Genomic DNA, 56733 nt, shown 5'->3' with positions numbered 1-56733 from the left:
CTGGCGGACGCGGCGGGTGCGCCCGAGGTCGGTCTGCACCCACTGGGCGGACTTCTTTCCGGCCTGCCAGTAGGTGTCGAGGTCGCCGTCGGTGACGTTGGCGGCCGCGTGGGCGTCGCGGGCACTGCCCGCCTTGGTCGCGGCGTCCGCGGCGGTGTTGGGGCCGCCGGCAGCGGTGGCGCCTACGGCGGGCAGGCCTAGGACCATGACCGTCGAGGCGAGCACAGCGGTCGCTGCGCGTCGTCTCCACGATCTCGGCTTGTATCGAGTCATGCGGGGTCACTCCCTGCGGAGGTTCGCGCGCCGGAGGGGCGGCGAGGTCGGCTCGTTCCTGGGCAGAGCGATGGCGCGGTACGACAGGCAGGACGGCTGAAGCGGTCGTCCCTGGAGCGGTGCGCGACCCCAAAGAGGACACGCACGCAGGTTCTTGCAATGTTTCATCGCAATATTGCAGAGCAATGCGAGTCCGTCTACGGTCCGTGCGGCACAAGTTTCACCGGGCACACGCGCGTCTCGTCGACGAAGGCGAGACGTGCACACCTTCGCCCTGGCGTGGATGCGGACGAACGGAAAGCGGCCGACAGGGAGAAGCCGAAGGCGGAGTGGAGAGAAGGTCCCAACTTCGCTGTGGCCGGGCTTACATGACTGGTCGACAGCAATCGGGACAGATACGAGGGTCGAGCATTCGCTGAGTTCCCCTCCTTCAGCGCGTGCCCCGACACGTGCCGACGCAGGACACGGGGCCGGCACGCAAGCGAGCGCAAGTAACGCAAGTTCTTGCGTAGCGGTACGTCGTCCGAAGGGGCGATCTGCGCGTCGACCACACGCAAACGGTTGCGCACCTTCCGGCACGCGAAGGCCGCCTCACCGGGGTGAGGCGGCCTGGGACCACTGGGCGTCCGTCGGGTCAACTCGCCGGAACGTATGCCTGCTTCAGCGCGCACGTCCACACCACGGGCCTCGCGTCACCGACGGCGTCGACCGCGTCTCCGCCGACCGAGCCGTTGTCGGAGGCGGCGTACGCGTGGGAAGCCCGGTCTACGGTCAGTCGCGGCAACGCGAGGGCCGGTCCGCTGCCGGGCCAGACCTCGGCCTGGTCCGCGGGCCCCACGTTGTCCCGCATGTCCGCGATGCCGGCGGCGAGGCGCGCGTGCGGGCTGATCGCCGTGAACCGGCCGGAGTTGAAGCCCGGCAGACTCGGCACGTCGGCGGGATCGTCGTATCCCGGCGGGTCCCAGTGCACCGCGGTGGCCTCGACACTGCTCAGCAGGGAGCCGACGACCCGCCCCCGGCCGCCGACTGCCGGGCGTCCCCATCCCTGAAGACTCGGTCCGACCGGCGGCCCGAGGATCTCGGCGGGAGTGCCGACGGATTCCCATCGGAGTACGACACTCTGGTAGTCCTCCAATCCGGCGTTCCAGACCGTGCCGTTCGCGACGACCGTACCGGCGGAGCCGATCGACGTGACCTCCGTGATCGACTGACCGTCAGCGACCGGGAGGGTCGTGACGAGCTTCCCCTTCCGCCAGACCGCGCCTCGGTCGGCTCCGTCCACCGTGCCCACGATCCGGCCGCTGTCGTGGACGTCGGCCGCCCAGCCCGACACTCCTCCGGTCGGCAGCAAGGTGGCGGCCGCCGCACCGGCTCGGTAGCTGAACGGCGTGCGGTTCCACCGGTCTCCGCCGGCCGTGAACCAACCCACCATCAGCCCAGTGCTGTTGACCGCCGCGACCTGACCGCCGTCGGATCCGGCCGGCACGGGAACCCCGTGCGCCCGCTTCCCGGTCCAGTACACGGGCCGCTGTCCGGATACGCCGACGGCGAGTCCGCTCGCGCTGATGTCCGCGACGACCCCCGTACGATCCGACCTCAGCGTCCTCAGAACAGTGATCCGCGGATTCCGGCAGCCCTCGTCCGCCGCGACGGCCGTCGTACCCCCGGCTGTCTGCGCCAGTACGGCCACCGGCATCAGCACCGCCAACGCGGCCCATCCCCACCGTCCCACGCCATCCCCCTCTGCCGACTCGCCTTGCCCGTCACGCCCGTGACACCCCGAACGGCCACAGGCACTACGACCACCCGACGGCCCCACCCGTTGCGGGGCACGCGACGATCTCCACCAGAACCCCACGACCGGCGAGGGACGCTCCGGTCAGCAGGCCCTGAGGACCGGCGCATGCCTCGGCGGGGCTCAACGATGGCGGCGCCTCATACCCCGGTGCCCCGTTCGGAGCAGCGGCCCCGCGAACGGCCGGGCCGAACAGCACCGTGCCCGGGCGGCCAAGGGCGCCAGACCGCCCCCGCTCCTGTCAGCCTCGTACCGGCGAACCCGTACGCCACACCAACGCACCGCCGCGGTTGACGGCCACGGGGCCCCCGGCGACCGTAGGGAAGTGGAGCCCCGCGGGGCGGCGAGCGGAGCACCGCGTGTGTTGCGGGGATGGCCGTGGCGGCGTCGTGGGGTGTGGGAGTCCTGCGTCCGGAGGCGCGGTGCCCCTGCTGCCGCAGGCATGACCTTCCGCCCGAGCGCAAGGGACCCCAGCCCATGACCGAGGCCCGACCCGACCGACCCGGAGCAGACCCGCAGGACCGGCGGTCCGCCGCCTCCCCCGGGGCGTTCCCGCCGCATCATGTCGACGGCCGGCTCGGCGGCCTTCCGGGTCCGGTGCCGGACCTGCGGCGGATCGGGATCGCGCCGGACCACTGGTATCCCGTGGCGACCTCACGGAGTGTGCGGCGCAACCACACCTTCGCGACGGCGTTCGCCGGGCAGCGGATCGCGCTGTACCGAGGGCGCAGCGGCACCGTCCACGCGCTGGAGGACCGTTGCGCGCACCGTCAGGTGCCGCTGAGCATGGGGGTGGTCGAAGGAGACGTCCTGCGGTGCTGCTACCACGCCTGGGCCTACCGCGGCGACGGCCGCATCTCCCAGATTCCCTATCTGCCGAAGGGCTGTGAGCGGCCGCCGCGCGGTGTGCGTTCCTATCCGGTGCGCGAGGCGTACGGCCTGGTGTTCGTGTTCCCGGGCGACCCTGCCCTGGCCGTGGCGGCGGCGTTCCCACGGCTGCCCGAGTACCACTCGCCCGCGCACCGGACGATGACGTTCTCGCGCACGGTGCGCTGCCACTACTCGTTCATGCACGAGAACCTGCTCGACATGAACCACCAGTTCCTGCACCGGAGCGTGCTCGGCAGGATCCGGCCCGAGCTGCTCGGCTACGAATCGGGGCCCCAGCACGTCGAGGCCCGGTATCTGTTCGTTCCCGCCGGCGGGCGCAAGGACCGGGGCGCGGGTCTGCTGTCGGCGGAGGGGGTCGGCGGACGGGACACGCCCGACGTCATCACCATCCGCACCGAGTACCCCTATCAGACGCTGCGGGGTGTGCCCGAAGGCGCCGATCTCCCGGCGTTCTCGCTGTGGGCGGCCTACGTTCCCGAGGACGCGGAGCAGCGCCTCAGTCACGCCTACGGGCTGCTGACGATCGCGAAGCCGTCGGTCCCGGGGGCGCTGCACCTCGCCTGGCCGCTCATCCGGCGTTTCACCGAGCGCGTGTTCGCCCAGGACCGGACGGCGGTCGAGGCGGAACAGCGTGCCTGGGACGAGCAGGGCGAGGACCGCAATCACGAGGTGTTCCCGCTCATCCTCGACCTCCGCGACGTGCTGCGCAGCAACGGTGTCCCGCTGCGTTCGGACGAGGCGTCCGGCTGCGCGCCGTGCGGGCTCGCGACCCCCGCGCACCGGGCCGGTGTCACGGGCGATGCCGAAGCGACGCGACCGGCCGCTCCGGCGGCGGAGGGTGCGGCCGGGGCCGAGTAGTCCCGCGCTCAGGCGTTGTGGACGGGGGTCTCCTGTCCGGTCACGGGCTTGCCTTCCGTGATGATCTCGGAGCGTCGCTGCCCGCGGTCCATGAGACCGCCCGCGAAGGCGAGGCCGAGACCGGCCAGTGCGAGGGCCGCGCCGACCAGGTTGGGGGACGCCCAGCCCCAGCCCGCGGAGATGACCAGCCCGCCGAGCCAGGCACCGCCGGCGTTGGCGAGGTTGAACGCGGAGTGGTTGGACGCCGCCGCCATGGTCGGGGCGTTCTTCGCCTTGGCCATGAGGAGCATCTGGACCGGCGTGGTGATGAGGGATCCCATCGCGCCGATGAAGGTGATGGTCAGCAGCGCGGGAACGGTGCTGTGGACCGTGAAGTAGAAGGTCACCAGACCCGCGGTGAGCAGGATGAGCCCGGCGTAGAGCGTCGGGCGCAGGGCGCGGTCGGTGAGCGGTCCGGCGAGCAGGGTGCCGAGCGTCATGCCGACGCCGTAGAGCGCGAGGACCCAGGTGATCGACGTGCCGGAGATGCCGGTCAGATGCGTGAGCATGGGCACGAGGTAGCTGTAGACGGCGAAGAACCCGCCGAATCCGACGACCGCGGTGATCAGGCCCATCGCGACCTGCCGGTTGCCCATGGCCCGTAGTTCGTGGCGGATGCCGGACTGCTGACCGCGAGGCTGGTGCGGGACGAAGGCGGCCAGGGCCGCCAGGGCTATGAGACCGATGCCCGCGACCGCCGCGTAGGCGGACCGCCAGCCCAGGTGCTGACCGAGAGCCGTGACGAGCGGCACCCCGACGATGTTGGCGACGGTGAGGCCGAGGAACATCTTCGAGACCGCTCGCGCCGCACGCTCGGGGGCGACCAGACGGGAGGCGACGACGGCACCGACGCCGAACAGCGCGCCGTGCGGCAGGCCCGCGAGGAAGCGGGCGGCGAAGAGTGTGCCGAAGGTGGGAGCGAGCGCGGACGCGACGTTCCCGACGACGAACAGGCCGGTCAGGAGGAGCAGCAGCCGCTTGTGCGGGATCCGCGCGCCGATGCCCGTCAGCACCGGAGCGCCGACGACGACACCGAGCGCGTAGGCCGACACGACGTTGCCGGCCTGCGGTACGGACACGTCGATCCCGTCGGCGATCTGGGGCAGCAGCCCCATCGTGGCGAACTCGGTCGTGCCGATGCCGAACGCGACGACGGCCAGGGCCAGCAGAGCCAGGGGCATGGTGCGGGAGAACCTTTCGAGGACAGCGGGCAGGGGACGCGGGAGCGGTCAGGACGGAGATCGCTGACGGTTCCCGGGTCCGGTCGTGCCGAGCACCATTGCCCGGAGCACCTCTGAGAACAGTGTGAGGCCCCCAGAGGTCCGGTCATGCCAAAGCGCCGTACATTCCAAGATCGACCTGTGGATCGCGGCGGATCGCGGGGCATCCCGTCATCGCGCGCCGACCCTGCCCTGGGCGCGGGGCGCCGTGCGTGCCATGATCCCTACTCGGCAGTAATCTCGTGTCCGGCCGGTCGGGAGGCGTGCAGTGACCCGTGTGTTCACCGTGAGCAGCAGCATCATCGTCGACGACGTGTCGCCCGAGGCCGCCTTCCGTGCGGTGAGCAGCCCGGCGGACATGGGCCGCTGGAGTCCGGAGAACCGGGGCACGACGGCCGGGTCCCCGGCCGGTCCGGCCGCCCTGGGCACCACCTTCGTCGGACGCAACAAGCGCGGGATGTTCCGGTGGGTCACCCGGTGCAAGGTCACGGCGGCCGATCCGGGGAGCCGTTTCGCGTTCCGCGTCTGCGCGATCGGTGTCGGCCGCCCCCGTCTGCGGGCGCCGATCGCGACGTGGGAGTACCGCTTCGAGGCGGTCGACGGCGGTACCCGGGTGACCGAGACGTGGACCGACGACCGCCGGAAGTGGCCGACGTCCGTGGCCCGCGCCTTCGACTGGGTCGCCACGTCGGGGAAGACGTTCGCCGACTTCCAGACGCGCAACATCGAGATCACGCTGCGCAACCTGAAGCGCGAGCTGGAGCACGACCGCACGCTCTGAGCGATGCCCCTGGTTCGGCCGCCACTCCCCCGTGACGGCCGAACGCGTCGCGTGTCCAGAGATCAAGGTCGGCGACGGCGACGTAGTGTCTTGGGCCGCTGGACGACACCGGCGGAGCCGGCGACGGGATTCGAACCCGCGTTTCTCTCGTGACAGGAGAAGTAGCCGTTGCCTGCGCACCTGGACGACGTCACCGTAACGCGCGTGATCACCACGCGCACGGCAATTACCGCGTGCGGAAGGCGAATCCGGCGTCGTCCTCGCCCAGGACCGCTCGACATCGAGCCCAAGTACTACGTCGCCGCACGGTGAAGCGGCGCGTTCGGGGGAAGGAAGGACACATGACCCGCAGGAGACGTGACTGGCTGCTCTTCACGGGATGGGCGCTGACCGGGGCGGGCTACCTGCTGGCGCTGCTGAGCATCCTGTCCATCGGGCTGTTCATCCTGCCGCTTCCGCTGATCGGCACCGCCGTGCTGGCCACGCGCCACGACGCCCAGCGTGGCCTTCCGGGGCTGGTCTCGAGTGCGAGCCTGCCTCTCTTCCTCCTCGCCTACCTCAACCGACACGGTCCCGGCAGCTACTGCACCACCGCGGCGTACGGCAGCAGCTGCACCGACGGCCTGTTGGACCCGCGGATCCTGCTGGCCTCCGGTGCGCTCGTCCTGGCCTGTGGAGTCACGCTGTTCCTCGTGATGCAGCGACGAACGGGGATCGTCTCCGCCCCCTCCCACTCCCGGTAGCCGCGGCCTACTGGCCGGACGGGCGTGGTTGTAACGTTGCCGGGTGGTGACGAGCGAGGCATACGAGTACAGGCAGCTGGGCGAGGCGGCGTGGTCGTGGGTGCTGGACCATGTGCGCGAGGACGAGGGCCCGTGGCTCCCGGAGAGGTTGTCCGGGGGCGAGCAGGACGTGACACCGGCGAAGGACCGCGACTCGCTCTACTCGGGGATCGCGGGTCTGGCACCGGTACTGGCGGAGATCGCGCAGCACCGTGAGCTGAGCGAGCGGGAACGGGCCCTGGCCGACGGGATCGTGACGAGGCTGTCGGCAGAGGCGAAGGGCCGCGTCGAGCCGTCCCTGTACGACGGGCTGGCCGGCGACGCCACGGCGCTGAAGCTGCTCGCGCCCGGCGAGGAATCCATCGCCCTTCGGCGGCTGGACGACCTGGCGACGCCCGACGGCTGGAGGACGACCGTCGATTTCGAACCGGACTCCGACGCCCCGCTGAACGACATCATCATGGGGTCCGCGGGTGTCGTCATGACGGCCGTCTGGGCCGGAGGCGAGTTCGCCGACGCGATCGCGACGACCGGCGGCGAGGCACTGCTGCGCGTGGCCGAACGTACGGAGGCGGGGCTGGACTGGGGCATCTCGCCGAGCACACCGTGGCGGGCGCCGAACTACTCGCACGGCACCGCGGGGGTGGCCGCCGCGCTGGCCGTGGCGGGTGCTTCGCTGGGCCGGGCGGACTTCGTCGAGGCCGCGGTCGAGGGCGCCCGGCACGTTCTGTCGGTGGGCCTGCTCGACGACGACGGCTTCGTCGTCCCGCACACGATCCCGCCGTCGAAGCGGGAGGTGGAGCCCCTCACGTACACCTGGTGCCACGGTCCGGCGGGCACCTCACACCTGTTCTCGGCACTCTCGTACGCGGGTGTGACGGAGGTGGGCGGCTTCCGGGTCGACGAGTTGCGTCGGCGTTGCATGACCTCCCTCCTCACGTCGGGCGTGCCCGAGCGGCTCCGCCCAGGGTTCTGGGACAACGACGGCCGCTGCTGCGGAACGGCGGGCGTCGGCGACGTACTCCTGGACGCCGCGCAGGACTGGGCGGGGACGGAGCTGTCGGAGACCCTCCTGCGGGGAGCCCGCACGATGGCCGACGCCCTCGTGGAGCGGGCGATCCGGGACGAGTCGGGTGCCCGGTGGCGGTTCCTGGAGTACCGCGACGACGAACCCCTGCTGCCGCCCGGTACCGCCTGGATGCAGGGGGCGTCGGGCATCGCCGCCTATTTGCTGCGGCTCGCCCGGTTCATCGAGACGGGGCCGAAGTCTCCTGTCGTGGACCGCCCGGACCAGTGGTGGGCCGTGCCGGCCGACGTGCGGGTGACGGGTTCGTGAGCCGTAGGGCGGGCCTGAGGACTGATCACGAGGGCGCCCCGAAGGGAATCGAGGAGGAGCAGACGCAGCTGCGCAACGTCACGCCGGACGACGTCGAGGCCTATGTCCGGATGCGGTGCGATCCCGTGATGATGGCCGACCTCGGCGGACCGCTCCCGTCGGACGGCATGGCCGACAAGGTCCGCCGGGATGCCGAACAGGCGGCCGGCGACCGGGAGTGGATCAGGATGATCGTTCCCGACGCGGGCGAGCCCGGTGTCGTGGCGGGATCGGTGGCCCTCTGGTCCCACGACAGCGACGAGGGGCCGATCTCGGAGATCGGCTGGATGGTCCTGCCCGAGTTCCAGGGACGGGGTCTGGGCAAGCGCGCCGTCCGCGTGCTCCTGGGGCAGGCCCGGGAACAGGACCGCTGGGGCGTCGTGCATGCCTTCCCGGCGACCGGGAACGCGGCCTCGAACGGCATCTGCCGCTCCGTCGGCTTCCGGCTCCTCTCCCAGGTCGAGGTGGACTTCGCCGGACGGGTCATCCATTCCAACCACTGGACCATCGACCCCGCCAGGGACTTGGCGGCCTGAGGCCGGGGACGCGAATCCGGGGGCTACCCTGCCTCCGTGACGAGGGACGCGAGCACGGTCGTGCTGATGTGTGGACTTCCGGGGTCGGGCAAGACCACGTACGCGGGCGAACTCGCGCGCCGTGGCCATGTGCGGCTCTCCATCGACGAAGCGGTGTGGCAACGGCTCGGACGGCGCGATGCCGGCCTGGTGCTGGAGGCGGAGGCATTCGCCCGGCTGAAGGAGGAGGTCCGTGCCGAACAGCGCATCGAACTGGTTGAGTTGATGACGGCTGGACGTGACGTGGTGGTCGACTACAGCTTCTGGAGCCGTGCCGCTCGCGACGACTACAAGGCGCTCGTCGAGGCTCACGGCTGCCGTTGGGAACTCGTCCATCTCAAGGCCGACCGGGCGACGTTGGAGCGGCGTCTCGCACTCCGCAACGCCGAGCAGGGCGCCAACTCCGTCACCGTGGACGCGGAGTTGCTCCACCACTACCTGGCCATCTTCGAAGAGCCCGCGGGAGAGGGCGAGCGCGTCGTCGTGTCAGCCGGTGACGTCCCTGCGCCGTAAGCCGATGACCGTCGGCAGGCGCAGCGCCTCCTCGGACGGTGAACGACGATCTCGGCGGCCTGGGGCAGGCGGTAACCCCGACGAGATCGCGCAGGCCGCCGCCTGGCTGCTCAGCGACCATGCCTCGTACGGGACGGGAACGGTCCTGCGGGTCGACGTCGGGGTGCGGGCCTGACCGGTGAGGTCGGGAGGGCGACAGTTCAGTCCCGCTGGGTCGTGCGCAGCAACTGGGCCGCCAGTACGACGCCTCCCGCCACCGCCCCCACCGCTCCGGCCGCCAGGAAGCCGCGGGAGGAGCGCCAGGACAGTACCGACCAGCGGGACTGCGCGGACAGGACGGAACCCGTGCTGAGCCACGAACCCGCCGAGATCAGTGACAGGGACGAACCGATCGACCCGAAGGACAGGGCGCTCCCGATCGACCCCACGGACAGGGCCGAGCCGACCGATCCCACGGACAGCACCGAACCCACCGAGCCGATCGACAGGACGGAGTCCTGCGACCACAACGACAGCACCGAACCGGAGGAACCACGACCGACCGACCGTACGGGCACCTTTGTCATGAGGTCATCCTGCCCGAAAGCCTTCGTCGACGGTCACTTCTCGACCGTTTGCCGATCGCGAGGCGTCCGGCTCGCATGCCTCAGCCGTCGGCCGCGTAGACGTCCGCCTTCTCGTAGTTGGCCAGGGCCAGGCCGAGGGCGAAGAAGGTCGGCGCCCACTCCCCCACGAAGATGCCCCACCGGTCGGCCCGTTCGAGGTTCTCCTGCCTGTTGGACGCCAGCCAGGACACGAGCGACAGGCCGATGGAGCCGAAGGCCGCCGCGTAGGCGTACTCGCTCTGGAGGCCCGCCTCGTGCAGCTTCTTGACGATCATGGCGCTTCCTCTCGTCACCGATCGACGCCACGTTTTGGCGCGATACAACCCATTTCGCGCAACAGGGTGTCGATGGATGCGGAGGACGGAGACGCGCCTTGGACAGCGGCTTCCCCGCTAGGAACGCGGTGCGGCCTCGCTGATGTCGTCGTGCATGTGGCCCATCAGCTCGCCCATCTCGCGGACGTCGGCGTTCGGGTTCTCGGCGTCCTGTGCGGCGCGGCGCAGCCAGTCAGCGGTCGTCAGGGCGAGCGCGGTGGCGTCCTCCTGGCGGTTGTCACCGAGGAGTTCCTCGATCCGGAACGCGAGACCGCCGAGGGTCTCGTCGTTGGTCTCGGGGGTCAGGTAGCCACGGAGCCCGGTGGGATAGGGGTTCTGGGATCTGGCGTGCCGAACGGCGTCGAGTACGGCGCCGTCCTCGCTGTACTGGTCGAGGTGACCCAGCAGGACGTAGATCCGCGCCGTCAGCCGAGGCAGGCCCGGCTGATGGTCCAGCCAGGCCATCAGCTGTGGCTGGCCGCCGAGGTGGTCGACGAGCGGGGTCAGTGCCTCGACCGACTTGGTGGGGAGGTCCCAGTGGTGGGGGATCAACCGGGCCACTTCGTCGGCGAGTGCCGCCTCGTCCTCGGAACTGATCGTGCCGGCTGTGAACGCGGCGACCTTCGTGTTGTCCAGGACGAACCCGTCCGGCGTCGGCCTGTCGGCGCGTGTCGAGACGCCGTGCCGCCGACGCAGAAGTTCACCGACGCTCTTGAGGAGCGGCTTGTCGTGCACGAGACCTCCTGATGAACGCTCCCGAGAGCCGGTCGGCCGACGTGCGCGGCGGGCGATGCGGCGGCCTCCACGACGCCGCCGACCGGTGCTCCGCGTCGGCACCACCACCGTGCCGTCCGGGCGCGGCGCCCGCTCGCCCGGTGGGCCGAACGAGTGGGCCGAACGAGTGCGGACGGACTTCACCGGGGGCCGGATTCCTCGGTCTCCGCCCGCAACCGCCGTGGTGGGCACCGGACCGGGACGGGCTCTCCGCGCCGGCCGGTCGTCGCCGGCCGGCGCGCTGGGGAGGCGGCCCGCTCGGGCCCGACGGAGCATAGGGAGGACGGAAGCCGCCGAGCAGTGACGGGAGTGCGCAGGTGGGTGGAGGGCGGGAGCGCCGCAGCTCCGAGGAGTACGCCGAGGTGCGCCAGGTCGAGGCGCTCAACCGGATGGCGGGCCCCGTCGGCGACGGATCGGGTGATCCGTCGGACCGGCTGCGCGGCCGTGAGGCCGATCTCCTGGTGGGGCACGCGCTCGCTCGGGCCGAGACGTTGCGCGAGGCACTGGCCCTCGTCCCCCGGCTGGCCGACGCGTCGCTGCCGCTGCGCAGCCAGTTGGTGCTGCGCTCGGACCGTGAGCGGCTGCACTGCGTGGCCCAGCTCGGATTCACCGACTGCGGGGTCGACGACTTCCGCGTCACGCTCGGCAGCGATCACCCGGGGGCCCAGGCCGTCCGCACCGGGCGCCCCGTCTTCCTGTCCTCCGCGGACGAGTACCGGGAGCGTTTCCCCGTCGCCGGGCAGTCCTGCGAGCTGAAGGGCCACGAGGCCTGGGCCTACCTGCCGCTGACGACGTATGGCCAGGTCACCGGCGTATGGGTGGCCGGCTTCAGCGCGCCGATGGAGATGACCGACGGCGTCCGCACGCTGCTGGCCACCGTGGCCCGCCTGCTCGGCCAGAGCATCGAGCGCACGTACACGGACGAGGCCGATCTGGCCCTCTCGCAGAGCCTGCGCAGCAGCATGAGCCGTATCGGCCCCGGCGTGGACGGCCTCACCGTCGCCGCACGGTACGTCCCCACCGGCGGCGGCCTGATGGTCGGCGGCGACTGGTTCGACAGCCTCAGCCTGCCCAACGGGCGCCTGGGCCTGGTGATCGGTGACGTACAGGGGCACGACGTGCACGCCGCCGGGCTGATGTCCCAGTTGCGTACGGCGATCCACGCCTACGCGGCCGAGGGGCACGGACCCGACGCCGTCCTGGTGCGGGCCTCCCAGTTCCTGGCGGCGCTGGACGAGGACCGCTTCGCCACCTGCATCTACATGGAGGCCGACCCGGCCACCGGCACCCTGCGGATCGCCCGCGCGGGGCACCCCCACCCCGTCCTGCGGCTCCCGGACGGAACCTGCCTGCTCAAGCACCTGGGCGGCGGGCTTCCCCTGGGGCTGAACCTCGGGGAGGACGACTATCCGGTGAACGTCCTCACCCTGAACGAGGGCGAGGTCCTCATGCTGTGCACCGACGGTCTGATCGAGACCGGCGGCCACGACATGTACTCCGGCTGGCTCCGGGTGCGCAACGCCCTCTCCCCCGGTTCGTCCGAGGATCTCGACGGCATGGCGGACCGCCTGCTGAACGCGGTCGTCGCCCCCCAGGAACCGGGGGACCACCCGCACCACGCGTCGCTCACCGAGGACGACATCGCCCTGCTCCTGCTCCGCCGCGACGCCGGCGAGGCACGGGTCGCCCCGCCCGAGCGCCGGCTCTTCCTCACCCTCGAACAGGACCAGGCGCGCGGACTGTCCGAAGCCCGGATGGAGCTCCAGGGGCTGCTCCACGACTGGGCGAGTCCGGACCAGGTCGACACGGCGGTCCTGCTCACGTCCGAGCTCCTCGGCAACGTCCTGGTGCACACCGAACAGGCCGCCGTCCTGCGAGCCGAGATCAGCGGCACCCAGGACCACCGCCGACTGCGCGTGGAGGTCACCGACCGCAGCGACGACGTCCCCCACCGGCGCGCACCCGGCGAACTGTCCTCCTCGGGCCGCGGCCTGGTCCTCCTCGACCTGCTGGCCCACCAGTGGAACGTCCGCCCCGAGCCGGAGGGCAAGACGGTGTGGTTCGAACTCGACGAGGACCGGCCCGACCTGCCTGCCTGACCGTCCGGGTGGATCGCGGCGATCGTGCGACGCGAGGAGGGCGGTGCCGGCCAGGCTGGAGAAGCCCGCTCGCACCGCGGTCTATACCTGCTGGAGCGCGGGCTCCGGCTCCAACTGCTGCGCGAGGGCCGGCTTCGGACCCGGCGTCGCGTCCCAGAAGCGGGTGGTCCGGACGTAGAGGTGGATCACGGAGCCTGTCGCCAGGAGGAGGAGCGGACCGAACACGAAGGGGTGCCGGGCCATGTCCGACGGCAGGAAGCGGTACGACACCAGGAGCGCGGTGAACACGATCGCCCCGTAGCCGACGAACCGGACTCCGGCGCGTTCCCAGCCACGGTCGAACGAGCGCATCGCCGCCTCGATCGTGAGCGCGAACACCACGCCGGCCAGGAGATCCGCGCCGTAGTGATAGCCGAACCCCAGCGTGGCGGTGAGCGTCGCGACCAGCCAGAAGGCGCCCACCCAGCGCATGACGCGCGGTGCCTTGCGCGAGTGGATGAAGAGCGTGGTGGCCCAGGCCGTGTGCAGGCTCGGCATGCAGTTGCGGGGAGTGATCTCGTCGAACGGGATCGCGTGCAGTGCTCCGAGCGGCGGCGCCGTGTTGGGCCACAGGTCGGCCACCGCCCAGGGCCCGCCCTCGGCGCTGTAGGCGAAGACCGGCCCGACCACCGGGAAGATCATGTAGATGGCCGGTCCGACCAGCCCGATGACCAGGAACGTGCGCACCAGGTGATGGCCCGGGAAGCCGCGTTCGGCCGCGACGTTGCGCAGTTGGTACAGCCCGAAGAGGGCCGCGGCCAGCGGGAGCTGACCGTAGACCGCGTTCAGCACGTGGGTGCCGATCGGATCGGTGGCCATGACCGCGCGGCCCACCAGCCATGAGGGGTCGCCCAGCGCGTGATCGGCGGTCGCCACGTACGGGTCGAGCACCGCGTGGCGCGTCTTCGAGGTGATGAGCAGCCAGGTGTCACCGGTCTTGTGACCGCCCACGAGGAGCAGACCCAGTCCGACGCCCTTCAGAAGCAGGGCACGTTCCCGGCCGGTGCGGCGTACGACGGCGACGACCGCGCAGCCCAGCATCACCCACAGCGCGCCGCTGCCGAAGTTCAGGTCGGCGCCGGCAGCCCAGCGCACCAGCGTGAGGACGACGTCGATACCGATCGCGGCTCCGGCCGCGACGAACCGTTCCCGCCAGCCGAGCACCACCATCATCAGCGCCAGCCCGGCGTACAGCAGCGGTCCCGAATGCGGGGCGAGCACGAACTCCCGCCCCAGGTTGGTGATCGGCCCGGGCTCGCCGTACCTCCGCGCGACGATCTCCAGCGCGATGAGGAATCCCAGGATCGCCACACCCGCCGCGGCCCACAGAACCACCTGGGGCCGACGCCGTACGGCGGACACGATGCTGCTGCTTGTTCGCGAGGGCTCTCGCGATGTTCCAGATATCAACTGTTCGGCCGATGTGTTAGGTGTTGGTCATCCGGGCTCACCCTTCTGGCCGGACGGCTTCGTGTTCCAGCGAAGGTCGGGCGACCGGGGCGATCACCGTGAGTCCGATGATGTTATCGGAGCGGTGCAAGCGGGTTTCGGCGCTTTACGCGCGATGCGGGGGCGGGCCTTCCCGGCACTCGACGGTCTGCGACGCGAACGGAATGCTGCCACCCTGGGACACGGCCGATCTTCACCGCTCAGGGAGTTCTCATGGCAAGGACGGGCAGGGCAGCCACGGGAGGTCGGCGAGGGGAGTTCCGGTCATGAGCGGCGCTCCGGTCTCCGAGGGTGACTACGGAAAGGACCTGTTCGAACCGGAGCACCCCGAGGAAGCGGAACGGATCGACGCGGCCGCGCTCGTATACGACCCGGTCACCATTCGTCGGCTGCGTGCCCTGGAGTCGGCGCCGGGGGGCCGTCGCTGCCTGGAGGTGGGAGCCGGAACCGGCACCGTCCTCCGCTGGCTGCTGGACGAGTCGGGTGCCACCGAGGTGGTCGCCCTGGACCGGGACACCAGTGGCCTCGGCTCCCTCGACGACTCGCGCCTGCGGGTGGTCACCGCGGATCTCCGGGACGAGGGCCTGGACCTGGGCGGCTTCGACCTGATTCACGCCCGGTTCGTGCTCATGCACCTGCCCGAACGCCGTCGGCTCGTCGCGCGGCTCGCGCGCTGGCTGAACCCGGGCGGCTGGCTCGTGCTCGGCGACGCCGTGGAGATGCCGAACGCCCTCGACAGGGCATCGGCCTACCGCCGGACCATGGACGCCATGTGGCAGGCGCTCAGGACGACCATCGGCACCGACACGTCCACCGTGCCCGCGTATCCGCACTTCCTGCGCGAGGAGGGCCTCCGGCACGTCGCCGCGGAGCTCGTCTGCCCGCCGTTGGTCGCTGACCGTCCCCTGGCCCGCTTCTGGTCCGAGACATGGGGCCGGATGCGGCCCGCCCTGGAGGAGACCGGGCTCGTCGACTCCGCCGTCATCGACGAAGCTCTCGCCTACCTGGCCTCCCCCGACCTGGCCGAGTTCGGACCGGGTATGGCGATGGCCTGGGGACAGAAGCCGTGAAGCCTGGGTACCCGGCCGTCCCGAAGACACCGCACCCACAGCGAGAAGAGATCCGCCCCATGACCATCACACGCGTTCTTGCGGTCGCCCCGGTGAGTGACATCGAGCGGTCGGTGGCCTGGTACGAACGACTGCTGGGGAGGCCCGCCGATCTGAGGCCCATGCCCGGGCTCGCGGACTGGCACCTGACCTCCACCGGCTGGATCCAGGTGTTCCAGGACCCCGAGCACGCCGGTTCGACGCTGCTCAACCTGAACGTCGACGACCTCGACGGGGCGCTCGCCGACCTCGCGACACGCGGCCTCACGGCCGGGACGGTCCAGCCCGGAGCGCAGACCGTACGGTTCGCCGCGCTCCACGACCCCGACGGCAACCGGATCACGCTGATCGAGAATCCGGTGGAGTAGCGCGCACAGCCGTCATTGCGTCCCCCGGGTCCGCGCGCGTCCGGGGGTGAATGGTCAGGCAGGTCGGAACTGCGGGCCGTACGTCTCCTGGGTGCCTGGAATCTGCATCTCCATCAGGTCCACGGCCGGAGACTCCAGCCGGCCCATGCCGCGCACCGCCGCCGTCAGACTGCTCGCGCCGCCGTCGCCCCACGCGGCGTCGAGCGACTCCAGCACACCGGCGTACGCGCTGTCGAAGGCGTCGATGAGCCGCCGGGCCTCGTCAGGCGGGCTGTCCCAGCCGCCGGCCGGCACCCTGGCCATGGGCCGGACGTCGGGGAAGGGCACGACAGGTCCGGTGTACTGCCAGCCGTCGTCCTCCTCGCGCAGCTGCCGGCCGTGGTAGATCTCGGCGAACGCGTAGTAGTGGGCCACATGGTCGTCGCCGGGCGCGTCCGCGGGCGAACTGGAGGTGCCTTCGCCCTGTTCGCGGATGATGTCGATGGCGTGTTCCACGTCATCGAGCGTCTTCACCGGGTTGAGATCGTCCTCGCCGACACGCTGCTGCAGCTGCCGGGCCGTGGACAGTTCGGGCGCGGCCGACCGGAACGTCTCAAGCAGTTCCTCGTAGAAGACGCCGATGCTGAGCGAGTCGTCGCCGCTCTCCGTGAGGGGCGCCGCGGGCGCCTCGATGGCCATCATGACGTCGTGCACGAACGGCTTGGTCAGGCCCGACAGGTAGACGGTGAGCCCGGGGTGCACCCCGCCCGGCAGAGGGCCCGGATAGACGGGCGCCGCCGCGTGGATGTCGGGCCGGCCGCCCACCGCCACCAGCAGGTTGCAGACCACTCCCAGGTGGTACATCTCGTCGAGCACGACGCGCCGGATCAACTGGGCGGCCTCGCTCTTGCGCTCCTTGATGGACCACCAGCCGCACAGATACGGCGGGATGGTCGAGAACTCGACCGCCACGGCGATCTGAAGGGCCTCCTGGAGCCAGTCGTCGCGGCGGTTCCTCAGCGGTACGGCGAGCAGGCGTTCCGCGGTCCCTCGTTCGGGGGCGGGAAGCCGTCCTGGTGCCGAACGCCCGGACGCGTGGGCGACAGCGGAAGCCGCCACCGGCGCGGTGGCCGCGAGAGCGGCGGACGCCAGGAAGCTGCGCCGCCTGAGCGCGGTGGCCGCCGGTTCCTCGGGGGATCTTCTCGTCTCCGTCACCGCAGCCTCCACGCTCCCCCGACTCGGGCCTCACCCGTGGGCCGGGCGGCCACTGACGATCATGAAGCTAACAGCCGGGGCACGCCTTCCCGGAGCGCACGGACCGCGTGGCGCGTACTCCCCCACAGACAGCGCAGCAGCAGTACGGATGAGGGTGTCCGGCGCGGGCCCGCGCACGGCCGACGTCGCGGTCTCGATGCCGTGCCGCTCGCACGGATCTCGGCGGCGCCTCAGGATGGAGTCGGGACCGGGACGTCACCGTCCTGGACGAGGTGGAGGTCGTATGGTTCCCGGAACAGGTAGTTTCCTCATGACAACAGATGAGGGTCGGGGTGGGTCCAGGCTCGTCCCCACGCGGCTCGGAGGAAGAAGCGGGGGCCATGCCGGAAGAACCCGAGCAGGCGGAGCAGGACACACCTGACATGGCCGGCTCCCCGGAGACCGACGCCTGGCCCAGGGAACTGCACAGCCTCTGGCTGGCGGCGAACGGCGTCCAGGACGTCACCGATCTCGCCCACCTGCTGTACAGGGCCCTGCTGACGCAGCCCGGCGCCGTCGTCGCGGCCGGTGCGCGGTGGAACACCCAGGGGCTGATCTACACCCGGACGCTCACGACGGCCATGGCCGCGCCCGACACGCGTCGGCCGCCGGCCGGCGAGCGCTGGGCCGTCTCCGAGATGTTCCACCAGCGCGGTGCCGCCGCCTCCGAGGGACCCGTGGTCGTCGAGCAGGGCGCTCTGACGCTGGACGCCTCGCTCTGGCCCGGTGACTCGATGCGCGCGTTCGGCGATGCCGTGGCGGTCCTGGAGTGCGTCTTTCCGCTCGGTGACGACCGGGCCGCTCTGTGGGTGGGCCTGAACGCGCCGCCGGAGAACCTCCCCGTTCTGCGGGCACGCCTGGAGCAGGTCGCGGAGATCCTCATAGCGAGCAACCATCGCCTGCTGGTCCACCGGGCTCATGAGCGCCGGCAGGTCGAGGACGCCTTCCTCGCCGAGGCGTCGCTCCAGATGGACTCCAGTCTGGACGTCGAGGAGACGCTGCGCCGGGTCGCGCGGCTTGCCGTCCCGGCGATGGCGGAGGGCTGCGTCGTCCATCTCTTCGGAGCGGACGGCCGGCTCGCGCCCGTGGCGTGGGCCCATGTGGCCGCGCCCGCCCAGGAGTGGCTGGCGGAGGTGTCGCTGAACGACGCGTGGCTCGGCAAGGCGCTGCGCGGCGCTTCGGAGCAGGTGGAGGGCGCGCTGCTGCGCGGCGCGGATCTGTCCGGCGGCCCGTTCGGCCCCGGCTCCGAGGGGCACGGCGCCGCCGTTCGTGTCGTGAGCATCAGTCCGCTGCGTGCCAGGGGGCGCGCCCTGGGCACTCTGACGTTCCTGCACCACAGCTCCGACGGCGTCGAGAACCTGCGCATGCTCGGCGACCTCGCCGGCCGGGCGGCTCTGGCGATCGACACGAGCACCCTGTACGAGCAGCGGCGCCGCCATGTGGAGATCCTCCAGCGGCATCTGCTTCCCCGGGCCCTGCCGGACGTTCCGGGGCTGATCCTGAGCAGTGCGTACGAGGTGGCCGACGAGTCGCTGGAGGTCGGTGGCGACTTCTACGACGCGGTCGTCACCGGTGACGGCCGGCTCGCCCTGATCATCGGGGACGTGTGCGGTCGTGGGGCCGAGGCCGCCGCGCTGACCGGTCTGGCGCGGCACACCCTCCGCACGCTGCTGGAGGACGGGACTCCCCCGGGGCAGGCCCTGGCCCGGCTGAACCGGACGCTCATCGCGGAGCGGAGCTCCCGGTTCGTCACCGCGCTCGCGGCGGTGCTGACACTCGTGCCGGACGGCTGGGAGGTCGAGCTGGCCAACGCCGGACACCCGAGGCCGCTGGTGCGCAGCGCCGACGGCGAGGTGGTGGAGGAGATCAAGGCGGGGGGCGTCCTGCTCGGTGTGCTCGCCGGGTCCGCGTACGAGCCCTTCCGCCTGAGGCTGGGCAGGGGTGAGTCGCTGGTGCTGTTCACGGACGGGCTCGTCGAAGCGCGCGGTGTGGACGGCACCTTCTTCGAAGATCAGCTCGCGGACGCGGTGCGCCGCAATGGCCGGGGATCGTCCGCGTCCGACCGGTTGATCTCCCTGGCCTCGGAGTTCCGCGCGACAGGCGACGACGACACGGCCGTACTGATCGCCGAGGTGAGGGAATGACGTCGGGACACGTGGACGAGGGCGGCCGGCGGGTCGACAACCAGTGGATCCTCGTGGTGGAGGACTCCGCCGAGGACGCCGAGGCCATCGAACGGGCGCTGCACCGCACCCACCCGGATCTGCGGCTCGAGTTCACCGACCGTGGCGAGGGAATCGCCGAACGGCTCCTGGCCGCGGCCGAACTGCCGGGCCTCGTGCTGCTGGACCTCAACATGCCGGGTCCGAGCGGGCATTCGATGCTCAGCACGATCCGCAGTCATCCGCAGCTCGCCGAGGTCACGCTGATCGTGTTCACGTCGTCGACGGCGCCCGCCGAGGTCGACGCCTGCTACGCGGCGGGCGCCGACAGCTACATCTACAAGCCGGTGAACTTCGCGCTCTTCCGTACCGTCCTCAAGGGAGCGATCGACTACTGGCAGCAGACGAAGGGTCAGGCGGAGCCGGACACCGCCGCGCCCGGGTCGCCGAGGGTGAAGTAGAACGCCGTTCCCTGCCCCGGTTCGCTCTCCAGCCAGATGCGTCCGCCGTGGCGTTCGACGATCCGTTTCACGACGGCGAGTCCCACGCCGGTTCCGCCGCCGTACTCGGCCGGTCCGTGCAGCCGCCGGAACAGGTCGAAGACCTCGCTCTGCCGGCCGGGCGGGATACCGATGCCGTTGTCCCGCACCAGGAGGGCCCGTTCGCTTCCCGCGCCGTCCTGTGTGGGTACGGTCTCCATCGTGATCTCGACCGTGCGGTCCGGGCGGTCGGCGGCGTACTTGGCCGCGTTCACCAGCAGGTTGACGAGGATCTCGTAGAGCCGGTCGGGATCGGCCCGGACCCGGCCGAGCGAGGCGGGGCGTACGACCGTGACGCCTTCGTCCGCGAGGCGCGGGCCGGCGACCTCCAGGGCGGTGTCGACCACGTCGTCCAGTGCCACGTCGGTGCGCTGCACGCCACCGCGACCCAACCGGGCATAGTGCAGTAGGGAGTTGAGGAGTTCGTCCATCCGGCCGGCAAGACGCTGCATGGTCTCCAGCCGCCGCACGCTGGTCGCGTCGAGGTCGTCCGCCGCGTCCTCCAGGGTGAAGGTGGCTGCGTTCGAGATGCCGCGCAGCGGTTCCTTGAGGTCGTGGGCCGCCGCGTGGGCGAAGGAGTCCAGGTCCACGTTGATCATGCGCAACTCTTCGTTCAGCCGACCCAGTTCGTTCGCGTGGCGCAGGACGAGGCCGGTGAGCATGCGCCACATCTCCAGTGCCGCCGACCGGTCCTGGGCGGTCCACGGCAGGCTGCGCCCGCGCATGACCGACCGGAACACCGCGCCAGAGCCACGGGGCGTGAGTCGTTCCCCGCGGGGACCGACGCGCACGGGCACCGTGGGGTCGGCGGCCCACTCACGGGGCATCGGCCGCTCCGCCCGGGTCCACGCGAGGAACTCGCCCGACCTGCCGAGCGAGACCATCAGCAGCCCCGCGAGCCCGTCCGGCTCGGGGATCGGCCCGTTCTCGGCATCGAGGTCGGCGTCTGCCTCTGCCTCTGCCTCTGCCTCTGCGGCCAGGACTTCCGGCAGCCGGTCCGTGGCCCACACCGTGCCGGGCGTCATCAGGGCGGCACGGCGGCTCAGTTCTGATGCCAACCGGTCGGGGAGCGGCAGTCCTGCGGTGACCACGCGGCCGGAGCGGGCGAGGGCCACCCCGTCGGCGTTCGTCAGTCCGCGGAAGGCCTCCTCGTGGCGCAGCAGCGACGCTTCGACGTCGGCGTCGAGGAGTTCGGCGACGGCGCCCGCGCGGGCGCCGGAGCGGGCGAACCCGTCGGCCCGCTCGCGCTCCTCGATCGCGGCCAGTTGCAGGGAGAACGTGGCGCCGAACAGTTCGCAGGCGGAGCGGACCTCCGGTGCCAGGACCTTGGGGTCGGCTCCGTGGCAGGCGATGAGGCCCCAGAGCCGTCCTTCCCGCATGACCGAGACGGACATGGACGAGCGGACCCCGATGTTGCGCAGGTACTCCAGATGGAACTCGGAGACCGTGCGCAGCGCGGCGCCCGAGAGGTCCAGCGGCTGTCCCGTGCCCCGTCTGACCTGGGGGTGGAGGCGGACGGTCGGGTCGTCGACGTCGGTGATGACCCGGATCCAGTTGTCCTGGTAGAGCCGGCGGGCCTGCGGGGGAATGTCGGTGGCCGGGAACCAGAGTCCCAGCCAGGGCTCCCAGGTCTCCGTGACCTCCTCGGCCACCACCTCACCGGGGCCGTCCGGGCCGTCGAAGCGGTAGGCGACCACGCGGTCGAAGCCCGTCAGCGTCCGGATCTCCTTCACGGCGGTGCGGCAGCCGTCCGTGACCGTCGTCGCCGACCGGAGCCGGGCCAGCGCCCGGCGTACACCCTGGTAGAAACCGGAGAAGAGGAACGCCTGCCGCTCGTCGCGCGGCTCGAACTCCAGCACCAGCAGCTCGCCGCTGCGGTGGACGGACAGGTCGAAGGTGCCGCGTGCGGAGCCCGCGCCGGCCGTCACGGGCAGCGCGGCGGACGGCGCCTCGTCACCGCTCGTCGCCTCCAGCGCCTCGTTCCAGTCGTCGGGGTCCACGACCCGGTCGACGGGACCGCCGACGAGGTCCTCGGCCGCCACCCCGAGCAGCGAGCCCGTGTTCGCGGCCGCCGTGTCGATACGGCCGGTCGCCGCGTCGACGGCGAGCAGGGTGCCGTACGACTGGACGCCGCCCAGGAGATGGATCGGCTCGCGGACACAGTCCGACAGGTCGAATCCGCCCGGTACCGCCCGCTCAGCCGCTCGCGCCCGCTGCGACAGCCAGTCATCCCCCACGGGACGCACCTCCACTTGGCGTGATCGTTCCCGCGCATCCTCCCCCACCGGTCCGCGCGCGGCACGTGCGACACCGCCGAGGTACGGCCCCCGGCTCGCGGCCGGGCCATTCGGTTCCGGTTCGGCGGGCGGTCCCGGTCGGCGGGGCGCGGCGGGAATCACCGGAGTGCGTGGCCGATCAACCGAAATGCCCTCAGGGGCAGTTGATCCGATCCCGTCGAACTCCGCCGCCATCAGCGCCAGAAGACCGCTGGTATACCAAGAACTCGGAAACAAAACGATCGCCAATAAACGGTCTGGGGTCAACGTCCCTGTTCGTACGGGACATTCACGCCATGACCACCCAGAATGCCGTGGCCGTCCAATCGGTGAAACAACGCTCCGGTATACCGTGTCGCCCCAACAGCGCCGCCCGACCGGGCGCGCGTTCCGCCATTCGTGAAGGAGGTGTGGTCCCGTGCTTCGCCTGCCCATCGCGCTCGCGGCGGCCGCATTGCTGACGTTCGCCACCGGTTGCGGCTCACTGTCGCCGCCCGGTGAGAACACCGCCGCCGCGCCCCGACTCGTCGACGCGCGGCCGGTCCGTGACGGCGGCATCGCGGTGATCGGGCTCAAGTCCGATCCGGACAGGCTCGACCCCAGCCTCACCGGCACGCTGGTGGCGCGGACGGTGTTCACGTCCATGTGCGAGCAGCTCTACGACGTCGACCGGCACAACCGGTTCGTCCCCCAACTCGCCGCTTCCCTGCCGAAGATCAGTGACGGCGGCCGTACGTTCACGTTCGACGTGCGCCGTGACGCGCGCTTCAGCGACGGGGCGAAGCTCGACGCGAAGGCCGTGAAGACCTCTCTCGAACGTCATCTGCACCTGCGCGGCTCCGGCCGGGCGTCGGAGATCGACTCGGTGGAGAAGGTCGACGCCGTCGGCCCGTACACCGTGCGCCTCACGCTCAAGCACCCGGACACCCCGCTGCTCGGACGGCTGGCCAACACGGCGGGCCTCGTCATGTCGCCGAAGGCGATGACGAAGTACGGCAGGGGTGTCCCTGACCATCGGGCCGGGTGAAGTCGTCGGCCTGGTCGGCGGGTCCGGCAGCGGAAAGTCGACGGTGGGCCGCTGCGTGGTCCGCCTCGACGAGCCGACCGACGGTCGGGTCGTCATCGACGGAACCGACGTGACGACGCTGTCCGCCCGCACGATGCGGCCCCTGCGCCGCAATGTGCATCTGGTCTTCCAGGACCCGTCTTCGTCGCTCAACCCGCGCATGACGATCCGTCAGATCATTACGGAGCCGATCCGGTTGCACGATCTCGCGGGACGGGCGGAGGCCGCGCGCCGGGTCGACGAGCTGCTGCGCCGGGTGGGCCTGCGCCCGGAACTGGCCGACCGGAAGCCGCACCAGCTCTCCGGAGGCCAGCGTCAGCGGGTGTCCATCGCACGGGCGCTGGCGGTGGAGCCCGTCCTGCTCGTCGCGGACGAACCGACGTCCGCGCTCGACGTGTCGGTGCAGGCGTCGGTCCTCAACCTGCTCGCGGACCTCCAGCGCGAGCGCGGTTTCGGTTGCCTGTTCATCACGCACGACCTGGCGGCGGTGGAGTACCTGGCGGACCGAATCGCCGTGGTGTACCTCGGCCGCATCGTCGAACAGGCCCCCGCCGCCGAGCTGTTCGCCGACCCCAAGCACCCCTACACGCAGGCTCTGTTGTCGGCGGCACCGGTGCCGGACCCGGCAGCGCGGGCGGACGCGGATCCTGCTGGGCGGCGACCTGCCGAGTCCGCTCGACCCGCCGCCCGGCTGTCACTTCCACACCCGCTGCCCGCTCGCGACGGGCCGCTGCCGTACCGAGGCACCGGAACTGCGCACCCTGCCGCCGACGGAGGACGGCGTTCCGCGCCAGGTCGCCTGCCATCTCGTGGCCGAGGACGGCACCGCGCCGGACGCGGCGCACGCCCCGGTGGCGGCCGGCGTCTGAACATCCCGCAAGCGACCGACCGCACTTGATGTGTCGTCAAGCTCCGTGCCGGGAAACGAGTTCCCGGCACGGAGCTTCGTCGTCGCGCCGTCCGGACCACACGCGGGCAGGCCATCGGTGGCGCCGCTCCCCGGAGCGGGCGCTCAAGGACCTGCTGGTGGAGGTGTCTGCGCCGATGGGTACGCCAACGGGCCGGACCGCGCGGTGCGGTCCGGCCCGTGCACCCGGGTGAGCGGATCAGCCGACGAGACGCAGCTGGTCGGCGACCACCCGTCCCGCGTGCACGACCGTGCGGTCGGTGCCACGGTCCATGACGGCGGCGGCCACACTGTCGCCGTCGACGAGGACGAGGTCGGCCGCGTCCCCGACACTGACACCAGGTCGGTCGGCCGTGGACGTCAGCCGCTCAAGCGACGGGTCCAGGATCGCGGCGCCGCCGCGGCTCGCGACCGCCCAGCAGTGCTCGATCAACTCGTCCGGCCGGTAGCGGTTGGTGAACGCCAGCTGCCACGTGCGGTCGAGCATGTCGCCGTTGCCGTACGGGGACCAGTAGTCGCGCTGGCCGTCCTCGCCGAGGCCGACCCGGACACCGGCCCGGGTCAGGTCGGCCAGCGGCAGCGCGTTCTGCTGCTGCGCGGGGGCGATCGTGGCCATCGAGACGTCCAGCTCGGCGAACTCCTCGATGAGCCGCCGGGTCGTCGCCCCGTCCACGGTGCCGAGCTCGTACGCGTGGGAGAGCGTCACCTTGCCCTGCATGCCGAGGGCGCGGGTGCGCTCCAGGATCAGGTCGGTGCTGAACACGCCCAGGTGGCCGGGCTCGTGGAGGTGGATGTCGACGGGGGCCTGATGCCGCTCGGCGAGTCCGAAGACGATGTCGAGGTGGCGCACCGGGTCGCGGTCCAGGGTGCACGGGTCGATGCCGCCGACGACCGCCGCCCCCGAGGAGAGCGCCCGGTCCATCAGTTCCGGCACCCCCTTCTCCAGGAGGAGGCCGGCCTGCGGGAACGCCATGATCTCGACGTCGGCGCGGTCCTTGTGCGCCTCCTTCGCGGCGAGGACGCCCTCGAAACGCTCCAGTCCGCTGTCGGCGTCGATCTGCGCGTAGCTGCGCACCCGCGTGGTGCCGCGCTCGATCATGCGGCCCAGCAGGGCGGTGGCGCGCTCGGCGACCGGCGGGTCCTCCCGCCAGTGGTCGCGGTCGTTCATGGTCAGGCCCCACACACCGGGCTTGCCGGTGTGCGGGCGGAACGGCAGGCCGATCCGGTTGGAGTCCAGGTGACAGTGGACGTCGGAGAAGGAGGGCATGGCCAGGCGGCCGCGGCCGTCGACGCTCGTGCCCTCGTCCGTGCGGGCCGGGTCGTGCGGCAGGATCGCGGAGATCCGGGCGTCGCGGATCTCTATGTCACTGGCCTCCCCGCCCCAGGGGCGGACGTTCCTGATCAGCATGGGTGGGTCGTACTCCTTGCGGTTGGTGCCATGGGTGACGGTGGTCCGGGGGAGAAGGCCGACGCGTGTGTCTCAGTCGGCCGGCAGTACGTCGGCGAGGGTGGCGAGGGAGGGCGCCCGGCCCATCTCGATGTGCGTGTAGGCGAGGGCGGCCGCGAGGTCCGGCTTGCCTTCGGTGATCGCCGCGCAGATGTCCTGGTGTTCGGAGCACTGGACGCTCTGGTCGCGGTCGCCGGTGAGGGTGAACACCCACTGCAAGAGGCCGAGGGAGGGCTGGAGCGTCGTCTGCAGCAGCCGGTTGCCGGTGAGCGCCACGATCTCCGCGTGCAGGGCGGTGTTCGCGCCGGGGATCTCGTGCACGTCGCCGCGGCGGGTGGCGTCCTCGGCGACCGTCATCAGTTCGCTCAGCCGGGCGGTACTGGCGCCTGCCGCGCTGACCTGGGCGGCTCGCCGGGTGGCGAACACCTCCAGGCTCAGCCGCAGGTCGAACAGTTCGTCCACGTCGCGGAGGGTCAGCCGGCGCACCGACGCGCCCTTGCCGGGCGAGAGTTCGACGAGTCCGTCCGCCGCCAGACGGGACAGCGCCTCGCGCACGGGGACGCGGGAGAAGCCGAGCGCTTCGGAGAGGTCGCGCTCGCGCAGCCGGGAGCCCGGCGGGTGGGTGCCGTCGAGAATGGCGGCGCGCAGGGTCCGCTCGGCGCGGTCGACGTGCGAGACACCGTTGTCCGGACGGGTGGTCACCGTGGCACTCCTCCAACGCGGGACAAGAGGGCGGGAACAGGCCCGCCTCCGGGGTCGGCCGCTCCCGGAGGCACCCCGGGCGGGCGGACACGCGGCGCCCCTCGGCCGCACGTCACGGGGACCCTAGCATTTGGCATACCAGTTGGGTTGTCCACAGCCGAAATGCAGCATACTTTGCGACTCCTAGCCCGATATCTCCCGTAGAAACAGAGTCCCTGAAGTCGGTTCGGTATACCGCGGTGGCCGATCTCGCGAACGGTCTGGTTCTCCAGCTAAACTGCGCAGGTTAACTGGACAATCTGACCTGTCGATCCTAGGCTGGGAACCATGAGTGATGATCGTGGGCTGTCGCCTTCAGCCGTCCGTGCCTCGCAGTTGGTCAGAGGTGTCATCGGGCGCCTGCGGCGCCGCATCCGCGCCGCCGGGAGCACCGACGACCTCAGCCTCACCCAGGCGTCGGTGCTGGCCCGTCTGACGGACGACCAGGGGCTCACGACCAGTGACCTCGCGGTCTCCGAGGGGATGCGCCACCAGTCCATGGCCTCCACGGTCGGCGCCCTGGCGGTCCGGGGTCTGGTGGAACGGCGCCGCGACCCCGGTGACGGCCGCCGCCAGCTGATCACGCTCACCGCAGAGGGGCGCCGACGGGCCGAGGCGGGCAGACAGGCGCGCGGCGAATGGCTCGCCGCCGAACTGCAGAAGAAGTGCACCGAGGAAGAACGCCAGACCGTGATAGCGGCCATGGCCGTACTGGAGCGACTGGTCAGTGACTGAGCAGAGCACCGCCGTAACCGGCGACACCAGGAAGGCGGGCTTCGACCGCCGGCTCCTGCCCCCGATGATGCTGGGGTCGGTCCTGAACCCGATCAACTCCACCATCATCGCCGTGGCGCTCGTCCCCATCGGCGTCGCGTTCGGGGCCCCTGCCTCCCAGACCGCCTGGCTGGTCTCGGCCCTCTATCTGGCCACCGCCCTCGGCCAGCCGGTCGTCGGCCGCCTGATCGACATCTTCGGCCCCCGCCGCCTCTTCCTCCTCAGCACCAGCCTCGTCGGCATCGCCGGCGTCGTCGGTACCCTCGCCCCGAATCTCGGCGTCCTCATCGCCGCACGCGTCCTGCTCGGCTTCGGCACATGTGCCGGATACCCCGCGGCCATGGCCCTGGTGCGCAGCGAGGCCGAACGGACCGGTCAGGACAGTCCCGCGGGCGTACTGACCACCCTGGCCGTGACCAACCAGACCATCGCCGTGGTCGGCCCGCTGCTGGGCGGCCTGCTGATCGGACTGGGCGGCTGGCGCTCCACCTTCGCGCTCAACATCCCGCTCGCCGTCATCGCCGTCGTGCTCGGCCGGCTGCGGCTCCCCAAGCAGCCGCACACACGGCAGACCGACCGGCGCGGCCTGGCCGCCCAGGTCGACCTGCCGGGCATGGGCCTGTTCGCGGCCATGCTCTTCTCGCTGCTGCTGTTCCTGATGAACCTGCACGCCGGCGACTGGTACCTCCCGGTGATCACCGTCGCCGCCGCCGTCGGCTTCGCCCTGCGGGAACTGCGGGCGAAGACACCGTTCATCGACCTCCGCGTCCTCGGCGGCAACGCACCGCTGCTGGCCACCTACGGGCGGGCCCTGGTCGCCTACGTCGTCTCGTACGCCTTCCTCTACGGGTTCACCCAGTGGACGGAGGAGAGTTACGGACTCTCGCCGTTCCACGCGGGGCTGGTGCAGATTCCGATGTTCCTGGTGGGGATAGGTGTCTCCGTGACCGTCGGCCGGCGCAGCGGGGTCCTCGGCAAGCTCCTGCTCGGGGGCGTCGGCCAGATCGTCGCCTGCGCGTTGATGCTGACCCTCACCGCGGCGAGCCCGATATGGGCGCTGGTCCTTCTCGCCGTCATCTTCGGCGTGCCCCAGGGGTCCAACAGTCTGGCCCTGCAGAACTCCGTGTACTTCCAGGCCGACCCCGCGCGCACCGGCTCCTCCGCCGGCCTGCTGCGCACCTTCGCGTACATGGGGTCGATGATCGCCTCCTCGGCCACCGCCGCGTCCTTCGGGGAGCGCGCCAGTACCGAGGGAATGCACCACCTCGCCTGGATCATGCTCGGCGCGGGTGTGCTGTATCTGCTCATCACCGTCCTCGACCGGAGCCTGCGCCGACTCTCGGCCGACCCGGACGGCTCTTCGTCCTCTTCCTCTTCCTCGACCTCGTAGAGGGCGCGCCCCCTCGCTCGCAGGGGATGCCGGTCCCCCGGTCGGTCACCCGCCTCATCCGCCCCGCATCCACGTGTCCACGTCCCCCGCGCCGGCGCGCCCTTGACCGCGCGTGTGCCGGAACCCCCGTCCCGCATCACCCCTCCGCCGCGAAAGGCCGAACCGTGTCCCGCACCGCCCTGCTCTCCATGGACCTCCAGCTCAACCACGTCGCGCACGTCCCCGACGGCTACGTGCCGGACGCGGTCCGGGCGCTGGAGACGGCCCGCGCCGCCGAGGTCCCCGTCATCCACATCGCGCTCCGACTCCGCCCGGGACACATCGACGTCCACCCCGACAACAAGACCTTCGGTGCGCTGCCGTGCCACCTGTTCACCGCCGACGACCCGGGAGCCGCCATCCACCCGGACGTCGCCCCGCGCGGCGACGAGATCGTCGTGCACAAGAACCGCGTCAGCGCCTTCGCGGGCAACAACCTCCGCCAGATCCTCGCCGCGCAGGGCATCGACCACCTCGTCCTGGCCGGCATCGCCACCAGCGGCATCGTGCTGTCCACCGCCCTGGAGGCGGCCGACCTGGACTACCGCGTCACGGTCCTGTCCGACGCCTGCGCCGACCGGGACCCCGGCCTGCACACCACCCTGCTCACCCAGGTCCTCGACCGCCGCTGCGAGGTCATGACGACGAACGAATGGGCCGACACGCTCAAGACGTCGGCCTGATGGGCAGACCGCCTCGCCAGGGCCAACGCACACTCTGCGCCCGCCTCCGTTCGAAGAGGCGGGCACAGACCGCGCGTTGGCCCTGGGAGGCGGACCGCGGGATCAGACCTCGGTCGAGTCCTTCACGTACGGCGGCGTGACCGGCCGCACCGACGCGCCCACCGGCTCGGGACCGCCTTCGCCGAGGCCGTACCGCCCGTGCAGTGTGCGCAGGAACGGCGGCGCGTACCAGGCAGAGCGACCGAGCAGGCGCATCGCGGCGGGTACCAGGATGCCGCGCACCGCGACGGCGTCGATGAGGATGGCCAGTCCGCTGCCGAGGCCGAACATCTGCATGAAACTGAGCTGGGCCGTACCGAACGCGAAGAAGCTCACCGCGAGGAGACAGGCCGCCGCGCTGACGATCCGACCGGTGTGGCCGAGTCCGTCGGCGACCGCGGACTCGTTGTCGTGGCCCGCGTCGTGGAGTTCCTTGATCCGGCTGGTGACGAACACCTCGTAGTCCATCGAGAGACCGAAGGCGATGCAGAACATCAGGACCGTCATCGACACCTCCATCGGCTGTGCCGTGAAGCCGAGCAGGGACGAGAGATGGCCGTCCTGGAAGATCCAGGTCATCACCCCGAGGGTCGCTCCCAGGCTGATCATGTTGAGGACCAGGGCGCGCAGCGGCTGCACGACGCTGCCGGTGAACAGGAAGAGCAGGACGAAGGTGGTGAGGGCGACCAGCGCCACGGCGAGCGGGAGCCGGTCGGCGATGGACGCCTTGGAGTCGACCAGCACGGCGTCGGTCCCGCCCACCAGGGGGTGCGACCCCTCGGGCGGCCTGACCGACCGCACCTCGTCGACCAGACTCTGCGCCCGCGCCGACTTGGGCGGCAACGTCGTCACGACGTTGATCCGCTGAGCGTCCGGGCGGCCGAGCGCGGGGTTGCCGGGGCCGGTCGCCGTGGAGCGTCCGTCGCTGTACGTACCCGGGCCCGCTTCGACGCGGGCGACCCCTTCGAGGCCGGACAGCGCGACCGCGTAGCTCTCCAACGGGCTCCTGCCCAGGGGCTCGTCGATGACGACGTGGAGGGCCGCGTCGTCGTTGCCGCCGAACTTCTCCGTCAGCACCGAGGCGACCCGGCGGCTCTCGGCGCTCTCGGGCAGCACACGCTCGTCCGGGGTGCCGAAGGAGATTCCGAGCAGCGGGCCCGCCGCCAGCAGCAGGACGGCGAGCACGGGCAGGGCGGTCAGCGCCGGCCGCCGCATGACGGTGCGGGCGAGCCGACCCCACAGGGGCGCCCGGTCGCCGGTGGGCCGGGTCTTCGCCCAGGGCAGCCGCGCGCTGTTGACGCGGTGCCCCAGGACGACGAGCAGCGCGGGCATGACGAACAGGGTGCTCAGTGCCGCGATGGCGACGACACCGACCCCGGCGTAGCCGAAGGAGCGGAGGAAGTACTGCGGGAACACCAGGAGGGCGCCGAGTGCGGCGGCCACGGTCGCGGCGGAGAACGCGATCGTCCGGCCTGCGGTGCTCACCGTCCGTCGGACGGCGTCGTCCACGCTCGCGCCTGCCGCGAGTTGTTCGCGGAAGCGGCTGACCATGAGCAGCGCGTAGTCGATGCCGAGGCCGAGGCCGAGGGCGGTCGTCAGGTTGATCGCGAAGACGGAGACATCGGTGACGCTGCCGAGGACGAACAGCCAGGCGAAGGTCCCCACGATCGCGATGAGTCCGATCACCAGCGGCAGGAGGGCCGCGACCACGCTGCCGAACACGACGATGAGCAGCAGGAGGGTGAGCGGCACGGCGATGGTCTCGGCGAGCACGAGGTCCTCACCCGACTGTTCGCCCATCTCGCTGGTCACGGCCGCGCCACCACCGGCCCGGACGGACAGAGCGCCCTTGTACGGTCCGGCGTAGGTGTCGATGACGCGCTTGGCGTTCTCGTCGCGCTCGGTGCCGTCTCCCGTCACATGCGCGAGGACCATCGCCTCGCGGCCGTCCTCGGAGCGGAGACCGGGACTGTCCGTGTCCCAGTACGAGACCACGTTCCCCAGCTCGCGTTCCTTCTTGAGGTCGGCCACCAGGGCCCGGCCGCTCCGCTGCGCGGCCGGGGCGTCGACACCTCCTGCGGACGCGCGGACCAGCAGCACCAGGTTGGTCTCCCCGCCGAACGTCTCGTCGATGACCTGCCCGGCGCGACTGGACGAGGAGGCCGGGTCGTCGTATCCACCCCCCAGCAGCTTCCCGAACGCGCCGGCGCCCGCGACCCCCATGAGGACCACCGCCACGACGGCGACGACGAGGATGAGCCGGGAGCTGCGGATCACCAGTTCGGCTATGCGTTCAAACACGGACGGTCTCCTTCGTGTCCTGGCGTCAAAGGGACGCCAGGCAGACGGCGTTGAGGCGGGCGGGGTCGACTCGCTGCCCCGGGGCGGTACGTGGCCCTGACCGGGCGGATGCGACGACGCGGATGCCGTCGCGCTCACGACGTTAGGGAGACCGCGAAGTTTTTGGCAGTGTCAGATTTTCCTGACGTCTTACAACGCGAGGCCACACGAGCGCAGTTGGTGTCGTACGGTCGTGACATGACCGTCGGCGAACTCGCAGCAGCCCCACCCTCCCTCCGCGAGCGGCGCCGGGCGGCGGCCACCGGGGAGATCCTGGAGGCGGCCGAGCGCCAGATCACCGAACACGGCCCCGCCGCCCTGTCGCTGCGCGCGGTGGCACGGAGTCTGGGCATGACCGTGCAGGCGCTCTACCACTACTTTCCGAGCCGGGACGACCTCGTCACCGACCTCATCGTCAGGGCGTACGACGCTCTTGCCGAGGCCGTGCAGAGTGCGGTCGACGCCACCGCGGGCGACACGACCCGGGAGGGCGTGGTCGTCGCGGCCGAGGGATACCGTCGTTGGGCCATCGACCACCCCGAGCGGTTCCAACTCCTGTACGGGACACCGCTGCGGTACTACGCGGCGCCCGCCGAGGGAACGACCACGCAGGCGGCGCGCAGGATGAGCGCCGTCTTCGAGCGGGAGCTGTTCGCCGGCTTCACGACGGCGCAACTCGCCGCCGCCGACACCGGCGGCCTCTCTCCCTCGGCCCTGGCCTACTTGGACGGGTTGCCGCCGACCGGCCGGGACGAACTGCCGCCTCCCGCGACCGCCCTCGTCCTGAGCGCGTGGGGCCACATGCACGGCCAGGTCGTCCTGGAGGTCTTCGGCCACACCGCTTTCCTCGGTGACCACCAGGCCGAGATCTTCCGGATGGCCATGCGGAACCTGGTCAAGGACGTCCGCGGCCGGATTCCGGCCGACGCCGACGCGGCGACGAGCGGCGACGGCGCGAAGGAAGCCGTGCGCAGCCGTTAGGAGGGCAGACCTTCGGTCGGCGGTCCCCAGGGCCGTTCGAGGGTCGCCTTCAGCGCCGTGACGGCGTCCTCGCCGATGCGGGCGGCGAGCGTGCGCTCCAGCTGTCCGACCATGGCTTCCGCCCGTTCGTGCACCGTCCGGCCCTTGGCCGTCCGCCGGATCAGCCGCCGGCGCGCGGACTCGGGATCCGGGGTCTGTTCCAGCAGGCCGACGGCGATCAGGCTGTGCACCGCCTGGTGAGCCGTCTGCCGGGTGACGCCCATGCGCCGGGCCAGTTCCGCCACCGTCGTGCCCCGCTCGTCGAGAACGGTGAAGACGTGCAGCTGGGTCGCCGTGACGGGATCCACCTCCTCGGCCTGCAGTGCCGCGAGCAGTCCCTCGTCGAACCACCGGCGCGCGGCGCCCAGCAACTGCGGCAGGTTGCGGCCTCCGCCACCCATACGTTCCTCGTCTCCCCGCGGGCCACGGCAGGGGTCTTGCGCCCCCCGGACCGGCGTGTCAGGGTACCTTACATTCATGTCAGGTACCCTGACATCGGCTGCCGGTTCCGAGGAGATCGCATGACCTTCGAGTACGCCACCCGATACCGCCCGGCCTCGCACATCCCGCCGGAACCGGGAAAGCCGTACTTCATCGAGAAGGGCATGGGCGACAGGGCCCACCTCTTCACCGACCTGTTCACCGTGTACGCGGGCGGCGAGCAGACGGAGAACACCTTCAACTTCTTCACGTGCGAGGGCCCCAAGGGCGACATCATCCCCGCCCACATGCACTCCGACACGTACGAGGTGTTCTTCGTGACGGACGGAGCGGTCCGGCTCTACGTCGAGGAACCGGACGGCACGCAGCACACGAAGCTGCTCACCAGCGGGGACTTCGGCTTCGTCCCCAAGAACTGCCCCCACGCCTATCGCATCGAGCGCAACGGCAGCCGCGTCGTCGGCGTCGCCTCGGGACCCTCGGGCACCTTCGAGCGCTTCTTCGAGAACCTGGGCACGCCCACGGAGTCGCTCGGACTCCCCCAGGACCCCTACGTCCCCGAGCCGCAGAAGTTCGGCACCGTGCCCCAGCAGTACGACGTCCGGTTCCTGCCCCAGCACCAGTGGCAGGTCTGATGCCCACGCCGGACCTCCGCTCGGTGATCGCGGCGCCGCACCCCGACGTCGCGCCGCTCCCGCCCGCGGCACCGGTCGGCGACGGAGTACGGCTGTACCGCGGCGTCCCGTACGCGCAGGTGCCCGGAGCCCGGCCCCTCGAACTCGACCTGTGGCTCCCGGCGGGTCCGGGGCCGCATCCGCTGGTGCTCCTCGTCCACGGCGGCGCCTGGCGCAGGGGACACCGTGGGGACATGGGTCTCCGCACGCGCTCCTGGGATCCGAGCCCGTTCGCCCGCATCGCCGCCTCGGGATGCGCGGTCGCCTCGGTCGACTACCGGCTCAGCGGCGAGGCCGTGTTCCCGGCCCAACTCGACGACCTGCGCGGCGCTTTCGGCTGGCTGTCGGCGCGCTCCGACGAACTCACCCTCGACACGGCACGGACGGTGGTGTGGGGCGAGTCGGCCGGTGGCCACCTCGCGGCACTGCTCGCCCTGGCGGACGACGTACGGGGAATCGTCGGCGCCGTCCTCTGGTACGCGCCGACGGACCTCACCCTGGACGCGGACGACCCGCGCAGTCCGGAGGCGCTGCTGCTCGGCGCCGCCCCCTCCGAGGTTCCGGACCGTGCCGCCCTGGCAAGCCCCCTCCAGCAGGTCCGTCCCGGAGCGCCCCCCTTCTTCCTCGCGCACGGAGAGGACGACTCCATGGTCGGCCCCGAGCATGCGACGCGCCTGGCCGCGCGGCTGGCGGAGGTGGGGGCGCCGGTCGAGCTGCGGCTGGTGCCGGGTGCCGACCACGTCTGGTACGGCCTGCCCGAGGACCAGGTCGAGGAGGTGTTCACCGCCTCGCTCCGCTGGGCCCGTGAACGGACCGGCGGCTGAACGACGGCTCCGGAGGCACGGAGTGCCGGCCGCGACAGGGGACCGTCCTCAACAGGGGTGCTGTCGAGGCCCGCTGACGCATTGTCGCGGCCCATCCAGCGCCGACTCGGCGCAGTGCCACAGCGCCGACCCGGCTCGCGGCCCCAGCGGCCGCGCCGCGCGCCGCCGGGTGAAGGTTCCGCGCTGCGCGTGAAGGGATCCGCGCATGATCCGGCGGCCGGCGGCAAGGTGAACCGGAACCGGCCGGAGCGGTGGCTGAAGAGGCGTCAACAAGCCTACCCAGCAGCCGCGTTGGCGTCGAATTCGGTCAAAGGGGTCGCGATCCGGAGGCCACCCGGCAGTGATAGCATTCCCGCGTCTTCGACCTTGATCAACTCGGCTCGCGTGGTGGTCCGAGGTCGGCCTGCTCTTCGTGTAACAGCGGTCATGCAGTTAGCGGATGTGTCGCGGGTCCTTTCGGGGTGTATCTGGTGATGCCTGCATGCCACGCACCAGGAAAGGTTTCCATGAATAAAGACACGCTCATATGGTGTCTGGCTGCGGCAGCGGTGGTCGCCGTCGGCGTAGCCGTGGTCCTCGTCATCCGCAACAAGGCCCTCGGGGCCAGGAGGAAGCAGGTCGAGGCGGCGCTCACCGCGCAGTTGAGCGAGTCCGAGGGCAAACTCGGGCACTCGCGCGCGGAGTTGCAGAAGTTCAGCGACGAACAGGCCGCCGTCATCCAGGAGGCCGAGCGATCCGCGGAGGAGAGCACCAAGGCCGTCCTCAAGGGAGCGGCCCGCTTCCTGCAGAGCCTCGCCGCCGAACAGACGACGCTCCTGGACAGCATCCAGCGCAAGTACGGCGGACACGCGGTCCTCTCCGACCTCCTGGACGTCAACCACGCCAACGCGCAGATGGCCCGTAAGGCCCAGGGCATCGCGGTCATGTGCGGTGCGCCCCTCGGCCGCCGCAACCAGCCCGCCAGCGTGTACGACGTCGTACGCAGCGCGCAGGGACAGATCCGGAACTTCCACCGCGTCCAGATCATGCAGCAGAGCGGCCTCGCGCTGAAGGCGTCCGCCGTGGCGCCCGTCGCGCTCGCCGTGGCCGAACTGCTTGACAACGCTGCCAGCTTCTCGCAGCACGACGCACCGATCGAGGTGACGTTCCAGCGGGTCCAGAGCAACCTGTGCATCGTCATCGACGACGCCGGCGTGAGCATGAGCGACGAGGACCGGCAGAAGGCGACCACGTTGCTGTCCGGCGAGTCCGTTCCGCGCCTGTCGGAGCTGGGCACCCAGCCGAAGTTCGGCTTCCCGGTGGTCGGCCTGATCGCCCGTCAGTACGGCTTCAAGGTGGACGTCACCGGGATCTCCCGGTACGGCGGCGTCCGGGCCGTCGTCCTGCTGCCCGAGGAGTTGTGGACCGTGGAGGAGACCCCGCCGACCCCGAAGGAGGCCCCCGTCACGAGGATCCGCCGGGTCGAGAGCCGGGAGGAGCAGCAGCCCGCGACGCGCACGTTGCACGGTCTGCCGAAGCGGGCCGACCGTCAGGAGCCCGTCGCGAGCCTCACCGAGGACGCGGACACCCCGGCGGCGCGGACGCCCCGGAGGACCGCCCGCGGCTCCGGCGGTCTCGGTGCCCTCCAGCGTGGCACGCTCTCCGGCCGCGACCTCGCAGTTCCCTCGCCCGAAGGGTCCGAAGACGCATGACCACAGACATGTCGTGGATGGTCCGGGACATCGTGGACAACGTTCCCCGGGCACGGCACGCCGTGGTGCTGTCCGCGGACGGCATTCCCCGCGGGTCCACGGACGGCCTGACCCCGAAGGACGTCAGGACCATCTCCGCCGCCATGGCCGGCATGCAGTCGCTGAGCCGGGCCACCGCACACTTCGCCGGGCCGGCCGAGGAGCGGCGGTGGAACCAGACGGTCATCGAGTTCTCCCACGGGTGGATCTTCCTGATCGGCGCGGGCCAGGGTGCCTACCTCGCCGCCGCCGCGGAACCCGACGTCGACCTCCAGCAGATCTCGTTCCGTATGCACCGGCTCGTCGCCCGACTGGGCGACAACCTCACCTCGCCGCCACGGGTGACCGCCGGTGACGCCAGGCGCGACGAGGCCGCGCGGCTGCGTGAGGAGGCCGGCTCGTCGGGGTTCGTGCTCGCCGGGCTGGACCAGGCCATCGCCGACGTGCCGGGCGCGCGACACGCCGTACTGCTCGGCTCGGACGGGCTCCCGCGGGGCGCGACCTCCGGGATGAGCAAGGACCTCGCGGACACGATCTCCGCGGCCATGACGGGCATTCACGCCTACAGCCGTGTCACCTCGCAGTTCGCGGGTGGCCTGGAGGACGCCGAGTGGCGTCAGACGGTCATCGAGTTCCAGCACGGCTGGATCTTCCTGATCGCGGCCGGTGACGGCGCGTTCCTCGCCGCGTCCGCCGATCACGACTGCGACATCGAAGAGTTCACCGCACGTCTCGAGGACGCCGTTCCCACACTGCTCGCGAACCGGGCACCCCAGGGAGAGAGGGCCGACGATGCATGACGGACCGGACGACGAACTGGAACTGACGGCACCCTTAGTCCCTCTCTTCGTGATCACGGGCGGTCGTGAGCTTCCCGCGGACCACGAGTACGAGCACACCACCCTCGTCACCGCCCACGAGGACGCGCCCGGCACGGCACCCGTGCTGTCCCCCGAGGCGCGCAGGGTGCTGGACCTCGTCGCCGACGGGTTCCTGTCCGTGGCCGAGGTGTCGGGCCACACGCACCTGCCGATCGGCATCGTGCGCATCCTGCTGGCGCAGTTGGAGGAGAACGGCCTCATCCTCGTGAGGAAGCCCGTGCCCCGCGCCGAGCGTGTCGACCGCGAACTGCTCAGCGCCGTGCTCGACGGCCTGCGAACCCGATTCGGAGCGTGACTCGTGTATCTGGATCCAGCCGTCTCCAACTCCGTGAAGATACTGATCGTCGGGCACTTCGGGGTGGGCAAGACCACCTGCATCGGCAGCATCTCCGAGATCGAGCCGCTGCAGACCGAGGAGGAGATCACCGAGGCCAGCGAGGGCTTCGACGACCTGTCGGGGACCCCGGACAAGACGACCACCACGGTCGCCATGGACTTCGGCCGGCTCACCCTCAGCGAGGAGCTCGTCCTCTACCTCTTCGGGACCCCCGGGCAGGAACGCTTCAAGGAGATGTGGGAGGAACTGTCCCGGGGCGCGCTGGGTGCCCTGGTGCTGGTCGACCCCACGCGGCTCCACGAGAGCTTCGCCATCCTGGACCTGGTCGAGCGGTTCGGCCTGACCTACGCCGTCGGCGTCAACCGCTTCGACAACACACCGGACTACCCGCTCGACGAAGTACGCGAGGCACTCAACCTCTCCGAGGAAACACCCATCGTGCACTGCGACGTCCGCGACGAGCAGTCCTCCGCGCAGGCGCTCATCGCCCTCGTCACCCACCTCATGACAGTCCTCGGCTAGGAGACACACCATGCAGCAGCCCTTCAACGCGCCCGGCATACCGCCTGGTTGCCCCGCGCACGGCAACGTCCAGCTGTTCGGCCCGGAGTTCGGCTCCGACCCCGAGGCCCACTACGCCGAGCTGCGCGCGGCCGGCCCCAGCGCGCCCGTCGACATCGCCCCGGGTGTCGAGGTCGAGCTCGTGACCAGTTACGACGCGAGCCTGTACATCCTGCAGAACCCGGCCTGGTTCGTCCGCGACTCGCGTCGCTGGAACGCGCTGAACGAGGGGCGGGTCCCGGCGGACAGCCCGGCGCTGCCGATGATGGGTTACCGGCCCAACGCCCTGTTCAGTGACGGCGCCGCGCACGCCCGTCTCCGGCAGGCCGTCACCGACAGTCTGGCCACCGTCAACGAACTCCAGCTCATCCGGCAGGTGCAGCAGTCCGCCGACTACCTCATCAGCCGGTTCAGTACCGAACTCCGCGGCCAGGCCGAGCTGATGGCGGACTACGCCCAGCCGCTCCCGCTGCTGGTGTTCAGCGACCTGTTCGGCTGTCCGCCCGAGATCGGTGACCGTGTCATCGTGGGGATCAGCGGCATCTTCGAGGGCACTCCCGGCGCGGACGAGGTGCTGGGCGGCGCACTCGCCGAGCTGATCGCCCTCAAGCACCGGCAGCCCGGCGAGGACCTGACGACCCGTCTGATGAGGCACCCGGCGGGTCTGACCGACGAAGAGGTCCTGCACCAGCTCGTCACCCTGCTCTCCGGCGGCACCGCACCGCTCGCGGCCGCCATCGGGACCAGCAGCGCGCTGTACCTCGGTGAGGAGTGGCAGGCCGGTCTGCCCATCGAGGACGCCGTCGTCCAGACGCTCTGGAACTACGCGCCGATCGCCAACTACGCGGCCCACTACCCGACGCAGGACGTCGAACTGGGCGGCAGGACGCTCCACGCCAACGACCCGGTCCTCATCTCCTTCGCGGCCGCCAACACCGACCCGAAGCTGACCGAGCACCGCGAGCAGCTCAGCGGCAAGGCGCACCTCGCCTTCGGCGCGGGACCCCACGCCTGTCCCGCCAAGGACCCGGCGTTCATGATCGCGGTCACCGCCGTGGAGTCGCTGCTCAACCGTCTCCCCGACGTCGAGCTGCGCGTCCCCTTCAAGGACCTCTCCTGGGTGCCGGCCCCCTGGAGCCGCTCCCTGGTGACCGTCCCGATCCGCTTCACCCCCCGCCAGGTCCCCTCGGCGGCGGCCCAGCAGGCGCACTCCCTGCCCGCCCAGGCGGCGCAGACGTCCGCGTCGGCCCAGCAGCCCTCCGGTGCCGCCGCGGCCCGTCCTGCCGCGCACGCCGCGCCGCAGCACAAGGGGGGACTCTTCAGCCGCTTCCTGGCATGGACGCGAGGCGAGTGACGTAGGTAACCCCAAGAGACCAGAGTGTTATTGGATGCTTCAAGCACCCCGCGGGTATGCATGGCGGCGTTTGCTCAGAAAGGAGCCGCCACCGTGGGGATTGCCACGACACCGTCCACCGACCGTCGGACAGCCGTCGCTCTCTTCTCCCGCCTGCGGACAGCAGAGGGCCAAGCCGATCCCTTTCCGATCTACACGGAACTCCGGTCGAGAGGCGGAGTCAGCCCCGCACCCTGGGGAGGCTTCCTCGTCACCGGTTTCGCCGCCTGCGACCAGATCCTGCGCAGCTCCGACTGGCTGGAGCCGGACCGGAACTGGCGCGAGAGCCAGGGACCGCGCACCCGCTGGAGCGCCTCCTCCTCACGCGAGATAGGCCGCACCCTGCCGGCGCTCAACCCGCCGGAGCACACCAGGGTGCGGCGAGCGGCCGGCAGCTTCGACCGCGGAACCATCGAGCAGATCGGTCGCACGGTGAGCCGGGTGACCGACACGCTCATCGACACCCTCGAGGAGCAACTGCGCGACGGCGAGGCGGACTTCGCCGCCCTGGTCAGCGAGGAGCTGCCGATCGCCGCGATCGGCGACTGGCTGGGGCTGCCGCCCGCGGACTGGCCGCGCCTGCGCGAACTGACCCACGACCAGGTCTTCACCCAGGAACTACTGCCCTCCGCCAGCCAGTTGGCGCAGTCCGACGCGGCCATGGCCGAACTGCGTTCCTATCTCACCGAGGTGGTGCGCCACCGGCGCCGCCATCCGGGCGAGGACCCCGTGTCCCGGTGGATCACCACGTGGGACGGCATGGAGCCGGACCAGGAGAAGGCGGACGAAGCCGTCTACCTGCTGGTCCTGTTCATCCTGCTGGCCGCGCTGGAGACGACCTCCACCCTGCTGTCCACCATGACGCTCCTGCTCCTCGAACATCCCGAGCGGTGGGACATGGTCGCCGCGGATCCGGACATCGTGCCCGCGTTCGTCGAGGAGGCGCTGCGCTTCGACTCACCCACGCACGTGATCAGCAGGGTCGCGGCGCGGGACTGCGTCCTGGAGGGTGCCGAGATCCACGCGAACGACATGGTCCACCTCATGGTGGGAGCGGCGCACCGGGACCCGGCCAAGCACCCCGATCCCGACCGCTTCGACCCGCTACGCAAACCGGCCCACCTCGCCTTCAGCGGAGGCATCCACTACTGCCTCGGCGCCCCGCTGGCCCGCCTCGAGGCCCAGACCCTTCTCCGTCAACTCGTCAGACGCCTGCCACGCCTCACCCTCGTGCGGCGCCCGCAGAGGGCACCTCGTGTCGCCTTCCGGCGCCTGCTGAACCTGGACGTCGCCCTCGCATGAACGACATACTTCCCGCGCTCCCGGAGCACTCCCCCGGCTCCATCGGCACCGTGCAGGACGGACCCGTCCTGCACGTGCGCCTCAACCCCTCGCACCTGGACGACACCCTGGGCGTCGCCGTCCTCGACGACCTGACGGCCCTGCTCGACGAGCTGCACGACCGGCCCGACGTCCGCGTCGTGGTGCTCTCCTCCCTGGGCGAGGACTTCTGTCTCGGGGCCGACCGCACGGAATACCTGGCCGCGCTCGACGCGGACCCGACCGGCGCCACCATGCGCCGGATCGCGGACAAGGCCCAGCGCCTGTGCCGGGCGCTGGAGAACACCCACGCCATCACCGTCGCCCGGCTGCACGGCAAGGTCGTCGGAGCGGGTCTCGCCCTCGCCGCGTACTGCGATCTGCGCGTCGGCGCCGACACCTGCCGCTTCCGCATGCCGGAGGTCGGCCTTGGCCTCCCACCGGCCTGGGGAGGGGCCATGGGGCGGCTGGTCTCCGAGGCCGGTGTCGCGAGGATCCGCGAACTCATGCTCACCTGCGAGGTGTTCGACGCGGCCACCGCCCATCGGCTCGGCCTCCTCCACAAGGTCGCCCCGGTCGACCAGCTCGACCGGACCGTCGCCGCCTGGACCAGGCCGCTCGTCCGACGATCCCCCGAGAGTCTCGTCCTGACGAAACGCATGCTCACCGGTTTCTCGCAGGCGTCCCGCACCGCCGACGTCTCCCTGCTCGACGCCCACCTCCTGACCGCCCACCTCACCCGGCCGCAGAGCCGCGACCTGACGGCCCTGTAAGGAGCACACCTCCGGCCCTGCGCGGAACCGGACCACCGCACGCGCCGACACGCCCCACGGTGTGCGGGGCGGGCCCGGCCGCCCCGCACAGAGGCGCTGGAGGCCGTCTCGGCATGCGTGATCCCGCCGGAGCTGGTTCGCTGGAGAGCGGGGCGTTTCACGCATGCACGAGGGAGATGCCATGAGCACCTATCGAGTCGCGGAGGTCCAGGTCGCGAACGGTCCGTTCACGATCGCCGAGCGGGAGGTGCCCAAGCCGGGCCCCGGACACGTACGCGTGCGGGTCGAGGCCTGCGGGATCTGCCACAGCGACGCCTTCTTCATCAGTGCCGGGCTGCCCGGCGTGACCTTCCCGCTCGTCGCCGGCCACGAGATCGCCGGCCGCATCGAGGAGATCGGCGAGGGCGTCTACGAGGGCTGGACCGCCGGCGAGCGCGTCGGCGTGGGCTGGTTCGGCGGAAGCTGCCTCCACTGCAGGCCGTGCCGTCAGGGCGACTTCATCGTCTGCGAGAACCTCAAGGTTCCCGGCTGGAGTTACGACGGCGGGTTCGCCGAGTCCGTGATCGTGCCGCAGGACGCGCTGGCGCGGATCCCGGACGGCCTGTCCTTCACGGAGGCGGCGCCTCTCGGGTGCGCGGGCGTGACCGTCTACAACAGTCTGCGGCGCAGCTCGGCCCGCCCCGGTGACCTGGTCGCCGTGCTCGGACTCGGCGGTCTCGGGCATCTGGGCGTCCAGTACGCGGTCGCCATGGGCTTCGAGACCGTGGCCGTCGCACGCGGAGGCGCCAAGGCCGAGCTGGCCGAACAGCTCGGAGCGCACCACTACATCGACAGCACCGCCGGCTCCCCCTCCGAGGCGTTGCAGGCTCTCGGCGGCGCCAAGGCCGTGCTTTCCACCGCCGCCAGCTCCCAGGCCACCTCGGCCGTCATCGACGGTCTGCTGCCCCGCGGCGAACTCATCGTGGTGGGCGCGGACATGTCCTCCCTGGACGTCACTCCCACCCAACTGCTCATTCCGGGCAGGGTCGTTCGCGGCCATCCGTCCGGCACGTCGCAGGACGTCGAGGACGCGATGGGCTTCAGCGCGCTCTACGGGATCCGGCCGATGATCGAGACCGTTCCGCTGGACGGGGTGGGTGACGCCTATCAGCGGATGCTGTCCGGTGACGCCCGGTTCCGCATGGTGCTGACCATGTCCTGACGGACAGGCGACCGTTCCACGGACCAACTCGCGTCCCCAGGGCGGGCGACGCAGCGGTAGCCTGCGGCATCATGACGCGCGCTTGGATCCTGCCCCTCCTGTCGGTGCTCTTCGGCTCGCTCGTGGCGACCGGGTTGGCCCTGCGCGGGAGTACCGGCCCCGCAGTCGCCCTCCTGCTGGTGTTCGTTCTGCTCGCGGGCGTGCACTCGCCCCTGGTCTTTCCGCGGTCGGTCGGTGCGCTCGAGGCGCAGCGCCGGAGCGCGGTCGACGGTCGTCCGGTCGTCTTCTGGCGGGCAGGCTGCACGTACTGCCTGCGGTTGCGCATGCGGCTGGGTCGTAGCTCCCGCCAGGTCCACTGGGTGGACATCTGGCGCGACCCCGCGGGTGCGGAGGTGGTGCGGGCGGCCAACGACGGCGACGAGACCGTTCCGACGGTCCTCGTCGCGGGCCGCCCCCACGTCAACCCGGACCCGGAGTGGGTACGAGCGCAGATCACGTCCGCAGCGCGACAGACGAGGCGAGGACGTCTGTCACGGTGAACTGCCCCCCTCGGCAGGGTCCGTGTCGACCGCTCACTCCTCCCGCAGGCTGAGGACCAGGTCCCGGGGCAGGCCGTGGGTGTCGTGCAGGTAGTGGAAGTCCTCGTCCCTCAGGGGGCCTTGGAACCGGGGGCGGGCCAGGAGTTGCCGGCCGCGCTCCATGAGACGGCCGAACCGGCGCTCCTCGTCCAGCAGCACCGGGCGGACCTCGGCGGGGTCCACGTCCTGACGGAAGTGGTCGAGGGTGTGGGAGAGCAGCTCGTCCGGCAGGTCGCCGAGCGTGCGTGACGGTTCGTCCCGCCACAGCACGGTGAGCACGCGTCGCAGGAGGCGGCGCAGTACGTAGCCCTGTCCCGTGTTGGACGGGCGCACGCCGTCGCCGACGACCACGACGGACGAGCGCAGATGGTCGAGGACGAGACGGAGCGAGGGTTCGTCCAGTGGCCACAGGGGCGGCACGAGGCGGCGCCAGGGTTCGAAGACGTCGCAGTCGAAGACGGACGACTTGCCCTGGAGCAGGCAGGCGAGCCGTTCCAGGCCGAGTCCGGTGTCGACGCTGCGCTGGGGAAGGGGCACGAGGGATCCGTCCTCGAGCCGGCGATGGCGCATCATCACGTGGTTCCACACCTCGACCCAGCGGTCGTCGCGGGTGGGCGTCGACCGGGGAGGGGTGTCGCCGCTCCACAGGAAGATCTCCGAGTCGGGGCCGCACGGTCCGACCGGTCCGTTGGACCACCAGTTGTCCTCGACGGTGAGTTCCACGGGGACCCCGCGTTCCTGCCACAGTCTCAGGGAGTCCGTGTCCGGCCCGGTCTGCTGGTCACCGGCGGAGACGGTGACGTATAGCAGGCTCGGGTCGATGCCCAGCCCCTCGGTGAGCAGTCGATGCCCCCAGTCGAGGCTCTGCGGGCCCTCGTAGTCGCCGAGCGACCAGGAGCCGAGCATCTCGAAGACCGTGAGGTGGGTGTCGTCGCCGACCTCCTCCAGGTCCGTGGTCCGCAGACAGCGCTGCACGTTGACCAGCCGTCTGCCGAGCGGATGAGGCCGGCCCAGCAGATATGGGGTGAGGGGATGCATGCCCGAGGTGGTGAACAGCACCGGGTCGCCGCTCGGCGGCAGCAGTGTCGAGCCGGTGACGCGGCGATGCCCGCGCTCCTCGAAGTACTCGACGAACGTGCGGACGATCTGCTCCGTGTTCATGACGGGGTCTCCTTGGCGTCCATGCGGGGAGGCACCGGACAACGGGTCCGCCGGGTCGACACCGGGGCAGGAGAGCCTGAACGCCACGGAACCACCGACGGGCCGTTTCCGGTCGCCGGTGGAAAGGGGAAGGTCAGACGGCGGCAACCGGCGAGCTGGTCGCTCGCGCGGTTGCGGTGCTGCTTCGGCCGATGACGTTCATGGGCCGACGGTAACGGACACGACAGCACGTCGGCACGTGGATTTCCCGCCGCCTCGGAACGGTCGTCGCCGAGGCGGGCGACACCTCCCTCGCCCGGTTCACCGCACTCGCGGCAGGCGGACCGTCGTCGCGGTGAGGTAGACGCCGGCGGCGACGGTGCAGGCTGCGGCCAGGCCCGCCAGGGGGACCGCCCAGTGGCCGGCGAAGCTCGCGGCGAGGACGAGGACGGTTCCGGTCGGCAGGACCAGTTGTTGGGCGGTGCCCTGTTTGAAATGGCGGGCGTGCACCAGCCACACGGTCGTCATGAAGAGGGCGGTGGGGAGGGTGACGGCCAGGGAGGCGGCGAGCGTGGAGAGGTGCGCGTGGTGGGTGGCCTGCTCGACGGCGACTTCGATGCCGGCGCCGATCGCCGCGGCGGAGCCCAGGATGAGGTACTGGCCGTAACCCCAGAGGAACGCCTGCCGGTTGGAGGTCAGGTACTGGTGGATCGGGACGGCGAAGTAGATCCAGAAGGCGGCGAAGACGAGGACGAGCCCGCCGGCCGCGATCGGGAGCAGCTCGTCCAGGGCCGCTGATTCGTCCAGCGTCGACTGCACGGCCACCGTGGCGGCCGAGATGGTCTCACCGAGCACGATGATCGTGAAGAGGCCGTAGCGTTCGGCGATGTGGTGCGGGTGCCAGGGGGTCCGGTGACGGTGCTCGGCGAAGGCGGGCACGAGTAGTTCCGCGATCGCCAGCGGGACGAATCCCCAGGCCCACGCCGCGTCGGGCAGGAGCAGCAGCACGACCCAGCCGACCTGCACGACGACGAGGCCCGCGGCATAGCGCAGGGCCGCCGTTCTCGCCGCGCCCGTCTCGCCGTGGGCCGCGCGCAGCCATTGCAGGGTGAGCGCGAACCGCATGATCAGGTAGCCGGTGATGGCGACGGCGTACTGCGCGTCGTCGAAGGCGCGGGGGATTCCGGCGGCAAGGACGAGGACACCGGCCATCTGCACGAGGGTGGCGATCCGGTACGGGACGTCGTCGCAGTCGTAGACGGAGGCGAACCAGGTGAAGTTGACCCAGGCCCACCAGATGGCGAAGAAGACGAAGAGATAGCCGGTCACGCCGTGCCCGGGATCGCCTTCGGCCAGGGCGTGGACGAGGCGCGCGCCGGCCTGCGCGACCGCGACGACGAAGCACAGGTCGAACAGCAGCTCCAGCGGGGTGGCGACCCGGTGCGGCTCGTCGGGGCTGCGGGCGGTCATGTGAGCCAGGGGGGCGACGACCCCGCCGTGCCCCGTCGCCCTCGGGGTGTCCTCACTCGTCACAGTGGTGCCTTTCGCTCACGCCACCCGGGCGGCTTTCGGCCAGAATGCCCCAGGCCAGGGCAGGCCGCAGCCTGCCGCCGGGTCCGGAGCACCCTCCGGTGTTGCGTTCCCTACATTCCCTATCGATTTACTAGGAATATATTGACGGCCCGCCCGCCGACTGCGCAGGATGATGTACATGCCCCCTATGCAGCTACGACTCGTACGTCGTCGGCATATCGACTTTGGCCGCGTCGCCAGCACCGCCTGCTGTCGCGCCTAGGGCACACTCCCGGCACACGCGCTCGGCCGCGACCCGGGGTCCGAACGGACCGCCTCGCGGCCTCGACTCTCGCGCGGCACCCCTGGTGCGGCGCCTTTCGCCTATCGCTCCCTCACCGGGTCTCCGAGCGGGACGTATGCGAACTCGCCCTCGCTTCGAAGAGCACGGGCGGCAATGCTCCCCTCGCGTTCGACGTCCCCACCGGGACCGTCCTGTCGGCCGCGCGAAGGATCGTCGCCGTACGGAGCACGGTGGGCCTCGCGCACGTATCACCCGACCCGCACGAGCCCCAACACCACATCGTGACGCCGAACTTGAGGAGACCATCGCCATGGGCCCCGCCACCGCGCCGTCCGGAGCCGAGCCGGAATCCGACGGAACCGGTCCCGATCGCGCCCACTGGCTGCATGTCGCTCGCGAGACGGCCGACGATCTGGCCACGGACGCGGTAGCCAGGGAGCAGGCCGGGAAGATCCCGTTCGACGAGGTGTCCCGCCTGCGTGAGTCGGGACTGCTGGCGCTGCTCCTGCCGGCCGAGTCGGGCGGCGGAGGCGGTGACTGGTCGACGGCCTACGCCGTGGTCCGGGAGATCGCCGCCGCCGACGGCGCGATCGGTCAACTGCTCGGCTGTCACTACTTCCTGTCCTGGAGCGCCCGGCACTTCTCCCAGTCCGCCGCCAGCCCGCAGCCCCAGCCGCACCGCAGGACTCCTGCACAGCGCAAGTCGGCCGACGAGCAGGGGTGTTGGGCCGGCGGCTTCGCCCGGCAGGAACCGTCGCTGACCCTGGCGAGGAAGGGCGGCCACTACGTCCTCAACGGTCGGCAGAGTTATGCCACCGGCGTCCTCGTCGCCGACCGGCTGGCGGTGCGGGCGGAGCGGTCCGACACCGGCGAACCACTCGCCGTCACCGTCGACCCCGCCCATCACGGCGTGCGGATCGACGCCGACGCCGACACCTTCGGCCAGCGGCTCGCGGCCGGGGGCAGCGTGGAGTTCGACGGCGTTCCGGTCGCCACCCGCGACGTGCTCGGCTCGCTGTCCGCGGACGAGGACGTCCTGTCACCCCTGACAGCCCTCTCCTCCCCGGTCGGACGCCTCCTCTCCGTCCAGCTCCTGCTCGGCATGGCCGAAGGCGTGCTCGCCGAGGCGCGCGAGTACAGCAGGGCGGGCTACTCCGTCTGGCACCCCGCCTGGCCGGTCGGTTCGCCACAGGACCCGCATGTGCTGACGGTCTTCGGCGAGCTCACCGTCCTCGTGCGCTCCGCGTCCGCCCTGGCCGCCCAGGCGTTGGCGGCCGTGCACGTCGGCCTGGCGCACGGGGAAGACCTCACCTACGACGAGTGCGCGGAGATCTCCGTCCTGGTGGCCATGGCCGAGGCCGCCGCCTCCGGGGCGGCACAGGAGTCCACCGCTCGCGCCCTCGACGTCATCGGCCCCCGCGCGACCTCCTCGCGGCTCGGCTTCGACCGCTTCTGGCGCAACGCGCGGACCCACACCCTGTACGAGCCGGTCGCCCACCGGGTCCGCGACGTCGGGGACTACTTCCTGAACGGAGCGCACCCTCCGTTCTCCCTGCCCTTCTGACCGAGAAACCCCGTGGCACCGCCCGACCGGCGGGACGCGCACGGCGACGACTGAGGCCGCGGGGACAGACTCCGAGGCCATACGGGATAATGCACCCATGCGGATTTCAGCCAGGGCGGACTACGCGATCCGTGCCGCGCTCCAGCTCGCCGCGTCACGGGACGGCGGGCCGCTCAAGGCCGAGGCCATCGCGGACGCCCAGGACATCCCGCACAAGTTCCTCGAAGGCATCCTGAACGACATGCGCCGGGGCGGCCTCGTGCTGAGCCAGCGCGGCGGCAACGGCGGCTACCGGCTGGCCAAGGCGGCGGAGTCCATCAGCATCGCCGACGTCATACGCACGGTGGACGGACCCCTGGTCTCCGTCCGCGGAGTCCGCCCGCCGGAGTTGTCCTACACCGGCCCCGCGGAGTCACTGCTGCCCCTGTGGATCGCCCTGCGTTCCAACGTGCGCGAGATCCTGGAGGGCGTGTCCCTCGCCGATGTCGCGTCGGCCCAACTGCCCGCCAGCGTCTCGGCGTTGACCACCACCCCGGACGCCTGGGTCAATCCCTGACCGGGCAGGTCCTTCAGCGCGCGGCGGGACCGACCCGGGCGGGTGTGAGCGGCGGCCTGCCAGTCGGCGGGTGATCGTTCGCGCAGATGTGCTCGTGGAGGCGCGGCCGACCCGCGACCTATCGTGGGGACACGCCTGAGGCACCGTCAGACAGGGGCGACTGTCGGCACCCGTGGGACGGTCGCGGCGGGCGGTTCGTGGTTCGGTTCGGCGTCGAAGGAGGCCGCTCATGGCCAGTGCGTTTCAGGAGCGAAAGCTCAGGGGGATGTTCGCCGCGTTCGACGCGGACGGCGACGGCTATCTGCGCGAGGACGACTTCGCGGCACTGGTCGGCCGCTGGAGCAGACTGCCGGGCGTGGAGCCCGGTACCCAACTGCGTACGCGGGTGGAAACCCTTCTGATGGGCTGGTGGGCGGCCCTGCTGCAAACCGGTGACGCCAACGGGGACGGGACGGTCGACCTGAGCGAACTGCTCTCCCTCGTCGACCAGTTGCCCGCGATGACGGATGCCGTCGACGCGACCGCCGACACGGTCTTCGACGCCGTCGACACCAACGGGGACGGCCGGATCTCGCCGGAGGAGCACCGCCGCCTCGTCGAGACCTGGAACGGGCTGCCCGTCGACATGACAGGCGTCTTCGAGCTGCTCGACCTGAACGGCGACGGCCACCTCAGCCGCGAGGAGTTCGCGACGCTCTGGCGCCAGTTCTGGATCAGCGACGACCCGAAGGAACCCGGCAACTGGCTCTGCGGCCGCATCCCCGTCTGACCGGCGCTCATCGACAGACCGGTCGATCCCGGAGCCCCGCGGCTGGACGGCCGCGGGGCTCCGGCTGTCACGGTGTCGTTCAGCGGCGCGTCAGGGCTTGGCTCAGCACGTCGTACACGTGGGTGTTGGGGTGCTTGCCGGTGAAGCGGTCCGACAGGGGGCCGACCGCCGTCACCGGTACGTCGACTCCGGTGTGACCGGACGTGGTCCAGTCGATGTAGAAGTTCTTCTCGCTGCCGCGGATGCTGAACGGGCCGTCCTCGGCGGAGACGCCGGTGCCGGACTCGTCGGCGGCGTCCGACTCCTCGACGGCCAGACCGCCGGTCTCGTGGTCACCGGTGATGACCAGCAGGGTGTCGGAGTGCGTGGCGACGTAGGCGCGGGCCACGGCGACGGTCTTCTCGAGTTCCTGCATGGACTGCAGGAGGCGGGCGCCGTTGTTGGCGTGGGCGAACTCGTCCACGCCCTCCTCCTCGACCATGAGGAAGAAGCCCTTCTTGTTCTTGTCCAGCGTGCCCAGGGCCTTGCCGGTCATGGTCGAGAGGCCGACCACGGGGCTGTACACGTCGCCCTGGCCCTCGGAGCGCTGCTGGAACATCTCCTCGTTGGCGAAGAGGCCCAGGAGCTTGCCGTTCTTGGCTCGGCTGAGCTGGTCCGCGCTGTTGACGTACGCGTAGCCGGCCTTCCTGGCCTTCTTGACGAGGTCGCCCTTGGTGCCCTTGCTGGCCTCGGACGGGTCCTCGGCGGGCTGGTCCTTGAAGGCGCCCGCGCTGCCCGCGGGCAGCCACCAGTCCTCGCCGCCACCGAGGATGACGTCGGGCTTGGAGACCTCGATGTACTGACGGGCGATCTCGTCCTGCGCCGAGCGGTTGGCGGTGTTCGAGAAGAACGCCGCCGGCGACGCGTCGGTGACCTGCGCGGTGGTGACCAGGCCGGTGGCCTTGCCTGCCGCCTTCGCCTGCTGGCCGAGCGTGGCCAGCGGGTTGCCGTCCACGTCGACGCTGATCGCGCCGTTGTAGGTCTTCTCGCCCGTGGCCCACGCGGTCGCCGCGGCGGCCGAGTCGGTGACGACGGCCTTCGGGTCGTCCGGCTCGGTGGTCAGCTGGCCCGAGACGGGCAGCTTGTCCATCGCGAGCCGGCCCCCCGGACCGGTGAGGTGCAGACGAGCGGCCTGGCGCGCGGCCGCGCCCATGCCGTCACCGTTGATGAAGATGACGTTCTTCGCGGTCGGGGTCTTCGCCTTGGCCGTGGCCTGCGGAGCCGAAGCCGACGCGCCCAGCGTCGGGTTGACCACCATCGTCACCACCGCGGCCGCGACTGCGGCGGCCGAGGGAGCGGCGAACCGACGAGCCCTACGAGCATCCAGGGACACAACGTCCTCCGTTACTGTTCTTGCCCATTGCTTGACCGCGAACATAAGTTTCCATGGGGGTTGATTGACCAAGAACAGGTGACCAGTACACGTCGAAATCTCCAGCGGCAGGTGAAGACGTGAGCCCCCACTTGTCCGGACAGGTCACCGGGCGACAACCCGCCCTCCCCGACCTCGCACGCTCTCGGCGACACGAGCGGTCGACGGCGACGGACGAGCCACCCCGCGACAGACGGCCGCGACACCGAAGACCACCAAAGCGCTTTACGCCGGTTTGCGCCTTATATCTTTGTTCGGTGTCGAATGTACCGAGATGGGTTCTTCTCTCGTCGGGGTGTGCCCCCGTTCTGTTCACCGCCGGCTGGGTCCTCGGGGCCCATCTGGTCGGGCCCGCCTACGATCCGGTCACCCAGACGATCAGCGTCCTCGCGGCCTACGGCGAGTCCGGCTTCTGGGTGATGACCGGCGCCCTGCTCGCGCTGGGCATCTGCCATCTCCTCACCGCCTGGGGGCTGCGGTCCGTGGCCGTGCCCGGCCGACTGGCGCTGGCCGGCGGTGGCGTGACGGCCCTGGTGCTGGCCCTGCTCCCCGCCCCGATCAGCGGCGGTTCGCTGCGCCACGGCACGGCTGCCGCCATCGGGTTCGCGCTCCTGGCGCTGTGGCCCGTCCTGTCCGCGGACGGCAGCAAGACCGCGCCCTGGGCTCTCCGACGCGTCCCGTCGGTCACCGCGACGGCGGTCATGGTGGCCGGAGCGGCCTGGTTCCTCGTCGAGACCCAACGCCACGGCGACCTCGGCGTCGCGGAGCGCTTCGTGACGGGCGTTCAGTCCCTGTGGCCGTTCGTGGTCGTGGCCTCATGCCTTCGCCACACGAGGGTCCCGGAGGAGACACGGGTCTGACGCCGACGACGGCCCGTTCGCACCCGTCAAGGAGAAGACCCCGCCCCGCGCAGGCGGGACGGGGTCTTCAACAGAGCGCCGGGCAGGCCTTGCACCTGCATCTCCCCGCAGGAAGCGGGACGTCTTTCCTTGGACCACCAACGCATCGTGAGCCGAGGCGACTTCCGCCGACCAGCTCAAGATCAATCATACTGTAAGCCGGCAGCCCACCCCGCGCCACCCGAACACGCGCACCCGCTTCCTCGCGTCGCAGAGGAGAGCGCCCGTGATCCACGAGCCCTCCACTGAACGGGGCTGCGGCACAATGGCCGCGTGCTCATGACTCGGCGGGCGACCGCCGCGGCACGACCCGTGACACGAGGGGGGCGGCGGCATGGTGCTGTGGCAGGGGAACAACTTCACCGTGGACGGACGCGAACCGACCACCGCGGAGGAGTACTACCGGATCGGTCTCCGCTGCTGGAACGACGACCGGTACCGCGATGCCGCGGCCTCCTTCCTGGGAGCGGCGGCCGACGTGGGCCACGAGGCCGCGGTCGAACTCCTGGGGCACGTCGACTACGTGCAGGGGCGGTACGCGAGCGCCGTGCCGCACCTGCGGCGGAGCAGCGGTTCGCCACGCGCCGCCTACTACCTCGCCTCGCTCCACCAGCGCGGTTGCCCCGAGGCCGGCATCGGGCAGTCGTACGACGAGGCGGGCCGCTGGTATCGCGTCGCGGCGGCACTGGGTGAGCCCGAGGCCATGCTCGCCCTCGGCGACCTCTATCTCGAACGCCTGTTGCCGGTGACCCGCACCCCGGCCGTGCACGCCCTGGAGCAGTTCCTCGCCGCCGCCGCACGCGACCACCCCTACGGCCAGTACCGTGCCGCCGAGATCTACCGCACTCTGTACCAGGACTCCGGCAGCGCCGCCGCGTTGTACCGGGCCTGCGTGGACAATCCGCTGACCGGACGGCACGCGCTCGGGTCGATGATGACGCTGCAGAGTCAGGCACATCTGCGGGAGATTGCGGCGACCGCTGCTGCCCGACTCCAGCAGCAGCGGCGTGACGCCGCTCATCCCTCCGAACGAAGGGACGACTTCTACTGAGATCCGCGCGCACCGACGGGGACGCCGAGCACGAACCCCGGTCCAGCGTCGCGCGGAGCGCCTCTGCCCGGCCTGCCCGCACGCGCGCCGGTCAGCCGCACGCCAGCATCCACAGGAAGACCTCGGCCGCCCGGACGAGAAGTTCCGTCTCCTCGATCTGGCTCCGCAGCGCCTCCGGGACGTGACAGAGCTCCCAGGCGCCGGGATCCGCCGGCGCCTGCGGCTCGGCCGCCCACAGGTGCTCGATCTCCTGGGTGCCGGCCCGCAGCAGGACGCACGCGTCGGCCGTGGCGGAGAGTGCCTGCGCCGCTGGGCCCGGGGCGGATCCGTCGTCGCTCGGCAGCGAGTCGGCGGCGTCGGCCAGGACGAGGGCGAGGTGCACCAGGCGACGTGCCCGCGCCGTCCAGGCGGGAGTCGGGGATCTCAACCGGGTTGCTTCGCCGGTCGGTTCACGATCCAGGCGGGTCCGTGCCGCGACCGCTCGTTCCCGCTCGGTGGGCTGCCACGCCCCCTGCTCCCGCAGGTCGTCCGCCCGCCGCATGGCCCTCCGTGCCAGGGTCAGTGCCGCCGGCCAGTCGCCGCCCTCCCAGTCCGGCGTCGCCCGCAGTTCCCGGACGCGCAGGCCGACCGTCATCCGCCCAGCCGTGCGGTGAGGGAATCGCGCCGCCCCGTCCGCGACATGGGCCCGCAGTACCGGGCCGATCCCCGCCACCGACTCGGCGCTGCCGACGCCGATCCCACCGGCGCGCGCCTCGTCGGGCAGCGGACCCGCGGGCAGGGACGTGGCCCCCGGTTCGCAGTACCGTACGGCGTCGGTCAGCAGGAGCTGGTCGACCAGCACGCCGGTCTCGTGGGCGAGCCGCCACAGCACGAGGCCCATCGTGTTCTCTGTGCTGCCGCTCCCCCACGGCCACTTCACACGCGGGGCCGGTTGCACCCGCTGCCCATCGGGCGCCGGCGCGCCGAAGCCCGCAGCGCGCTCCGTGTGCCAGGCGACCAGCACATCCGCCTGATGACGGGCCCGTTCCCAGGCCCCGCAGCCGTACGCGGCCCGGTGCGCCGACTCCCACCGCGCCCCGCCCACCTTCGCGTCGTCGCTCACGGGCGAACCGTATCCGGCCACGACAGCGCGGATCCCGGCAGCCCATGAGGATGGGCTGCCGGGATCCGTCGGGCCGGTACCGCTCGGGTCGGCCTTACTTGGACTTGGGCTTGATGGCGTCCTTGGCCTTCTCCTTGGCCGCGCGCAGGTCGCCCTTGGACTCCTCGGCGTGCCCCTCGGCCTTCATGGACTCGTTGCCCACCGCACCGCCGACAACCTTCTTGGCCTTGCCCTTGGCCTGCTCGCCCTTGGCCTGAGCCTTCTCGTCCGCAGCCACAACCACTCACACCCTGTCCTTCTCGCGAATTGATTCATCTCCTGGGTCACCCGGCAGCGGATCCTCAAACACGGAACCGGCGAAGATGATGAATGAAATCTTCGTCACCTCGATTTCCGTAGGAGACGAATAAGAAGATCGGGGAGTGCAGATCGATCCGCTCTCACGCCCTGACCTTTAGGAACGGGCGGCAGGCGCGACCCGTCGGCCAGCGGTCCAGGAGCAGATGTCGAAATTCTCGGAACGGGTGTGTGGAGTCCGGCACCCTGGGCACTCGACGCTTCGAGGAAACGTCATCGAATATGTATGACGCTTTGTACGACTCCGTTGTTCTTCTGCGGAGTGTCGAGGAATTCTTGAGGGAGCCGTTTTATGAGTGACAACATCTGGGGCTATCAGCCGACCACCGGGTACACCGCGGGCACCGACCTGATCGGATTCAAGGTCGAGGCCACCGACGGGAGCATCGGGAAGGTCGACAAGCACTCGGACGACGTCAACTCTTCCTACCTCGTCGTCGACACCGGCGTGTGGATCTTCGGCAAGCACGTACTGCTGCCGGCCGGCACCGTCCAGACGGTCGACCAGGCCGAGCGGAAGATCTTCGTGGCGCTCACCAAGGCCCAGATCAAGGACTCTCCGGAGTTCGACAAGGACAAGCACGTGGGCGACGCCGGCTATCACGAGCAGGTCGGCGAGTACTACCAGAGCCACCGCTCCTGACCGCACAGTGCCATCCCTGAAGGGGGCCGACCGGATGCATCCGGTCGGCCCTCTTCCTCGTGTGCGGGCCGATTCCGTGTGTGTGTGGGGGGGAAAGACAGGCGCGGCCCACGAGCCGGCCTCCCCCACGCTCAGCCCTGCGCCAGCTCGGCCACCGGCTGCCACTTCTCCCACACGGCGAGACGCTGCTCGTAGTCGGCCTTGGCGATGCCCAGCGGCGCCGAGCCGAAGAAGCAGCGCAGCGGCGGCTCGTCGGCGTCCACGATCTCCAGGACGGCCGCGGCGGACGCGGCCGGATCGCCCGGCGTGCCGACACGCTTGCGTCGCTGCTCCTGCACCTCCTTGTGGAAGTCGGCGTACGCGGGCAGCGGCTCGGACGTGCTCGACGAGGAGCCCGCCCAGTCGGTGGCGAACCCGCCGGGCTCGATCAGCGTGACGTTGATCCCGAACGGCGCCACTTCCTGTGCCAGCGCCTGACTCATGCCTTCGAGCGCCCACTTCGACGCGTGGTAGATGCCGACCAGCGGGAAGGCGCTGATGCCTCCGATGGAGGAGACCTGAAGAATGTGACCACTCCCCTGCTCGCGCAGGAACGGCAGCGCCGCCTGGGTGACCCACAGGGCGCCGAACAGGTTCGTCTCCAGCTGTGCGCGGGCCTCCGCCTCGGTCAGTTCCTCGACCAGCCCGAAGTGGCCGTAGCCGGCGTTGTTGACCACCACGTCCAGGCGCCCGAACCGCTCGTGCGCCTGCTGCACGGCGGCGAAGTCGGCGTCACGGTCCGTGACGTCGAGACGCAGGGGCAGCAGCCGCTCTCCGTACTTCTCGCGAAGATCACCCAGCGTGGAGAGGTCACGCGCCGTCGCGGCCACCGAGTCGCCGCGTTCCAGCGCGGCGATGGCCCACTCCCTGCCGAAGCCGCGTGAGGCACCGGTGATGAACCAGATCTTCTGCGTCATGGTGTACTCCTCAAGGAAAGACGTCACCCGTACGATCATCGCGTCGCGGTGTTTCTTCCACCAGCCAACACCTTCGAGTGGGCTCGAAGGCAACTTGGGCACTCCCGGAAGCGTCCTCCGCCATCACCGGGGGGGCAGCCCTCAGGAGGACGGTGAAATCCACTCGACGGACCGCTCCGAAGCGACCATGATCGACACTCGTGACGACGTCCGAGCAGTTCCTGGTCCGGGCCGCTGCCCGCAACAACGCCGAATGGTGCGCGGCCATGAGCCGATCCCACGGCCTGACGAGCGCCTTCGGGCCGGGTTCCTGGACGGCTCCCGAACGTACGCCGCCCTTCTATCCCGACGCGGTGACGCTGGAGCCCGGCGCCGACCCCGAAGTGGTGGCGGCGCGGATCGACACCCGTTCGCCCGGTGCGTCCGTCAAGGACAGCTTCGGCGACCTCGATCTCGGCCGGGCCGGGTTCCGGGTCCTGTTCGAGGCTCGGTGGATCCATCGTCCGGCGGGTGCGCCGGCCGTCGCGTCGGATCTCAGCGCGGACGTGGCGGCCGACCCCGACGCACTGCGGGCCTGGGCGCTCGCCTGGGACGACGGGGACGGCAACCAGGACGTCTTCCGGCCGGAACTGCTCGACGATCCCGCCACCACCGTCCTCGTCGGGCGCTCCGCCGACGGCCGGGTGGTGGCCGGTGCGGTGGCGAGCCGCAGTGACGACGTGGTCGGCGTCTCCAACGTCTTCGCCCGCGAGGGCGGCCCCGACGCGGCCTGGTCCTTCGCGCTCACCGCGACCCACCGTCTGTTCCCCGCGCTTCCCGTGGTCGGCTACGAGCACGGCGAGGACCTGACGGCCGCCGTTCGCCACGGCTTAGAACCGATCGGCTCGCTCCGGGTCTGGCTGCACCAGCCCTGAGCGACGGCGTCCGCGCCTCGGTCACGGCCGGCCCGCTCAGGGCACGTGTCACCCGTCGCGGACGCCATGGTTGACCTTCACCTTGGGTGAGGCCACAGCATCGGCGAGGCCGGGCGAGGTGCCCGGTTCGAGGAGGAACGAGCATGCGGTTGCTGACCATCGGGACGTTCGCGAAGGCGTCCCGGCTCTCGCCGAAGGCACTGCGTCTCTACGACGAACTCGGTCTGCTCCCGCCCGAGCGTGTCGACCCGGTGTCCGGCTACCGGCTCTACGCGCCCGAGCAGTTGGACCAGGCACGGATGGTCGCGTGGCTCCGGCGTCTGGGAA

At 70.9% G+C, this 56733-nt stretch carries 54 protein-coding genes and 2 pseudogenes (2 of these 56 cut by a window edge); 37 read left to right on the top strand and 19 right to left on the bottom strand.

All coding sequences use genetic code 11. The features are described 5' to 3' along the window. Positions 1-273: the 5' end (the start) of a discoidin domain-containing protein gene (locus AB0C62_RS07650; RefSeq protein ID WP_362970543.1), read on the bottom strand. The gene continues 4002 nt to the left of window position 1, outside the view; 273 of the gene's 4275 nt are visible here — the first part of the coding sequence; it begins with the start codon at positions 271-273; its stop codon lies off the left edge, out of view. Positions 274-907: 634 nt separating this feature from the next. Next, complete coding sequence (locus AB0C62_RS07645) at positions 908-2005, bottom strand: hypothetical protein (protein ID WP_362970541.1); 1098 nt, start codon at positions 2003-2005, stop codon at positions 908-910. A gap of 540 nt (positions 2006-2545) precedes the next feature. Here AB0C62_RS07645 and AB0C62_RS07640 point away from each other — a divergent pair. Beyond that, positions 2546-3817 carry an aromatic ring-hydroxylating dioxygenase subunit alpha gene (locus tag AB0C62_RS07640; RefSeq protein ID WP_362970539.1) on the top strand — a complete coding sequence of 424 codons (1272 nt, stop codon included), beginning with the start codon at positions 2546-2548 and terminating at the stop codon, positions 3815-3817. An 8-nt stretch (positions 3818-3825) separates the two neighbouring features. On the opposite strand, the gene AB0C62_RS07635 is transcribed toward AB0C62_RS07640, so the two are convergent. Then, positions 3826-5037 (bottom strand): MFS transporter, encoded by a 1212-nt coding sequence (locus AB0C62_RS07635; RefSeq protein ID WP_362970537.1) that lies wholly within the window; start codon positions 5035-5037, stop codon positions 3826-3828. 307 nt (positions 5038-5344) lie between these two features. Between AB0C62_RS07635 and AB0C62_RS07630 the strand changes: the two genes are divergently transcribed. The 6 genes and pseudogenes from AB0C62_RS07630 to AB0C62_RS07605 all read left to right on the top strand — a co-directional run. After that, positions 5345-5857 carry an SRPBCC family protein gene (locus AB0C62_RS07630; protein ID WP_362970535.1) on the top strand — a complete coding sequence of 171 codons (513 nt, stop codon included), beginning with the start codon at positions 5345-5347 and terminating at the stop codon, positions 5855-5857. Between the two features lie 341 nt (positions 5858-6198). Continuing rightward, positions 6199-6600 (top strand): hypothetical protein, encoded by a 402-nt coding sequence (locus AB0C62_RS07625; RefSeq protein ID WP_362970533.1) that lies wholly within the window; start codon positions 6199-6201, stop codon positions 6598-6600. A 46-nt stretch (positions 6601-6646) separates the two neighbouring features. Further along, entirely contained in the window at positions 6647-7975 is a 1329-nt protein-coding gene (locus tag AB0C62_RS07620) for a lanthionine synthetase LanC family protein (protein ID WP_362970531.1), read from the top strand. Positions 7976-8022: 47 nt separating this feature from the next. Continuing rightward, positions 8023-8550 (top strand): GNAT family N-acetyltransferase, encoded by a 528-nt coding sequence (locus tag AB0C62_RS07615; RefSeq protein ID WP_362970676.1) that lies wholly within the window; start codon positions 8023-8025, stop codon positions 8548-8550. 36 nt (positions 8551-8586) lie between these two features. After that, positions 8587-9102, top strand: coding sequence for an ATP-binding protein (locus AB0C62_RS07610; RefSeq protein WP_362970529.1), 516 nt, complete (start codon positions 8587-8589; stop codon positions 9100-9102). Positions 9103-9175: 73 nt separating this feature from the next. Then, positions 9176-9277, top strand: a pseudogene (locus tag AB0C62_RS07605) (SDR family oxidoreductase); the annotation flags it as partial. Between the two features lie 25 nt (positions 9278-9302). Here the strand turns inward: AB0C62_RS07605 and AB0C62_RS07600 are convergent. The 3 genes from AB0C62_RS07600 to AB0C62_RS07590 all read right to left on the bottom strand — a co-directional run bounded on the left by AB0C62_RS07600 (position 9303) and on the right by AB0C62_RS07590 (position 10756). Continuing rightward, positions 9303-9668 carry a hypothetical protein gene (locus AB0C62_RS07600; protein WP_362970527.1) on the bottom strand — a complete coding sequence of 122 codons (366 nt, stop codon included), beginning with the start codon at positions 9666-9668 and terminating at the stop codon, positions 9303-9305. A gap of 80 nt (positions 9669-9748) precedes the next feature. Then, positions 9749-9982 carry a hypothetical protein gene (locus tag AB0C62_RS07595; protein WP_362970525.1) on the bottom strand — a complete coding sequence of 78 codons (234 nt, stop codon included), beginning with the start codon at positions 9980-9982 and terminating at the stop codon, positions 9749-9751. Between the two features lie 117 nt (positions 9983-10099). Beyond that, positions 10100-10756: a hypothetical protein gene (locus AB0C62_RS07590; RefSeq protein WP_362970523.1), complete on the bottom strand. Its 657-nt coding sequence runs from the start codon at positions 10754-10756 to the stop codon at positions 10100-10102. 356 nt (positions 10757-11112) lie between these two features. Between AB0C62_RS07590 and AB0C62_RS07585 the strand changes: the two genes are divergently transcribed. Then, positions 11113-12894, top strand: coding sequence for a SpoIIE family protein phosphatase (locus AB0C62_RS07585; RefSeq protein WP_362970521.1), 1782 nt, complete (start codon positions 11113-11115; stop codon positions 12892-12894). 81 nt (positions 12895-12975) lie between these two features. Here the strand turns inward: AB0C62_RS07585 and AB0C62_RS07580 are convergent, their stop codons facing one another. Continuing rightward, positions 12976-14295, bottom strand: coding sequence for a phosphatase PAP2 family protein (locus AB0C62_RS07580; RefSeq protein ID WP_362970519.1), 1320 nt, complete (start codon positions 14293-14295; stop codon positions 12976-12978). 353 nt (positions 14296-14648) lie between these two features. Between AB0C62_RS07580 and AB0C62_RS07575 the strand changes: the two genes are divergently transcribed. Together AB0C62_RS07575 and AB0C62_RS07570 are read left to right on the top strand one after the other, a co-directional pair. Beyond that, complete coding sequence (locus AB0C62_RS07575) at positions 14649-15452, top strand: class I SAM-dependent methyltransferase (protein WP_362970517.1); 804 nt, start codon at positions 14649-14651, stop codon at positions 15450-15452. A gap of 59 nt (positions 15453-15511) precedes the next feature. Then, entirely contained in the window at positions 15512-15859 is a 348-nt protein-coding gene (locus tag AB0C62_RS07570; protein WP_362970515.1) for a VOC family protein, read from the top strand. 54 nt (positions 15860-15913) lie between these two features. On the opposite strand, the gene AB0C62_RS07565 is transcribed toward AB0C62_RS07570, so the two are convergent. After that, entirely contained in the window at positions 15914-17053 is a 1140-nt protein-coding gene (locus tag AB0C62_RS07565) for a ferritin-like protein (RefSeq protein WP_362970513.1), read from the bottom strand. Positions 17054-17433: 380 nt separating this feature from the next. Between AB0C62_RS07565 and AB0C62_RS07560 the strand changes: the two genes are divergently transcribed. After that, complete coding sequence (locus tag AB0C62_RS07560) at positions 17434-19236, top strand: SpoIIE family protein phosphatase (RefSeq protein WP_362970511.1); 1803 nt, start codon at positions 17434-17436, stop codon at positions 19234-19236. Continuing rightward, complete coding sequence (locus AB0C62_RS07555; RefSeq protein WP_362970509.1) at positions 19233-19715, top strand: response regulator; 483 nt, start codon at positions 19233-19235, stop codon at positions 19713-19715. The genes AB0C62_RS07560 and AB0C62_RS07555 overlap by 4 nt, the downstream gene beginning before the upstream one ends. On the opposite strand, the gene AB0C62_RS07550 is transcribed toward AB0C62_RS07555, so the two are convergent. Further along, complete coding sequence (locus AB0C62_RS07550) at positions 19667-22030, bottom strand: ATP-binding protein (protein WP_362970507.1); 2364 nt, start codon at positions 22028-22030, stop codon at positions 19667-19669. The genes AB0C62_RS07555 and AB0C62_RS07550 overlap by 49 nt on opposite strands. 682 nt (positions 22031-22712) lie before the next feature. Here AB0C62_RS07550 and AB0C62_RS07545 point away from each other — a divergent pair. Beyond that, the gene (locus AB0C62_RS07545) at positions 22713-23096 is read left to right on the top strand and encodes an ABC transporter substrate-binding protein (RefSeq protein WP_362970674.1); all 384 of its coding nucleotides are present in this window, start codon (positions 22713-22715) and stop codon (positions 23094-23096) included. Then, positions 23068-24004, top strand: a pseudogene (locus AB0C62_RS07540) (oligopeptide/dipeptide ABC transporter ATP-binding protein); the annotation flags it as partial. The gene AB0C62_RS07545 and the pseudogene AB0C62_RS07540, both read left to right, overlap by 29 nt. A gap of 237 nt (positions 24005-24241) precedes the next feature. Here AB0C62_RS07540 and AB0C62_RS07535 read toward each other — a convergent pair. Further along, positions 24242-25450, bottom strand: coding sequence for an amidohydrolase (locus AB0C62_RS07535; protein ID WP_362970505.1), 1209 nt, complete (start codon positions 25448-25450; stop codon positions 24242-24244). 72 nt (positions 25451-25522) lie between these two features. After that, complete coding sequence (locus AB0C62_RS07530) at positions 25523-26191, bottom strand: GntR family transcriptional regulator (protein WP_362970503.1); 669 nt, start codon at positions 26189-26191, stop codon at positions 25523-25525. Between the two features lie 327 nt (positions 26192-26518). Between AB0C62_RS07530 and AB0C62_RS07525 the strand changes: the two genes are divergently transcribed. From AB0C62_RS07525 to AB0C62_RS07515, 3 genes are all read left to right on the top strand, one after another. Beyond that, on the top strand, positions 26519-26965 hold the full coding sequence (locus AB0C62_RS07525) for a MarR family transcriptional regulator (protein WP_362970501.1): 447 nt from the start codon (positions 26519-26521) through the stop codon (positions 26963-26965). A gap of 64 nt (positions 26966-27029) precedes the next feature. Next, complete coding sequence (locus AB0C62_RS07520; RefSeq protein WP_362970672.1) at positions 27030-28394, top strand: MFS transporter; 1365 nt, start codon at positions 27030-27032, stop codon at positions 28392-28394. 164 nt (positions 28395-28558) lie between these two features. After that, positions 28559-29116: a cysteine hydrolase gene (locus tag AB0C62_RS07515; protein WP_362970499.1), complete on the top strand. Its 558-nt coding sequence runs from the start codon at positions 28559-28561 to the stop codon at positions 29114-29116. 102 nt (positions 29117-29218) lie between these two features. Here the strand turns inward: AB0C62_RS07515 and AB0C62_RS07510 are convergent, their stop codons facing one another. Next, positions 29219-31456, bottom strand: coding sequence for an MMPL family transporter (locus AB0C62_RS07510; protein ID WP_362970497.1), 2238 nt, complete (start codon positions 31454-31456; stop codon positions 29219-29221). A gap of 237 nt (positions 31457-31693) precedes the next feature. Between AB0C62_RS07510 and AB0C62_RS07505 the strand changes: the two genes are divergently transcribed. Beyond that, complete coding sequence (locus tag AB0C62_RS07505; protein WP_362970495.1) at positions 31694-32476, top strand: TetR/AcrR family transcriptional regulator; 783 nt, start codon at positions 31694-31696, stop codon at positions 32474-32476. Here AB0C62_RS07505 and AB0C62_RS07500 read toward each other — a convergent pair. Then, positions 32473-32916 (bottom strand): MarR family winged helix-turn-helix transcriptional regulator, encoded by a 444-nt coding sequence (locus AB0C62_RS07500; protein ID WP_362970493.1) that lies wholly within the window; start codon positions 32914-32916, stop codon positions 32473-32475. The genes AB0C62_RS07505 and AB0C62_RS07500 overlap by 4 nt on opposite strands. A gap of 120 nt (positions 32917-33036) precedes the next feature. Between AB0C62_RS07500 and AB0C62_RS07495 the strand changes: the two genes are divergently transcribed. From AB0C62_RS07495 to AB0C62_RS07445, 11 genes are all read left to right on the top strand, one after another. Continuing rightward, complete coding sequence (locus AB0C62_RS07495) at positions 33037-33591, top strand: quercetin 2,3-dioxygenase (protein WP_362970491.1); 555 nt, start codon at positions 33037-33039, stop codon at positions 33589-33591. After that, positions 33591-34454 (top strand): alpha/beta hydrolase, encoded by an 864-nt coding sequence (locus tag AB0C62_RS07490; protein WP_362970489.1) that lies wholly within the window; start codon positions 33591-33593, stop codon positions 34452-34454. Before AB0C62_RS07495 ends, AB0C62_RS07490 begins: the two co-directional genes overlap by 1 nt. Positions 34455-34960: 506 nt before the next feature. Beyond that, positions 34961-36145, top strand: coding sequence for an ATP-binding protein (locus tag AB0C62_RS07485; protein ID WP_362970487.1), 1185 nt, complete (start codon positions 34961-34963; stop codon positions 36143-36145). Next, complete coding sequence (locus AB0C62_RS07480; protein WP_362970485.1) at positions 36142-36984, top strand: roadblock/LC7 domain-containing protein; 843 nt, start codon at positions 36142-36144, stop codon at positions 36982-36984. Before AB0C62_RS07485 ends, AB0C62_RS07480 begins: the two co-directional genes overlap by 4 nt. Beyond that, complete coding sequence (locus AB0C62_RS07475) at positions 36977-37360, top strand: DUF742 domain-containing protein (protein ID WP_362970483.1); 384 nt, start codon at positions 36977-36979, stop codon at positions 37358-37360. Before AB0C62_RS07480 ends, AB0C62_RS07475 begins: the two co-directional genes overlap by 8 nt. A 3-nt stretch (positions 37361-37363) precedes the next feature. After that, positions 37364-37924, top strand: a complete 561-nt coding sequence (locus AB0C62_RS07470) for an ATP/GTP-binding protein (RefSeq protein WP_355876043.1) — start codon at positions 37364-37366, stop codon at positions 37922-37924. A 10-nt stretch (positions 37925-37934) separates the two neighbouring features. Next, a complete protein-coding gene (locus AB0C62_RS07465; protein WP_362970481.1) occupies positions 37935-39317 on the top strand; it encodes a cytochrome P450 in 1383 nt (460 codons plus the stop codon). A gap of 93 nt (positions 39318-39410) precedes the next feature. After that, a complete protein-coding gene (locus AB0C62_RS07460) occupies positions 39411-40658 on the top strand; it encodes a cytochrome P450 (RefSeq protein ID WP_362970479.1) in 1248 nt (415 codons plus the stop codon). Further along, entirely contained in the window at positions 40655-41449 is a 795-nt protein-coding gene (locus AB0C62_RS07455) for an enoyl-CoA hydratase/isomerase family protein (protein ID WP_362970477.1), read from the top strand. Before AB0C62_RS07460 ends, AB0C62_RS07455 begins: the two co-directional genes overlap by 4 nt. Before the next feature lie 181 nt (positions 41450-41630). After that, positions 41631-42650, top strand: coding sequence for an alcohol dehydrogenase catalytic domain-containing protein (locus AB0C62_RS07450; protein ID WP_362970475.1), 1020 nt, complete (start codon positions 41631-41633; stop codon positions 42648-42650). Positions 42651-42721: 71 nt separating this feature from the next. Beyond that, positions 42722-43189 carry a glutaredoxin domain-containing protein gene (locus tag AB0C62_RS07445; protein WP_362970473.1) on the top strand — a complete coding sequence of 156 codons (468 nt, stop codon included), beginning with the start codon at positions 42722-42724 and terminating at the stop codon, positions 43187-43189. 33 nt (positions 43190-43222) lie between these two features. Here the strand turns inward: AB0C62_RS07445 and AB0C62_RS07440 are convergent, their stop codons facing one another. Together AB0C62_RS07440 and AB0C62_RS07435 are read right to left on the bottom strand one after the other, a co-directional pair. After that, positions 43223-44389, bottom strand: a complete 1167-nt coding sequence (locus tag AB0C62_RS07440) for an alanine--tRNA ligase-related protein (RefSeq protein WP_362970471.1) — start codon at positions 44387-44389, stop codon at positions 43223-43225. 300 nt (positions 44390-44689) lie between these two features. Further along, on the bottom strand, positions 44690-45838 hold the full coding sequence (locus AB0C62_RS07435) for a low temperature requirement protein A (protein WP_362970469.1): 1149 nt from the start codon (positions 45836-45838) through the stop codon (positions 44690-44692). A gap of 656 nt (positions 45839-46494) precedes the next feature. On the opposite strand from AB0C62_RS07435, the gene AB0C62_RS07430 reads away from it, so the two are divergent. From AB0C62_RS07430 to AB0C62_RS07420, 3 genes are all read left to right on the top strand, one after another. Continuing rightward, positions 46495-47748, top strand: a complete 1254-nt coding sequence (locus AB0C62_RS07430; RefSeq protein ID WP_362970467.1) for an acyl-CoA dehydrogenase family protein — start codon at positions 46495-46497, stop codon at positions 47746-47748. Between the two features lie 97 nt (positions 47749-47845). After that, the gene (locus AB0C62_RS07425; RefSeq protein WP_362970465.1) at positions 47846-48304 is read left to right on the top strand and encodes an Rrf2 family transcriptional regulator; all 459 of its coding nucleotides are present in this window, start codon (positions 47846-47848) and stop codon (positions 48302-48304) included. Between the two features lie 229 nt (positions 48305-48533). After that, entirely contained in the window at positions 48534-49073 is a 540-nt protein-coding gene (locus AB0C62_RS07420; RefSeq protein WP_362970463.1) for an EF-hand domain-containing protein, read from the top strand. Positions 49074-49152: 79 nt separating this feature from the next. On the opposite strand, the gene AB0C62_RS07415 is transcribed toward AB0C62_RS07420, so the two are convergent. Then, positions 49153-50445, bottom strand: coding sequence for an alkaline phosphatase (locus AB0C62_RS07415; protein WP_362970461.1), 1293 nt, complete (start codon positions 50443-50445; stop codon positions 49153-49155). A 296-nt stretch (positions 50446-50741) separates the two neighbouring features. Here AB0C62_RS07415 and AB0C62_RS07410 point away from each other — a divergent pair, with 296 nt between their 5' ends. Both AB0C62_RS07410 and AB0C62_RS07405 read left to right on the top strand, forming a co-directional pair. Beyond that, entirely contained in the window at positions 50742-51344 is a 603-nt protein-coding gene (locus AB0C62_RS07410) for a DUF998 domain-containing protein (RefSeq protein WP_362970459.1), read from the top strand. Between the two features lie 373 nt (positions 51345-51717). After that, positions 51718-52434, top strand: a complete 717-nt coding sequence (locus AB0C62_RS07405; protein WP_362970457.1) for a hypothetical protein — start codon at positions 51718-51720, stop codon at positions 52432-52434. Positions 52435-52525: 91 nt separating this feature from the next. Here the strand turns inward: AB0C62_RS07405 and AB0C62_RS07400 are convergent, their stop codons facing one another. Beyond that, on the bottom strand, positions 52526-53536 hold the full coding sequence (locus tag AB0C62_RS07400; RefSeq protein ID WP_362970455.1) for a hypothetical protein: 1011 nt from the start codon (positions 53534-53536) through the stop codon (positions 52526-52528). Between the two features lie 94 nt (positions 53537-53630). Beyond that, the gene (locus tag AB0C62_RS07395) at positions 53631-53813 is read right to left on the bottom strand and encodes a CsbD family protein (protein ID WP_362970453.1); all 183 of its coding nucleotides are present in this window, start codon (positions 53811-53813) and stop codon (positions 53631-53633) included. 372 nt (positions 53814-54185) lie between these two features. Between AB0C62_RS07395 and AB0C62_RS07390 the strand changes: the two genes are divergently transcribed. Further along, on the top strand, positions 54186-54536 hold the full coding sequence (locus AB0C62_RS07390) for a PRC-barrel domain-containing protein (protein ID WP_362970451.1): 351 nt from the start codon (positions 54186-54188) through the stop codon (positions 54534-54536). 131 nt (positions 54537-54667) lie between these two features. Here the strand turns inward: AB0C62_RS07390 and AB0C62_RS07385 are convergent, their stop codons facing one another. Further along, on the bottom strand, positions 54668-55492 hold the full coding sequence (locus AB0C62_RS07385) for an SDR family oxidoreductase (RefSeq protein ID WP_362970449.1): 825 nt from the start codon (positions 55490-55492) through the stop codon (positions 54668-54670). 200 nt (positions 55493-55692) lie between these two features. On the opposite strand from AB0C62_RS07385, the gene AB0C62_RS07380 reads away from it, so the two are divergent. Then, positions 55693-56406, top strand: coding sequence for a hypothetical protein (locus tag AB0C62_RS07380; RefSeq protein WP_362970447.1), 714 nt, complete (start codon positions 55693-55695; stop codon positions 56404-56406). Between the two features lie 143 nt (positions 56407-56549). Continuing rightward, positions 56550-56733 carry the beginning of a MerR family transcriptional regulator gene (locus tag AB0C62_RS07375; RefSeq protein WP_362970445.1) on the top strand. 890 nt of this gene lie beyond the right edge of the window, so the window shows 184 of its 1074 coding nt (coding positions 1-184); its start codon is at positions 56550-56552; its stop codon lies beyond the right edge, outside the window.

Origin of the sequence: Streptomyces sp. NPDC048643, assembly GCF_040650615.1 — a bacterium.
Taxonomy (GTDB): Bacteria; Actinomycetota; Actinomycetes; order Streptomycetales; family Streptomycetaceae; genus Streptomyces.
The sequence above is the reverse complement of the archived record's forward strand: the minus strand, read 5'-3'. Positions and strand labels throughout refer to the sequence as shown.

Coding starts and splice junctions, on each gene's coding strand:
- AB0C62_RS07640 (WP_362970539.1), top strand. CDS start 2,546: ATGACCGAGGCCCGACCCGACCGACCCGGAGCAGACCCGCAGGACCGG.
- AB0C62_RS07635 (WP_362970537.1), bottom strand. CDS start 5,037: ATGCCCCTGGCTCTGCTGGCCCTGGCCGTCGTCGCGTTCGGCATCGGC.
- AB0C62_RS07625 (WP_362970533.1), top strand. CDS start 6,199: ATGACCCGCAGGAGACGTGACTGGCTGCTCTTCACGGGATGGGCGCTG.
- AB0C62_RS07600 (WP_362970527.1), bottom strand. CDS start 9,668: ATGACAAAGGTGCCCGTACGGTCGGTCGGTCGTGGTTCCTCCGGTTCG.
- AB0C62_RS07595 (WP_362970525.1), bottom strand. CDS start 9,982: ATGATCGTCAAGAAGCTGCACGAGGCGGGCCTCCAGAGCGAGTACGCC.
- AB0C62_RS07575 (WP_362970517.1), top strand. CDS start 14,649: ATGAGCGGCGCTCCGGTCTCCGAGGGTGACTACGGAAAGGACCTGTTC.
- AB0C62_RS07570 (WP_362970515.1), top strand. CDS start 15,512: ATGACCATCACACGCGTTCTTGCGGTCGCCCCGGTGAGTGACATCGAG.
- AB0C62_RS07560 (WP_362970511.1), top strand. CDS start 17,434: ATGCCGGAAGAACCCGAGCAGGCGGAGCAGGACACACCTGACATGGCC.
- AB0C62_RS07555 (WP_362970509.1), top strand. CDS start 19,233: ATGACGTCGGGACACGTGGACGAGGGCGGCCGGCGGGTCGACAACCAG.
- AB0C62_RS07545 (WP_362970674.1), top strand. CDS start 22,713: ATGTGCGAGCAGCTCTACGACGTCGACCGGCACAACCGGTTCGTCCCC.
- AB0C62_RS07535 (WP_362970505.1), bottom strand. CDS start 25,450: ATGCTGATCAGGAACGTCCGCCCCTGGGGCGGGGAGGCCAGTGACATA.
- AB0C62_RS07525 (WP_362970501.1), top strand. CDS start 26,519: ATGAGTGATGATCGTGGGCTGTCGCCTTCAGCCGTCCGTGCCTCGCAG.
- AB0C62_RS07520 (WP_362970672.1), top strand. CDS start 27,030: ATGATGCTGGGGTCGGTCCTGAACCCGATCAACTCCACCATCATCGCC.
- AB0C62_RS07505 (WP_362970495.1), top strand. CDS start 31,694: ATGACCGTCGGCGAACTCGCAGCAGCCCCACCCTCCCTCCGCGAGCGG.
- AB0C62_RS07500 (WP_362970493.1), bottom strand. CDS start 32,916: ATGGGTGGCGGAGGCCGCAACCTGCCGCAGTTGCTGGGCGCCGCGCGC.
- AB0C62_RS07495 (WP_362970491.1), top strand. CDS start 33,037: ATGACCTTCGAGTACGCCACCCGATACCGCCCGGCCTCGCACATCCCG.
- AB0C62_RS07490 (WP_362970489.1), top strand. CDS start 33,591: ATGCCCACGCCGGACCTCCGCTCGGTGATCGCGGCGCCGCACCCCGAC.
- AB0C62_RS07485 (WP_362970487.1), top strand. CDS start 34,961: ATGAATAAAGACACGCTCATATGGTGTCTGGCTGCGGCAGCGGTGGTC.
- AB0C62_RS07480 (WP_362970485.1), top strand. CDS start 36,142: ATGACCACAGACATGTCGTGGATGGTCCGGGACATCGTGGACAACGTT.
- AB0C62_RS07475 (WP_362970483.1), top strand. CDS start 36,977: ATGCATGACGGACCGGACGACGAACTGGAACTGACGGCACCCTTAGTC.
- AB0C62_RS07465 (WP_362970481.1), top strand. CDS start 37,935: ATGCAGCAGCCCTTCAACGCGCCCGGCATACCGCCTGGTTGCCCCGCG.
- AB0C62_RS07455 (WP_362970477.1), top strand. CDS start 40,655: ATGAACGACATACTTCCCGCGCTCCCGGAGCACTCCCCCGGCTCCATC.
- AB0C62_RS07450 (WP_362970475.1), top strand. CDS start 41,631: ATGAGCACCTATCGAGTCGCGGAGGTCCAGGTCGCGAACGGTCCGTTC.
- AB0C62_RS07445 (WP_362970473.1), top strand. CDS start 42,722: ATGACGCGCGCTTGGATCCTGCCCCTCCTGTCGGTGCTCTTCGGCTCG.
- AB0C62_RS07440 (WP_362970471.1), bottom strand. CDS start 44,389: ATGAACACGGAGCAGATCGTCCGCACGTTCGTCGAGTACTTCGAGGAG.
- AB0C62_RS07435 (WP_362970469.1), bottom strand. CDS start 45,838: ATGACCGCCCGCAGCCCCGACGAGCCGCACCGGGTCGCCACCCCGCTG.
- AB0C62_RS07430 (WP_362970467.1), top strand. CDS start 46,495: ATGGGCCCCGCCACCGCGCCGTCCGGAGCCGAGCCGGAATCCGACGGA.
- AB0C62_RS07425 (WP_362970465.1), top strand. CDS start 47,846: ATGCGGATTTCAGCCAGGGCGGACTACGCGATCCGTGCCGCGCTCCAG.
- AB0C62_RS07420 (WP_362970463.1), top strand. CDS start 48,534: ATGGCCAGTGCGTTTCAGGAGCGAAAGCTCAGGGGGATGTTCGCCGCG.
- AB0C62_RS07405 (WP_362970457.1), top strand. CDS start 51,718: ATGGTGCTGTGGCAGGGGAACAACTTCACCGTGGACGGACGCGAACCG.
- AB0C62_RS07390 (WP_362970451.1), top strand. CDS start 54,186: ATGAGTGACAACATCTGGGGCTATCAGCCGACCACCGGGTACACCGCG.
- AB0C62_RS07385 (WP_362970449.1), bottom strand. CDS start 55,492: ATGACGCAGAAGATCTGGTTCATCACCGGTGCCTCACGCGGCTTCGGC.